Source organism: Trichlorobacter thiogenes, from assembly GCF_900167465.1.
In the GTDB taxonomy this organism is placed as follows: domain Bacteria; phylum Desulfobacterota; class Desulfuromonadia; order Geobacterales; family Pseudopelobacteraceae; genus Trichlorobacter; species Trichlorobacter thiogenes.
The window spans coordinates 57,672-115,342 of record NZ_FUWR01000001.1; the positions used below are offsets into that span (position 1 = coordinate 57,672).

The window sequence follows — 57,671 nt, forward strand, 5'->3', positions numbered from 1 at the left end:
AAAGCATATCTGAAAAAAGCATCCGTCCACTCTTAAAACCTATTGTGTTGACGTTGGCCAGATTGTTACCAATTACGTTAATTCCTTCGGCATTGGCTAACAGGCCTGATACACCGGAATACATTGCTGATGTAATACTCATTTTGTTGCCTCCTGTTCTTGGTGGAGTTGCGTCAGTCGGTCAGCAACTCCTTAGGCTTCCTCAAGAGGACCAGCCCGTTAGGTTCGTTAGATAACTACTGCTGAGTCAATATTGGTAAAGACATTTCCTTTCATCTGGCTACGATCCATGGCGGTCACCACAGTACGATTCTTAACACTGACCACCAGAGCCGCATCACCCATCATAACCAGCGAATCTTTACCACCTTTCTGTGCTACACTGTTTACTGCTCCTTCCAGTTGCTTCAGCTGATCATTACTGAATGAGATGTTACGCGCCTTAAGGCGATCCTGGGCATGCTGTGAAAACTTGACACCTTGGGTCTGGTCAAGGACCTTTGAAAAAGGTGTTTCACCAACTGGCTGTGTTGGCTGACTTCTTGTCGGCTGAGTCGGTTTTCCAACCGGCTGAACCGGGTTGGGAAAATATAGCTGGTCAACCGCGCTCATGTTGTACTCACCCTCATCACATCGGAAAATGGAACGAGCACAGACCCAATGGTGATATAGGCAACACCCTCTGCAAATGTAACTCCGTCAGCCCTGCCTGTTGTAAAGGTTGTTGCGGTCTGTGTAGCACCAGCGGCATCAGTACCGCTGATTGAAAAACTATAGGCACCCGCTGACAATTGATTACCCTGACCATCCGTGCCATCCCAAGCATATGTGCCTTTACCCGCTGCCTGTGCACCAAGGTCAATCGTACGGATAGTTGTTCCTGATGCATCCTTGATGGTAAGCGTAGTTGCAGTAGTACCAGACGGCATTTGATAGCTTAGCTCCACCGAATTTGTTCCATCGAAGTTAAGCTGACTGCCAAGTGCAACAATATCCTTGCCAATCAATCCAACTGAACTTAAAGCCAGGTTGTTATTTTGAGCACTCAGCAAATTATTTAAAGCGGTAGTTGTGTTATAGGCCTGCTCTACCTGTGTCAGCTGAGCCAACTGCCCTAACATCTCTGTCGGGTCCTGGGGAGAAAGCGGATCCTGATTCTGCAACTGCGCAATAAACAGTTTCAGAAAATCATCCTTGTTCATACCAAGCTCTTGCTTCATTGCAGCAGCCGCAGTTGATGTTGTTGTACTTGTTGTACTTGTAACTGCTGTTGTCATATTAGCCTCCTTTCTTAGAATCGCACATCAAGTGTAGACTGATACTGTGGCACAAAATATTTCATGGTTGTTTCAACCCCTTCAACAGCACCACCTTTTGCACGTACTGATGCGTAGTGTGGCTGATACTGACGTTGTTCCTGTGTCATCTGACGCCAATCCATTGACTGTTGCTGTGATTGGTGGCCATTACCACCTGTCGTTACATTAAAAGAATCAACTTTGATATTCTGCCGTGCCAAGGTCTCCTTCAACTCATCTGCCTGCTGTAACAGAGCGTCACGCACAGTGCGATTTTCTGCTACGATCTCAAGCTTTAAACGGTTGTCATCCATCCGCATATTCAACTGCAAATTCCCCAAATTTTCTGGGGACAACTTAAGTGATATCTGGTCATTACCCTGCTTGATCTCATGGCTGGCCAGACGATCTGTGACTTGGCGGCCAATCAATTCTTGTGGAACACTCTTAACGAGCTCCGTTGTTGTGCCATCTGTCGCAACAACCTGCGACTGCCCTGTATGCATAGCTACTGTCTGCGGTTCAGGTAAACGGAAGGTCGTTCCTGCGTTTTCTACCAACTCTGGTTTTATCTGTTCTCCCTGTATAACAAGCTCTTTAGGCGTCTTAGCCAGCAATTGCGAACCCTGTTCTTGCTGATCAGAGGCAGTGTTTTTTTGGCCTTCTGATCCTGCTGCAGCTGCCATTACATCGGGGTGTTGAGCAAATCTAACCGGTTGCGGCACGACTGCTGCTGTGGTTTTAACAGCCCCTGCAACTTCTTGTGCTGCTGGCTGAGCTTCCGTTGTCTGCTGAGCTATTTGCTCTGCACTGACTTGATTTCTTTGAACTAGTTTCTCAGGTTCAGCATTCAGACTAATGTTTTGCTGTTGAACAGGTTTATCAGCAACACCTGTTGTTGCCATCTGTAATTTACTACTTGAAGCCACCGGGGGTAGTGTAGCAGCTACCTTTGCAGTTGCAACAGTCTCAAAACGGCCAACCACTGCTTGTTGTGCTTCATTTTGCATCACATTTAATTCTTGAGCGGTTTGAAGCACATCCTGAACAGTTGTCTGTTGAGCCGATGTTGTATCAGCTGACACTGACAATTGGCTTGTCAGGTTTTGAACAATTGCCTGTTCAGACTGTGCTGCGACAGCAACCATAGGCAACCCACCAGCCAAATCATCACCAGTCAGCTGAGTATTTAGCCGGACTGCTGATACGTCACCTATTGCTGGCAGTTCATTGCCCTCTACCGTGGTGATACTTGCCGTTTGCTGTTGTTGTTGAGTGGGGATACTGGCTTGAATAACGGCCAACTGCGCATACGCTGCCAGCTGATTAACAACGGTGGGATCTAAATCTGTCAGTGGAGCTTCTTTTTCGATAAGCTGCTTTGTGAGTACAGCCACACTATCGGTAGCACCAAATAGTGTTTCACTTTTTTGTGGCTGTCCTTGACCACACTGGTCTCCAACACCAAGCAAACCCAGCAAGTTCTGCCCAAGCATCTCACGAAACAAGCCGACTGAAACCGCCTGCTTTCCGACCGGATCGGTTACTGCAACTGCTGACGCTGATACATTAGTAACAGCAGTCGGCATCATCATAATCTGTCCTGCATCCATGTTCTCACCTCCTTTCCTTAAGATTGTCCGAGCATTATGCCCGTATCACTCTTATCGGCAGAAGAGATGAACTCGTTAACTATTTTTCTCCACGTTTTCGTAGGTTTTCGTTTACCCACCGAATGGTTCTGGGCTGATTAAGATTAGGCACCAGTTTTGCCACTGTCTTGGTATCCAAGCGGTCTAGCAACAGCTTAACCTCGTCTTCCGCCATCTTATCCAGTAGCTCGGCAGATTGAGCAGGCTTCATGGTTTTAAACAACTTTACCATCTTAGTGACCCGCTCGCTCTGGGCCTGCTTCCGACGTTCTTCTTCAGCCTTCACCATCTCGTCATAACTCTTCTTGGTTTCTTCCATAGCCTTCAGCTGGGCGTCAATTTTTGCCCCCAGCTTCTTCAGTTCTTCTTCTTTTGCCGCTAAAGCAGCCTCTTTTTCAGCTAACTGTTGCCGACGCGCCTCTTGAATTGCCCGTTCTTCCCGAGCAGCACGGGTTGGAGGCACCGGGTCTCCCTGCATACTGCTCTGGGGAGTACGCACCGGCTCCGTAGTGCCTTGTGAAGCAGTTAAGGCCACCGTCGCAAAGGTACCCAGACAGCATGCCATGGCTATAATTGAGATCCAGCGTTTGTTCACCCGGCTACTCCTGACCTTTTTTCTGGGTGGCAATCTCATCCAGCAGCAGTCCCTCCTTATGGGCCTGCTCTTTCTGAAATGCTTCTTTTTGTTTTTCTTTCAATTGTTCCATCACTTTTTTCTCTTTGGTGGCCTGCACCAGCTCATCCCTGCGGTCTTCCAAAACACGATCAAGGGACTGGACTCTACGTTGCTGTTCTTTTATCTCATCTCTTTTACGTGCAAAAAAATCGGCATACAGGCGCATCTCAAAGATTGAGTCGATCTGTTGCTGGCGACCATTAAACTCTTCCGCCAGTTTTGCAGCCTCATTTTTCTCCTGTTCAAGCCGATCTGCGGCGGCATCAAGATCTTGTCTGGCTGCAGCAAATTCCAGCTTTCTCATCTTTTCCAGCTCAATCCGATAGTTGAGGACCTGCTGCATCTCAAACTTCTTTTTAACAGCCATGCCAGTGTCCTCAGCTAAGCCTCAAATATCTGCTGTAACCCCTCAATAGAATCAGCCAACGTAGACGGATCGGTAACGGCCTGTTTCTGATAGGCCGTCATAGGATCAATCTTGCGGATCGCCTGGTCTATTCCAGGGTTACTACCAGCCTTATAGGCACCGATATTGATCAAGTCTTCAGACTGCCGATAGGTGGCAAGCGTCTCCTTAAACTGGCCAGCCAGCTTTCGATGCCTGTCATCAGTTACATCGTTCATTACCCGGCTGGCACTGGCCATAACATCAATCGGGGGGTAGATATTCCGGGCTGCAAGATCCCGAGACAGCACAATATGCCCATCCAGTATGCTCCGCATGGCATCTGAGATAGGCTCGTTAAAATCGTCCCCTTCAACCAGCACCGTATAAAGGCCGGTGATACTACCTTCAGGAAAATTCCCTGTTCTCTCAAGCAATTTTGGTAATGCTGCGAAAACAGAAGGGGTGTACCCCTTGGTGGTTGGTGGTTCCCCGATTGCAAGACCAACTTCCCGCATAGCCATGGCAAATCGTGTCGCGGAATCCATCATCATCAACACTTTTTTGCCTTGATCCTTAAAATATTCCGCAATTGTTGTTGCCAGATAGGCACCACGCATCCTGACCAGCGGCGGCTGATCAGAGGTTGCCACCACGACAACTGACTTGTGCAGCCCCTGCTCCTGCAGGTCTTTTTCAATGAATTCGCGCAGTTCTCGGCCCCGCTCACCAATCAGTGCAATGACGTTGACGTCTGCCTCAGTGTAGCGGGCGATCATCCCGAGCAGGGTTGATTTTCCAACGCCTGAACCTGCCATAATTCCGACACGCTGCCCCTGACCGCAGGTCAAAAGCCCGTTGATTGAGCGAATTCCCAAGTCCAGCGGCTTCCTGATAGGCGGTCGTGTCATCGGGTTAACCGGCGCCGCATAGATCGGGTACTCCTCATCCAGGTGTAGCAGACCTTTATCATCAATCGGATTACCCAAACCGTCTATTACTCGACCAAGCAATCCCGAGCCAACTTTCAGGGTCGCCTTATCACGCCTGACGGCAATCAGACTGTCCAGCCCGACACCTCGCAGATCCCCCAGCGGCATTAAAAGCGTCTTGTTATCCCTGAACCCGACTACTTCAGCAGGAATCGGTGCGCCATCCTTTGGTCGGATTTCACAGATTGCCCCAACCGACGTATCAGGACAATAGCCCTCTATTACCAGCCCCACAACCTGTGTCACTTTACCGTGCAAACGGATCGGATTAACCGACTCTACCGCACGCATATACCTGCTCATGTCCACTTTTTGACTTGGCATGAATCGGTCAGCCCACGTCTACTACAGCTGTTCCAGCGGTGCGTTCTTCTAGCAATCGACGGTAGACCTCATCAAGTTGCGCTTCAAATCCAGCATCAACAGTTCCCCGGTCAGTTTCAATCTGACAACTGCCGATTTCCACGGTGGGATCTGCCTTCAGCTGAAAGCGTACCGTTGAAAGTTCCTTCTGGAGCGTCATACTGTTATTATTGGTCAGCAAGGCATAATCATCAGGATGGAGTCGAATAATCAGTTCATCCTGCTCGTTAAGCCCAGACAACGCAGTCTTGATCAGACGTAGTACGATCTGACGATCCTGTGCAACCTCACGGGTAAGTATTTTCCCGGCAATTGCAAAGGTCAGATTTAGCAGATCGTCCTCTGAATCACGTAAAACCTTTTCCCGGAGCAGCTGTAGATCCTCTGCTGCAGTACGCAACCCTTTAAAGACGTTTAACAGACCACGTTCAGCCAGGTTCTTTCCATCCTGCAGACCGCGCTGATAGCTTTCCTCCTGATATCTCTGCAGGTCTTCGTCGCTGATAAACGTGCCGGGGGGTAATGCTGGTTCCAGAGGCGAGGCTTCTTCTGATGCAACGTTTGGTATAAAGCTGGCTTTTGCCCCCAATTCAGAGGTATCGAACAGCGCCAGCGGCGTAAAGCCTTCTGTTTTTTCGTTGCTTTTAATATTTTGTTGCAGCCCACCCCGCAGAATATTCTGAAAGCTGAAGCTGCCAATTTGCAACTCATCGTCGCCTGCTTTAATAACCTTAGACGAGGACATCTTCGCTGCCCCGTCCACCAAGCACGATTTTGCCTTCTTCCTCCATCTTGCGGACGATTTTAATGATTTCAGATTGGGCCTTCTCGACATCAGAAAGACGCACCGGACCCATTACCTCAAGGTCTTCTTTGATCATATCTGCAGCACGACTGGAAATATTCTTGAAGATCTTATTCTTGACATCATCAGTAGATGTTTTCATGGCCAGCGTCAGAGTATCGTTGGAGACCTCGCGCATAATCGCCTGAATGGAGCGGTCATCCATGGCAAAGACATCTTCAAAGGTAAAGAGATGTTTACGAATGACCTCTGCAAGGGGTGGACTCAGCACATCCAGTTTTTCCAAAATCTGTTTTTCTTTACTGCGATCAAAGTGGTTAAACATATCAACAACTTTCTCAACACCACCGACCTTATAACGCTGGACTCCGCCCATTGACTTGATCTCACGTTTCATAACGTCGTCAATTTCCTGGAGTATTTCAGGAGAAACCTGCTCTACATCGGCAATCCGTAGCACCACCTCAGCCTGGAGCTCTTGTGGTAACGCAGCAATAATCTCACTGGTTTGCTTGGACTTCAACTTGGCCAGAATAACCGCAATGGCCTGAGGATGTTCTTGTGAAAGGAAGTTGGAAATACTTTTGGGGTCCATGGACGCAAGTATGTCCACCAGATCGCCGTAGCTGGATGCCTGCAGTTCCTCCATCAACATCTGGGCCTTTGTTGGACCAAGCGCCTTTTCCAGCACCTTACGCACAAACTCATCACCCTGTGCAAAGATACCGGATTCTGGCGAGATTACCTCGTTAAACTCTTCAACCACTTCACCAATGGTTTGACGAGTAACATGGCCAAGTCCAGCCATGCTCTTGGAGATCCGCTTGATCTCTTCATCTTCCATATGTTCGTACACCTTGGCCGTAACATCCGCACCAAGATATAACAATAATATTGCTGCCTTATCAGCACCAGTCATGGAGATCAGCACCTCTTATCATGAGCTTTCGCCTAACCAGTTTTGTAAAATTTGTGCAACCTGGTATGGATTAGTCTTGGCTTTTTCCATTAGCTCCTGCTGCTCTGCCATATGCATGGCAAGCTGTGCCCGTTCACTTGCAGACATTTTTTCCTGGGCATCAGGTGCAATAGCCTCCAGAATATCCGGTCGTGGTGGACGGGCGGCCCGCAACGTATTCAGCATCGGTTTAACCACAAACATCATCAATGCCAGGAATCCTACGGCAATCAGCAGATTTTTAAACAGCGTTAAAAAGAAGGGGTTCATCCACCATTTAGCGCTTTCAGCAGAGCCAACAGCATCCCCAGCATCCTGAAACGGGATATTCTGGATGCTAATCTGGTCACCACGTTCCTGATTAAAACCAACGGCCCCCTTTACCAGCGCCTCAATCTTCTGCAACTCATCGGGCGAACGGGGGACATATTTGGCTTTTCCAGCAGCACCATCCTTACCCGGCGCTGCTGCTTCATACTTACCATCCACCAGAATGGCAACCGAGACCTTACTTAAGGTACCTACCGGTTCCACAGTACGAGAGGTAGAACGACTCACCTCGTAATTAAGGGTTTCATCATTCTTGCTGCCACCACCTGCAGCGCCACCACCACCAGCGGTTGTGCGTCCAAGGTTGGTCTGCACACCTGGCACGCCACTGGAGGCGGCTGACCCACCGGCTTTCTCTTCTGTGCGCTGTTCGCTTCGAACCGCAATGGTTTCAGGATCAAACTTTTCCTCTACCCGCTCTACCTGCTTAAAGTCAAAGGTAGCCGAAACCCTGGCGACTGACTTACCACCGCCAACCACCCGATCCAGCAATGTCTGAAGTCGTTCTTCTGCGTTTCGTTCATAGCCGCGCTGGGTTTCCTGCATGGTACTGGTAGCCTTGGCACTTGCATCTGCCATACCGCTGCCACCTTTGCTCAGAATCTTGCCTCGACTATCAAGCACCGTCACGTTATCCGCATTCATCCCCTCAATTGAAGAGGAAATAAGGTGTACAACGCCCTGCACCTCTGTATCACGAAGGCCTTTACTCCCCTTCATCTTCAGCACAACTGATGCGGTTGGCGGCTTTTCAGCCTCCTTGAACAGGGTCTTCTCCGGGATAACCAGATGCACGCGCGCCTGTTCCACACCACTTATCTGCGTAATGGTGCGGGCCAGTTCACCCTGCAGAGCGCGTTGATAGTTCAGCTTCTGCACAAACTCCGTCATACCGAAGTTTTTACGATCAAAAATTTCAAAACCAACCCCACCGCCCTGGGGTAATCCTTCAGAGGCGAGCGAGAGTCGTAGTTCATAGACCCGGTCAGCCGGCACCATAACTCCCTTGCCATCTGGAGTAATCTGATACGGCGTCTTGGCCTCTTTCAATTTCTTGACAATCTCACCGGCATCTTCACTGGCCAGGTTGGTAAACAGTGGTCGATAGTCAGTCCGATTGGCAAGCATGATCAGAAGCGCAAAAGCTGCAACACAAGCCAACACCACACCGCCCACCAACAAACGCTTCCCTGGTGCCAGCGCCATAAATGGCTCAATAATTCGCTTCAATCCTTCAGGCATCTCTTTTCGCTACCCCTGTCTAGAATACTACCGGCACTAAACCGGCATCCGCATAACTTCCTGATATGCCTCAAGGGCTTTGTTACGCACCTGCGACATAAACAGAAACGACACACTGGCCTTTTCTACGGCAATCATAGTTTCATGTAGATTACGATTTTCCCCGGTTGCCAACTTCTGAATGGCCTGATCAGACTGTTGAGAAAGATCATTCACCTTCCCGACCAGCTCTTTAAAGAACTTACCCGCGCCGTCTGCGACTGATGAATTAGACACTGATTTATCAAGCGGAAACGCCGACGACATGCCGATACCGCTAATCCCCTTAAGCTCCATAGCCTAGCTCCTATTTACTAATTTCCAGAGTCTTTAACGCCATATTTTTGGCAGCCTGAGCCGTCATAACATTTGCTTCATACACCCGCGTCGCCGTGATCATATCAGCCATTTCCTCAACTACGTTGACATTAGGCATTGCAACATACCCCTGTGGATTGGCATCAGGATGGGCAGGATCGTACTGCATGCGCGGGGGGCTTTTGTCCTCCACGATCTCCGATACAGCAACCTCCCTCAGATGCTTACCCGCCATACCATCAAGTGCTTTCCCGAAACCATCCGTCACCGGAGTCGCCATAAAAACAGCGTCTTTCCGCTTATAGGGGCCTCCTTCAGGCGTACGGGTAGTATTCACGTTAGCCAGATTACTGGATATCAGATTCATACGTGTTCGTTCAGCAGTGAGAGCTGACGAGCTGGTGTTCATTGCCGTAAAAAGGTCCATTATTTACCCTCCCTCAAAGCGGTACGTAGCCCTTCAAATTTCTTGGCCAGCAACTGCACCGAGGCATTAAACAAAACTTGATTCTGCATCATGGCACTCATCTCGTTTTCCATCTCAACCGAGTTACCATCACGCCCCGGCGTTTTGGCAGGCGTTTCAACCACCGTCCCCTTTATCTGGCTAATCCGCTCACCGCCACCACGCAGAGGAATGTGCGCGGGATGCGGTGTGGCTATTGAACCAGACGAATGCATCCCGCGGTTCGACGATTTCTTGACAGCAGACTGCAACTGTTGCTCGAACTCAAGTTTTTTCGGCGTATATCCAGGTGTCTCAGCGTTTGCAATATTAGACGAGATCAGGTTTTGATTGCGGGTACGCAGATCAACACTTTTTCCCAGCAGATCAATGGTAGTATTAAAAAGCCCTTCAACGGGCATAGCCACGCCCCCTTTCTGAACTCAGCAGAAAATGACACGAAGTAACTAATTGCAATTTCTATGCCTTACGGAGTTATGTGACTAAATGGCGGTAATAACTATAAAGGAGGGGAACATCCCTGGCAGGAGAACCATACTGGCGTGTCGTTTTTTTGACAACAGCATATTTTTGACACTATTTTTTCTTTGACGTGGGTTGGGGCTGGCGGGAAAGCTTCCCCTCTTCCAAAGACTGACGAGCAAGGCGCTGCCAATCTGGATCAGTGCCTTCTTTCAAGACCCGCTCAAACATGGCCCGAGATTGTTCAGACTTACCCTCAAGGGCCGCCAACTCGCCAAGTTTATAGAGGAATTGATCTTTGCGTTCTTTTGATGCGGCCTTCAAACCAGATTCAAACAAGCCTATAGCCGCCTTCCGATCTCCCAGAGCCAGACGAGAAGAGGCCGCAACATAGTAGGCATCCCCCACCAGCACCGGCAGTTCTTTCACCCCCTTCACCGCAGCAAGATATGACTCCATTGCCACAGCTGAACGGGAGTACTCTTTAGCATCCCACAAAGAACGCCCGAGATAATAGTAACTGACCGGGAACGACGCCCGTTCATTCTTATTCAATAACCAGGAAAGCCCGGCACGCACTTCTGGCAACTCGCGGGCAGCAAACTGAATCGCCCCCAGACGCTCGCGCGCCCAGCGAGATTGGCTGTGCACCGGATTACGCTGTAGAAAACTCTGCAACACCTTTCTGGCCATAACCGTATCACCCAGCAGCTCTGCCTGATCAGCAACCTGTAGCGTCAAGTAAGGGGCATTATCCTCGCCTATCCAGGGACGATCAAGCAAACCAGCGTAGAGCACAATCAAATCTAAAGGGCGCCCGGACTTGTCAAAGGCAGCAGAGACCGCAGGCAAAAAACCTGGGATCCTGACTGTTGTAGCCAAGTAATCCTGATTGTCAGTCACTAGCCGGATCAACCCAGTCGGATTTTTAGCCCAGTTCGTTCCTTGATATACCAGGGCTACCAAGTCTTCCCGAATGTCCCTGATAACGGTACTATAGACACCTTTGGGAAATCGCTTTTGATACACCACCACAAGATCAAGGGCAGTATCAGCCGGACCGTTAATAGCCTCCAGCAATGCATGCTTAAAGACAGTCTCTTCACGCAAATCAAAATCAGACGTATTGGCGGCGATATCAGCATAGGTCTTACTAAGCGCCTGATAATCATCGGGGGTCGCCTCAAGAAAGGCCCGGTCTGCCAACTTCATGACAGCAATCTGGTGCGCCTTGTTGTCTTTGAATGACTCTGACACATTGCTATAAATCGCCCTGGCATTTTCTTCGCCACCCTGTCGTGTCAACACATCAGCCATGCGCACCAACAACACAGGGGCATACTTTTTGTCGGCATTGGCAACAATCAGCTTGGCCAAAAGCTGCCGACCACCTGGCAAATCGCCACTACGGGCAATACTATCCCCGTAGTAAAACATAATTGCAGGATTGAACGTCAGAAACTCTTGCCATTCACGGGCAGCCTCACGAAAACTCTCCAGTGCCTGCGTATATTTTTGCAGTCGATATTGCGTCTCTGCCAAGCGATACAACGCCAGTGGACGGATCTGAGATTGACGGGACGCAAACAAGGCAAAACCGTCTTCAGCAGCCGTCAACTTCCCCTTATACAAGGCTCCCTCTGCGGCCAGAAACAGACGTTGATCATCATCATTCAGCAGGGTTTTAAGCGCATTCCGATCCGTCGGCACAAAGGGGATCTCCGGCTTAAGTGGGGGATCAAAGTTTTTCAATAACTTTTCAGCGCCGTTTCTGATTCTTTCTCTGCCTGGCAGTGCCTGACGGCCCGTTGTACTGGCAAGAAAGACCGGACCAACATCCAACGAAAGTGCGGGGACCCCTTCGACATGGACCATCCTCCAGCCAACACGATTGGCTGCGACAGCAAAGGTCAGCACCGTATCACCACCGCGCTGAGACACCATTAGCCCACCGATGTTTGAATCCGAGTATCTGCGCAACGATCTTAAAAGTGGCGCAGAGGTGTCATTAAACCTGATCCTGAGACGGTTGCCCGGTATTTTAGAGAACTTAAAGTGAGGTTCATCAGAGAGCTTAACGGTTATGCGGGTAAAATGAGTTTTTGGTCGGATTTCAATACGATGGATCTGGTTCGGGATGGATGCGTATGAAGTCAGCGGCATAAGCAGCCATGTCAGCAACAGCGAGAAAACAGTCATCCGCAAAGCCGAGCCGAGCGAGCCTGACCTACTTAAACTTAATCGAACTATCAGGACAAGGGGAGACGACATAACCGTTTTACCTTACTCGCCAGTTCATCAGGATCACAAGGTTTGATAATAATATCCTGGGCCCCGTATTTAAGCGCTTTCAATACGGCGGTACGGGTCCAGCGTTGGGCACACATAATGATAGGTACCGGCTGATCCTGGCGCAAGGCATTAATCTTGATACAGACTGCCAGTTCACGATCATCGGCGTCCTGAGACCCGATCAGCACCAGCCGCACATTCCCCTGGGAAAATATTTCTTTAACGTCTGCATTCAGCGTCGATTCAACCAACTTAAAATTGGTGAACCGGAGTGATTCCAAGAGCTGTGAACGTTCTTCATCACTATCCTCAAAAACAGCAATCATCTCCTCGCCAACAGTACCGGCAACACCGCCAGCCTTACGGGCAGGCGGTTCATCACTGGCAGCAGCCTGCTCATCAGCTACCCCTTCAGCGTTAGCTACCGAAGCTACTGTAGCCGCAGCCTCTTCAACAACAGCGGCGACAGGCGCCTCAGGGGGAGGATCATACTGATTACCCAGTTCAACCGGAATCAACACATCCAGATGATGCATCTCCTGACCTTCCATCTCCAAGCGAGAGCGAAACATCAGATAGTCGCCATTTGGCAGAGGATCATCATCTGTTAGCGGATCAATCTCCGGAACATATTTTTTTGAGCCCAACAGCTTCAGGTGTGCCTTACCGGACAACGAACCCTGAAAGGTTGTGTTCATGGCGCCATTGATCATATTGCCGATTTCACCGAATGCATCGATATCATCAGGCTCAATAATAGACAGGCGTTGTTTTTCTTTGATTCTTGGGGCAGGTATTCCCAACAGCAGGCTGCTCATCAAAATGGCATCCCGCAGGTTGAAGACCAGATGGAACTGGCCCACATACTCTTCCCGTGATTCTACAGCCAACACAAAAACACCGTCATCAAGGTCACCAAAGTAGGCAGCCTTGCTAAAGGTCAAGGAGTCCGTCAGGGTTGCAGTCAACCCTTGGCCCAACAGCATTCCAGCTTCTTCACCGGCTTGCCGTAGAGCGGTCTCCAGCATCTCATGCAGCTTTACATAACCATCCATCTGAAACTCGCGGGAGATACAAAGTGAACTGCACGGGGTGCAAATATGCACCCCGTACTAGTTAAATCGGGGGATTACTCTTCTTTCTTGAGGGTCAAGCCAACAAGGAACCGGTCACTGCCATCAACATTAAACGGAATGACAACACAATCGATGTCCGAAAGTGAGTTAACCGTATAATCTTCACCGGCAATAACGGTAGGAATGGAAAGTTTGACATCCAAGCCACCCTTGGAAAGAATCATCTTGACGCTACCACCCAGCATGTTGGCGATCTCACCAATGGCGTCATTCAAGTCCTCGCCACCTTCTTCAACTTCGCTTTCATCCATTCCAAGCATGGCACCGGTGATTCTTTTTGCAAGATGCATCGGGCAGTGCATGGAAATAACACCGGAATAGGTGCCGGCAAACCCCACCATACCGGTAATACTGCACTTGAAATGGGTAACAGGCTCTTTTAAGGGAAAATCGTCAGCCGGTTCCATCATCACCATCGTGGAAAAAACCTCACGAGTGGCATTGATAATATACTCGGAAAGCTGTTGTTCCGAGAATTTGAGACTATCAGCAATCTCGGCATTCAGACTCATAGGAGCGCTCCCAGCTTTTCATTCAGCTGTTCCGGGGTAAATGGCTTCTTGATACTGTCTTTAGCACCACTGGCAATGGCATCAGCAATCACATCTTCGCCACCTTCAGTGGTAATCATCACAATCGGCATAGAAAAGCCGTTAGCCCGCACCGCCTTGACAAACTCAAGACCGTCCATATTGGGCATATTGATATCGGACAGGATCAGATCAACGGTTTTCCCCGAGGTTTGCAGAACATTTAAGCCCTCAATACCATCACCACCTTCAAGGATATCGTCAACCGGCAGCCCGGCCTGACGAAGTGAGCGGGAAATGATCTTTCTCATGGTGGATGAATCATCAACGATCAGAATGTTAGCCATATAACTGTTCCTCCCTGTGCCCCTTAGGCGTCATTAAGATTGGTATCATAAACTGTTTCAACGTTTTTTTACCATAGGTCCGGCTTAAAATTCAAACTCTGAATTTACCCATCAGTCTCTGCAGCTCATCAGCCAGGCGGGACAGCTCTTCGGCAGAGCTTGCCGAGCTCTGAGCCTTGTCAGTGCTCTCCTGCACCACATCAGTAATCTGGCGGATACTTTGGCTAATGGTATTGGTAGTGGCGCTTTGCTCTTCAGCTGCCGTGGCGATCTGACTCATCTGTTGGGTAACATTCTGAATTTCGTTGGTAATAACCCCAAGAGCTTCACCGGAACGGCTTGCCTCACGGGTGCCGTTCTCCACCTCAGCCACACCGTTTTCAATGGCCTTGACCGCACCGCCAGTCTCCTGCTGAATCATGCGGATCATATCACCAATTTCCTTGGTAGCCTTGGTGGTCCGCTCTGAAAGCGCCCGCACCTCATCGGCAACCACGGCAAAACCGCGTCCCTGCTCACCGGCACGGGCCGCTTCAATGGCTGCATTCAAGGCCAGCATATTGGTCTGATCTGCAATATCCTCAATGGTACCAACAATGGTACCAATCTGGTTCGATTTGGCCCCCAACTCCTCTACATTGGCAGCAGCCTCACGAACCCGTTCTGCAATCCGCTGCATACCGGCAATGGTTTCCTGAATCACCCGTGCGCCAGTTTCAGTCGCCTGATCTGCTTCTGAGGCGCTGGCAGCTGAGCGGGTACAGGAATTGGCAATCTCAAAGGCGGTTGCCGACATCTCTTCCGCAGCCACCGCCACAGAGGCCGCCTGCCCGGACATTTCTTCAGAACTTGCCACCATGGCAGAGGAGTTCATCCGCACGCTCTCAGCCACTACCGTTACCTGACGGGCGTTTGAAGCCACCTGCCCGATGATAACAGCCAGGTTTTCAACAAAGGTGTTGAACCAGCCGGCAGTTTCACCAATCTCATCCTTGCTTGTCACCTCAATCCGCTTGGTCAGATCACCTTCACCGGTGGCAATATCCTTTAACCGCTCTGTCATACTTGAAATCGACTTAAGTATCGGCAGCACAATAAAGAGCAACATCAGCACTTGCCCAATGGCCGAACCGACCAACACGGCCAGCATAATGGTCTTGCCCTTTGAAATCGTGCTATCCAGCTCTGCACTGGCCTGTTTATGGAGGCCGTCGGCAATCTTGGGAATATACGCTTCTAATTGCGGCTGAAACTCATTAATAACATCTCGCAACTCTTCACGTCCCTCAACCACATCACCGCCGCTTTTAAAGGTATTTACCAGCCCCTTAAACTGATCCACATAGGCCTTGCCCAATTGACGTGCCCTGGTACTATGCTCTTTGATCTTTTTATCAGTATTGACCTTGTCCAACCCGTCAAGCACCTTGTAAACTTCATCCACCTCTTTCTCTACCCGGGCAGTCCACTTATCATCCTTGCGGGTAAAGAACTCACCTTCATACTCACGAGCCTTCAGCATGTGGATAGAGCCCTGCATGGCTGCATGCTGAATTTTGGTAATCCGGTCCATCTGATCCAGAGACGAGTTGATCTTGATAAAAGTAAACAGCATCAACCCGGTGACCAGCACCGCCACACCCAGAAGAAAGGTTATCAGCGCCGTCATCTTCTGCTTGATGGTAAAATTCATGACAAGACAGCTCCTTTGCGCTAAACGGTAATATACTTCTGCAACTAAGTAGCACAAAAGGGCGGTATGTCAATCGCTAAAAGCGCGCCTGAGGGGGATTTAATGAAACCTAAGCAACCTATAATTATTGGGACCAGCAGCTGCCTTTTAGGTGAAAAAGTCCGCTATGATAGCGGACACAAGCAGCATCACTATATTACTGATCAGCTGTCAGGCTCTTTTCACTTTATCCCGGTTTGCCCGGAAGTTGAAAGCGGCCTTCCGATCCCCCGTGAGGCGATGCACCTGAGCGGTGATCCAACCTCACCTTCCCTGATTACCGTCAAGACCGGTCACGAGCTTACGCAGCAGATGCATAATTGGTGTCACAGACGGGTCAAAGAGCTGGAGCAACTCCAGTTGCGGGGCTTTATCCTAAAAAAGAACTCCCCCAGCTGCGGCCTGTTCCGGGTAAAAATCTATCAGGACAAAGGTCCACCCCTTACCAGCGGCCAGGGCCTGTTTGCCCAGGCATTGACCAATGCCTTTCCTCTCTTGCCAGTGGAGGAGGAGGGACGCCTGAGCGATGCCCGTCTACGGGAAAACTTCATTGAGCGGGTATACTGCTATGATCGCCTGCTGACCTTTCTTGCCTTCAAACCTGCCAAAGCAGATTTGATACAGTTTCATACCATCCACAAACTGCTGATAATGGCCCATTCTCCCAACCACTATCGGCAACTGGGAAGACTGGTGGCCAGCACACTCTCCCTGCAGGAACTGCTGCCAGCCTACACCAAGCTTTTCATGGAAGCGCTCCAGCTACTGGCCACGCCCGCCAAACAGGCCAATGTGCTGATGCACTGCCAGGGCTACTTTAAAAAACAGTTGGCTCCATGGGAAAAGCAGGAACTATTGGGCCTGATCGAACGCTACCGCATCGGCCAACTCCCGCTGATTGTGCCGATTACACTGCTGAATCACTATATCAGCCGCTTTCATGAGAGCTATTTATCTGAACAGCTCTATTTCTCCCCCCACCCTGACGAGTTGATGTTACGCAATCATGCGTAAGATGACTTTGCAGTACCTGAATGATTTGTTATACTCCGTCGCCAAACGCTAGATTGAAAAGCGATCTGTTTCTGGAGGGCCTGTATGGCAAAAATTATGATTATTGATGACTCACTTGTCGCCAGGATGAGCCTTAAGGCCTGTATTCCCAAAGATGCTGGCCATGAAATTAAAGAAGGAAATGACGGCAGCGTTGCCATTGAGCTGTACCCAACCTTTCAACCGGATGTGACCTTTATGGATCTGACCATGCCGGGAGTAGACGGCATGGCCGCCCTTGCAGAGATCCGCAAACTGGACCCAACTGCACGGGTGATTATCCTGACCGCCGATATCCAGACACGCACCATTGAACGGGTAATGGAGTTGGGGGCCTTTGGCTTGCTCAAAAAACCACCGGTTAAGGACGCGGTACAGGCAGAACTTAACAAGGCGCTCGCTACGGAGAAACAGTAATGAGCAATCCATTACGGGAACTGACCGAACTTGAGAAAGATGCCCTGCAGGAGATCATGAACATCGGCTTTGGCCGGGCCGCCGCTGACCTGGCTGAGATCATAAACCTGCATGTCATCCTCTCCGTACCCCATATTGCCGTGCTCCAGTCGGATGAAGTAATCAGCTACATCCACAACCAGATCCCCGACACCACTGACATGAGCATGATTACCCAGTTCTTCAGCGGCAAGTTCAACGGCGGCAGTTTTCTAGTCTTTCCCCATGGCGAAGGCCGCAAACTGTTACGCATCTTTGATGGCGAGATGGCGCTGCTTGGTGAAAATTACGACATTGATGTTTTAGAAAAAGAAACCCTGGTGGAGGTGGGCAATATCATCATCGGGGCCTGTGTCGGCAAGATTGCCGAAATGCTGGGGGATGTGGTCACCTATGCCCCACCACGTTTTTTCTCACAGGAACAGATTTTTGAAACCCTGGACGATGTGTTGAACGAATCAGACTCCTTTGCCATTCTGTTCAAGACCGTCTTTAATTTTGAGCAGTACAACGTCAGCGGCTACCTGTTTCTGGTCAGTCAACACAGTATCATGCCCTGGCTGAAACAGGCCATTGCTGAATTTCTGGGGCCTTATGAATGAGTATCAGCAGATATTCAACACCATCAACCTGGGACTGGTGGTGCTTGACCGCGAACTGAACGTCACCGCCTGGAACCGCTGGATGGAACTGCACAGTGGAATGCCTGCAGAAAAGGTGATCGGCCAACCGGTCTGCGATCTGTTTCCCGCCCTGTGCGACAACAGCTTTATCCGGATTGTCAAAAGTGTCTTTGCCTTTGGCAACTACGCCTCCTATTCCCAGAAACTGCACAAATACCTCTTCCCCATGAAGAACCCCCACGGATCTTCTGCTGTCTTCCCCCGGATGCAGCAGAACTGCACCTTTGGTCCGATACGAAATGACAACAAAGAGATAATTGCCGTCTATATCTCAGTTCAGGATGTAACCGACTTTGTCATGTATGAGCATAAGCTGATCCAGATGGCAAAAATTGATGGCCTGACCGGGATCTACAATCGCCGTTATCTTGACAGCCGACTGACGGAAGAGATCGAACGTTCACGACGCCACGGTAATCCGCTAAGCATCCTATTACTCGACATTGACCACTTCAAAAAAATCAACGACACCCATGGCCACCTCTGTGGCGACTACGCCCTGCGCAAAATATCAGAATTACTGCAGGAACTGGTTCGCACGTCTGACATCCTAGGACGCTACGGAGGAGAAGAGTTCCTCTGCATTCTACCGGAAACTTCTCATGAACAAGCCGTTGTACTTGCAGAACGCTGCCGTGAACAAATTGCAACCAAACCGCTTGCCTGTGAAGACCATCAGGCTAGAATAACTATCAGTATAGGCGTTACCGGCCAACACCGGGATGATACTCTGGACAGTATCAAAAAGCGGGCCGATGATGCCCTTTATCAGGCCAAACGAGAGGGCCGCAACCGGGTCTGCAGCTGCCCTGCTGCATCAGAACCCAACCCATGATGGATGAGTTTGCCGAAATACGGGAGGCCTTTGCCCTTGAGTCGGTAGAGATGCTGGCTGAAATGGAATCGGCCCTGTTGATCCTTGAGTCTACTCCAACGGTGGGTGATGACTTTAACCGGCTCTTCCGCGCAGTCCATACCATTAAAGGCTCTGCCAGCATTGTTGCTGCTGACCAGGTGGAGAGCTTCTGTCACGCACTTGAACATCTGTTGGTGCAGGTACGGGAAAACGAACTTCCCCTGACCAAAGAGCTGCTGGCCCTCTGCCTGCAGTGCCATGACCATATCAAGGCGTTGATTGCCGGCTTTGAGGCCTCAGACACCCAGCTTCCGCCCCGCCATGAACAACTCGTAAGCCTGATCACCCAGTGGCACCCCCCTGCGGTAGTTGAGACCACAGCCCAACCAGAGCCTGAACAACTCCTGCCAACAGATGAGGCAAGTACAGAAGAATCAGCAGCAGCGCAAAAAGTGGTGCGAGTAGATGCCCAGAAGCTGGATCAGCTGATCAATCTGGTGGTTGAACTGGTCACCGCCTCTTCTGAACTGGAATCCCATGTCAAACGGCTTGGGGACAGTGCCTCCTTTGAATCAGCCTCTGCGGTTTCACTGCTGGTAAAGAAGATTCAAGAACGGGCCATGGTGTTCAGGATGGTGCCGGTGGGAGATCTATTTCGACGCTTTCAACGTCTGGTACATGATCTCTCCGCCTCATGCGGCAAAAAAATCCAACTGCTAACAATAGGGGCCGAGACCGAGCTGGACAAGGTCATGGCAGAACGGCTGCGTGAGCCGTTGGTTCATCTGATCAGAAACGCCATTGATCACGGCATTGAAACGCCCGTTGAACGGGTGGCGTTTGGCAAACCGGCCATTGGCACCATCAGGATGAACGCCTTTCAGGAGGCTGGCAGTATTGTGATTGAGGTCAGGGATGATGGCCGGGGTATCAGCCGCGAACGGGTGCTGCACAAGGCGGTTGAACGGGGCCTGATCCGCCCCCTTGAAGCAGCTGACCGCGACCCACTGTCCCTGATCTTTGAGCCGGGTTTTTCCACCATGGACGAAGCAACCCTGCTTTCCGGGCGTGGTGTGGGGATGGATGTGGTCAAACGGACCATTGAAGAACTGCGTGGGAAGATTGACCTGACCAGTATTGAAGGGCAGGGCACCTGCTTCCAGCTCCGCTTGCCGCTCTCACTGGCCCTGATTGACGGCTTTATGATCATGGTGGGCTGCAGCTATTTTATTCTACCGATGGAACTGGTTGATGAAACCATTGATCTACCGCAGGACGCGGCGACAGAGCTGCAACAACGGGGCTATTTAAATATCAGGGGAGAAGCGCTGCCCTGCCTTGATCTGAATGGCATTCTGCGACCTGACAGCCAGGCACCAGACTCGCGCTTTGTTGTGGTGGTACGTCAGGATGGCCGGAGGGTGGGGCTGGCGGTGGACCGTCTGGTGGGCGAGGTCAAGGCGGTCATCAAACCGCTGGGGCGGATCTACCGTGATGCCCGCATCATCTCCGGGGCGACCATTCTGGGAGACGGTACCATCGCCCTGATCCTGGACCTGCCTGAGCTGTTGCGGATACACGGCAACCAGGCCGTCGGCTAGAACTCTTTACGATACCGGATCAGCAGATACAGCGCCCCCAGACCAACCACAAGCGAACCGATCTCCACCAGCCAGTTCATCGGCTTATCCACCCCCAGCGTTATCATCGGATAGATCACCACCGTGATCAGACTGTTCACCGCAACAAGGTTCAGCAGCCATTTCATAGCGTTATACTCCTGCTATCTGACGTGCTGCCCGCAACAGCGTATCAACCATGCCTGTCTCCCCGGCTTCACTGTAAAGGCGCAACACCGGCTCCGTGCCGGAAGGACGGATCAGCAGCCAGTCGCCGTTATCAAATACAAACTTGAAGCCATCACTGAAGTTGGTGGAGGAGACAGGCCGCCCCGCAATGGTCTCAGGCGGATCGTTCCTTAAACGCTGCAGCAACGCCTCTTTTGCCTCGCCACTGATATGGGTATCAATCCGGCGATAGTAAAAATGGCCAATCTCATCCATGATCTCTTCCAGCTGTTGCCGCAGCCCCTTACCGGTTACAGCCACCGTTTCCAGCAACAGCAGCCCCATCAACACGCCGTCCCGCTCTGGGATATGGCCACTGATCCCCAGACCACCCGACTCTTCCCCGCCCATCAGGATCTGCTTCTCCAGCATCAGCTCACAGATATGCTTGAAACCGATCGGTGTCTCATAGAGTGGCAAATCATACTTTTGGGCCAGCAGATCGATCATCCGAGTTGAGGAAACGGTCTTGACCACTCCGCCAGACAGCCCCTTGCGTTCCACCAGGTGCTTCAGCAGCAGGGTGAAGATGGCGTGGGAAGAGAAAAATTCGCCCCGCTCATCCACCGCCCCGATCCGGTCTGCATCACCATCCAGTGCCAGACCGACCCGGTAACGACCAGCTGCCAGCAGCCCGCACAGTTCCTGCAGATTTTCGCCGATCGGCTCTGGCGGACGGCCGCCAAAGGAGGGGTTCGACTCGGCGTGGATTTCATCAATCCCCAGCAGACGTTTAAAAAAACCGCTGCCTGCCCCAAACATCGGGTCTGCCACGGCAGGTATCGCTGCCTTGCGAATCGCCTCAATATCAACCAGGTGCCCAAGCTGCTGCAGATAGCCGGTGGCGGCATCAAACTGTTCAATTTTACCGCCACGGCAGGCCTCTTCAAACGGGACCGAACGGACCAGACGCCCTTCTGTTCGGTTGTAGGCAACAATCTGCTCCAGCAGGCGTGTGGTCTCTGGCCGGGCTGAACCACCAAAGTTCTCTTTTATCTTGAAACCATTATAGATCGGCGGGTTATGACTGGCGGTAATCATGACACCAGCCCCGGCCTGTAACGCCTTGGCTGCCCAGGAAACCGCCGGTGTTGGCGCAACATCGTCACACAAAAACACCCTGATATCATTCCCGGCGGCTATTTCAGCCACACGGCAGGCAAACTCCCGCGATAGGAAACGACGGTCATACCCCACCACCAAACCCTGATCTGCCAACCCTTCGCGGGTCATCCAGTCCATGGTGGCCTGGGCCACCAGCCCCAGATTTTCAAAGGTAAACTCACGGGCAATCACCCCGCGCCAGCCGTCGGTTCCGAACTTTATTTCCGTCATCCCGTTTCTTTCCCTTCCATCTTGTAGATCCAGACCAGCAGTTCCGCTACCGCTCTATATAACTCAGCCGGGATATGTTCGTCCAGATTCACCTGCATCAAGAGAGTCACCAGCTCCGGCGACTCATGCACATAGACACCGGCCTCCTTGGCGCAGGCAATAATCGCCTCAGCCATAATCCCTTTGCCCTTGGCCACCACCACCGGTGCATAAAAGCCCTGTTTATAGGAGAGGGCCGCAGCCATCCGCTGATCATTAAACTGCCGTTCACGGGCCATGCTTCACCACAATACTACCAGGCTCAAGTCCTGCCGCAAGTAGCTGATCCTGCAGTTCCCCGCGCCCTTGTTCCAACAGATCGGTTGCACGCTCCTGGCCAGCCTCAATCACCAGATCAAGGTGGGTTCCCTTCAGGCTTAAGGCAACCTCTACCCTCCCCAGCTTCGGCAGGGTCAAGGCAAGTGAGGTTTCCCAGGGAGCGGCCTGTTCCTGCTCGTCGCCGCCACGTCCTCTGCCTTCCCGATCCTTGATACGCCACTCCATCGGCTGACCGGGAAACAGTTCGCCATGAAAGAGCAACTGGCTGGTCTGAAGGGCTGCCAGCTGTTCCTTGACAATCGCCATGGTACGCGGATCGCTGCCTTCCTGCGCCCCCTGCGCCACAACCGTTCGTCCTTCATGGGGTGGCACTGAAAGCTTCCCCTGTGGCTCCTGCAACAGCTCTTCCAGGGAGTAGTCACCGCTGAACCAGCGGGAAAGATGGGCCTCATAGAACAGACCACTTTCTTTCAGGCCCTGTTTCAAGACCTGCTCCAGCTGGGCAGGATCAGAGGGTGTCCCCTGCAGCAGCGTACGCAGGATACCCAACCCCTCTTTAAGCGGTGCCGACTGATCCTGCATCCCCAGCAGTGTGCTGACCCAACGACCGGTCTGGCTGACCAGTGCATCCCCCCCCTTACCGTAGCGTACCAGCAGAAAGGTAGGAGGTTCCTCACCAACAAAAAACAGATTCAGGCCATCGCCAGCCTTCATTCCCTTGGGCAGCAGCACCTCCATGGCCTGACCACCCACCTGGATCATGAACCGGCCACCTCCCAGCGATTGCAACACATCACCACGTAACTGCTGACCGGTCTGAAAACCTTTTAAGACCTCAGCAGAAATCTGTGGTTCGAGCAGGGCAAGCCGGTTTCCCTGCATCAGCGACTGCAGCAGCTTCAGCACACTATCATCCAGCTTACCATCTGTAGCGGGCACTGCTTTATTCTGCAAAGAGCGGGCAGACAGGCTGGCTGATGCGCCATAGGTCATCGCCTCATCCAGGATTGCTGCCAGTGCAGAGGAGCCAGCTGGCAGACTACTGACCACCTGCTGCAGTCTACCCATAACGGCACGCTGTGCCTCGCCCTGCCCTTCTTCCTTGCTTACCAGGGCACTTAGCCAGCGGGCCGCATCACTAACACTGCTGGGCTGTTCCTGAACCGGCTGCCCTAACAGGGCAAACACCAGCTTTGGTTGTTGTGTCACCAGTGCCAGGCGCAGGATCTCCCCCTGCGCCACCGGCTTAGACAGCTGTAGTTCTAATGATTCTCCGGCCAGCTGCACCAATACCCGCCCACCAGGCAGGCGTCCCTGCACCAGGGCATTGGCCTCATCACCCGGCTGCAACGGCAATGGCGCCAACGGTTGGTTAGCCACATCCACTAGGGTCAAACGTGCCCGCTGGGCCAGATTCAACAACAGTTTGGAGGCGGTATCCTCAAAGGCGGCTGTTGCCCGACCACCCAGACCTGTCGAGGCAGAGGGCGGCTGACCGGCCTCATCCCCTACGTTTTTACCCGGTTGGTCAAGCAAACCACCGGGCGCTACGACAACGGCCCGCCCATCAGTCCGATAGGTCAGAAAGTCATCCAGAAAACTGGCCAGCACGCTGGACTGGCCGCTTGATTGACGTAACAGATCACCGATACTCTGTAGGGATGAACGCTGGCTTGGTTGCGAGAACTGTTCATTGGATACCAGCAGGGAAAGTAGGCGAGAGGCATCGGAGAGACTGACTGGCGGTGCCGTAACCCCAGGACGGGCCATGGCGAAGGTAGGGCGGGGATCGTTACCGACAAAGGTCAGCTCAAGGTTCTGCCCCTGGCGTACCGCCATCTGCAGGTCAAGTTGCAGCTGTTGTCCAGCAATCTGGACCGGTATCTTGCCGGCCTGGGGCTGGCCGGTTACCTCAGCAGTTACCCGCTGACCCGGCGCCAGGGTAAGCACCTGCTGGCCAACCCCGACCGGGGCTGGCTCAACCGGTTCTGCCGGTACAATCGCCAGATTTGAGCTGCGAGACAGCAGGTCATAGACCTGCTGTTGTATGTCAGAAGGAAAGGCCATGAATTACTTATCGGCTGCCTGGACTACGTTCTGAAAAGCTTCCTATCCCCAGATCAGGTAGCCCGGCTCATAGATCAGCCCCAACGCCTTATGTCTCGGCATCACCCGAACCATAAAACCATAGCGTCCGCAGAAACGGCACTCAAGATCTCCGGCAAAACGGTAACGACCGTTCTCCAGCGTTTCTGCCACTGCCAACGGAACAATCTCGCCACCACGGATGATCCCCTGATTATCCAGGACACCAAAATAGCCTTCCACTGCCACTTCATCAGGATTTAAATTACCCAACCTGACGGTAGCACTAACCGGCAGGCTGCTGCCCACCGCCACTGAATCACTCAGCTTGGCCTCAGTAGCCTCAATCCCTACCTGACTCCAGCCTCCAAAGACCCGCTTCTTCCAGGCTGCCAGTTCCTTGGCAAGCCCCAGATCATTGGCTTCAAGCCGTGTCCACTGACGGTAGGAAGGGATATAGGAAAGCTGGGCATACTCCTCCACCATCCGGTCGGTTGAAAATACCGGGCAGAGCGACTGCATCGAGGCCTTCATCATGCTGACCCAATCACGGGGGATACCGTCACCGCCACGCTGATAGTAGAGCGGTACCACTTCCTTTTCCAGCAGGTCATACAGGGCACCACTCTCCACCTGATTCTGATATTCCAGATCAGCGTAGACCTCACCTTTGCCGATGGCCCAACCGTTATTGCCCTGATAGCCTTCACACCACCAGCCATCCAGGATAGAGAGGTTCAGGCCTGCATTAAAGGCCACCTTCATGCCGCTGGTACCACTGGCCTCCATCGGCCTGCGGGGTGTGTTCAGCCAGACATCCACCCCCTGTACCAGATGGCGGGCCACCTCCATATCGTAGTCCTCAATAAAGACGATCCGGTGCCGGAACCGTTCTTGGTGAGAAACCTGCACGATCTGACGGATCAGCTCCTTGCCTTCGGTGTCATGGGGATGGGCCTTACCGGCAAAGATGATCTGTACCGGGCGATCAGCATTGTTCAGTATCCGGTCCAGACGATCCAGGTCCCGCATCAGCAGGGTACCCCGCTTGTAGGTGGCAAAGCGACGGGCAAAGCCGATTGTCAGCACCTCAGGATCCAGCACCTCATCAGCCGTGGCGATCTCCTTGGCGGTAGCCCCCACCTTTTTCAACTGCTCCTTCAGGCGGCAGCGGGCAAAATCCACCAGCCGTTCTCGGGTGCTTTGGCGGGTACGCCAGATCTCGGCATCCGGTATCTTGCCGATCCTGCGCCAGACATTGTGGTCGGTCGGATCATCCAGCCAGCGGGTACCCAGGTAACGTACCAGCAGACTGCCCATCTGGCCTGACATCCAGGTACGGGTATGGACCCCGTTGGTAATAGAGCTGAGCGGCAACTGTTCTTCCGGCAGTTCCGGCCAAAGGTTCTTCCACATGCTGCGGGAGACCTCGCCATGCAACTGACTGACACCGTTGGCATGACCGGCCAGTTTCAGGGCCAGCACCGCCATACAGAAGCTTTCGTACTGGTCTACCGTGTTCTGACGTCCAAGCCCCAGAAATTCATCCCGAGAAAGATTGAATGACTTGATATACTTGGTGAAATACTTATCCAACATCTCAGTGGGGAAGTGGTCGATCCCAGCCTCCACCGGGGTATGGGTGGTAAAGATGTTGCCGGCCCGGGTCACCTCACAGGCCTCATTAAAGCTGATCTTACGCTTCTCCATCACCAGCCTGATCCGCTCCAGGGCCAGGAAGGCGGCATGGCCTTCATTCATATGACAGACATTGGGGATGATCCGTAGGGCGCGCAGGGCACGCACCCCGCCGATCCCCAGCAGGATCTCCTGCAGCATCCGCATCTCCTGATTACCGCCGTACAGTTGCGAGGTAATCAGACGATCTTCCGGGCTGTTCTCCTCCAGATTGGTATCCAGCAGATAGAGCGGTACCCGTCCCACCTGCACCCGCCAGATGTGGGCCTTGAAGTGACGCGGACCAAACTCCAGTTCAATCTCAAACGGACGACCCAGTTGATCCCGCTCCAGAGTGAGCGGCAGATTGTAGAAGTCATTTTCCGGGTAGATCTCCTGCTGCCAGCCTTCGTTATTCAGGTACTGACGGAAATAGCCCTGGCGATACAGCAGCCCCACCCCCACCAGCGGCAAGCCCAGGTCAGAGGCTGATTTAAGGTGATCGCCGGCCAAAATCCCCAAGCCGCCGGAGTAGACCGCCAGAGACTCATGCAGACCGAACTCCATGGAGAAGTAGGCGGTCTTCAGCTCAGAGTCACCGCTGTACTCCTTCTGGAACCAGGATTTTTCCGACATATAGGCGGTCAGCTTCTCATCCACCATCTGCAGGTGTGCCATGAACCCCTCATCATGTTTCAGGGACTCAAGGGTTGTCTGCTGCAGGATCCCCAGCATCTCCACCGGATTGTGGCGGGTGGCGTTCCAAAGATCAATATCCAAGCGCTTGAACAGGGCAATCGCATCCGGGTCCCAGGACCACCAGAGGTTGTAGGCAATCCGCTGCAGCGGGGCCAGCTCATCGGACAGGGAGGGAACAACGGTGAATTTGTGGAGCAGTTTGGAAAAATCCATGGGACACCTCGGGGATAGGACAACAGATAACTGATCAGGAAACGAGGATTTTCTTGTTCCAGTTGCGGTTACCAAGGGGCGGCAGCGGAAGCGTACCAGGCAGTACGTTGAGCATGCCGCCCCGCAGGTTGACGTGACTGGGGCGAGAAAAGGCCGTTTCTACAACGTAATTTCGCCGCTAAACACTTCCGTAGCCGGCCCGGTCATAAAGACAGGCCCGTTCTCAACCCACTCCAGTTCCAGATCGCCACCAGCCAGATGATTCAGGACCGTGCGGTCGGTCAGGTTGTTCAATACACCTGCCACGCAGACCGCGCTGGCACCGGTGCCGCAGGCCAGGGTTTCACCTGCGCCACGCTCCCAGGTACGCTGCTTGACTTCAGCACGGGAGATGATCTGAATAAACTCCACGTTGGTACGGCGGGGAAACAGCTGGTGGTTCTCGATCAGCGGGCCATAGGTGGCAACCGGGAAATTGTCCACATCATCCACATAGATGATGCAATGGGGGTTACCCATGGAGACACAGGTAATCTTGAAGGTCTTGTCCAGCACGGTCAGCTCTTCAGCCACCACCTGGGGGGTCGGCGTGCCGTTCATCGGGATCTCTTCACGGGAAAGCCGTGGCGGTCCCATGTTGACCCGCACCCGATCAACCTTGTTGGCTGCATTGGGGAACAGTTGCAGGGTCAGGATACCGGCACCGGTTTCGGCCGTAATCTCGGTTTTGGTCACAATGCCGTGGTCATAGGCATACTTGGCCACGCAGCGGATGCCGTTACCGCACATCTCTGATTCGGAACCGTCACTGTTGAACATCCGCATCCGTACATCAGCCTTATCAGACGGCATGATCAGGATCAGGCCATCAGAGCCGATCCCGAAGTTGCGATTTGAAACCTTGACCGCTGTTTCAGCAGGATTATCCATGGTCTCTTTGAAACAGTCCACATACACGTAATCGTTGCCAGCACCATGCATCTTGGTAAACTTCATTACCGTTCCTCCATTGAAAGCAATGTATTAGAATCAAGAAAGTAGCAGAATACCGTCACGGCAACAAGACGAAATCATGGACGTGGCATGAATGTAACGTGTATACTTTTGCTCCATTCAGACCTGTTAAGGAGAACCAAACCTATGATTCGCCCTTTCAAAGGCATCACCCCTCAAATCGACCCTTCCGCTTTTATTGCCGAGACCGCTGTGGTAATCGGCAAAGTCAGCATCGGTGCCCAGGCCAGCCTTTGGTACAACGTGGTGGCCCGTGGCGACGTGAACAGCATCAGCATCGGTGCCCGCAGTAACATCCAGGACCTGACTATGCTGCACGTAACCCACAAGAAGCATGCTGATGACCCAGGCGCCCCGCTGATCATTGGCGATGACGTGACTGTTGGACACTCAGTCACCCTGCATGGCTGTACCCTGAAGAATGGCTGTTTTATCGGCATGCAGGCCATGGTGATGGATAAGGCGGTGGTGGGCGAAGGTGCCCTGGTGGGTGCCCGGGCGCTGGTTACCGAAGGGACCATCATCCCGCCCCACACTCTCTGGGTTGGCGCCCCGGCCAAGTACAAGCGGGACCTGACCCCGGACGAAATCGCCTGGCTGAATAAATCTGCTGATAATTACGTCAAATATTCTCTTGAATTTATTAATGACACCTACTGACGCTCAAATAGAAAGGAAATCTTCAATGACAAGATCCCGAAATATTTTTACCCAACTCAGACTTATCGTGCTACTGGCCAGCATGGTAATCATTACTGCTACGGCACCGGCTCTTCATGCCACCGAATCCGGCGGGGGCGCCTACCCCAATGGCGCCGAAGGATTCGGTGCCGGCATGCTGCCGCCTCCCGGTACATACCTTCTGAACTATTTCAATGTCTATAACGCTCCGCACCTGAACAACGGCAGTGGCAATAGCATGGTACCCGACTTTAATCTGACCGCTGTTGTCAATGCCTTGCGTTTGGTGCATGTCACCAAAGTTGAACTGCTAGGAGGCAATCTGGGTGGACATCTGCTGCTGCCAATAGTTAATCTTGACGTCACCATGGGAGGCCGCAGTCAATCCCGCTTTGGTCTCGGCGACCTCACAGCTGGTCCATTGCTCACCTGGCACTCAAAAAACCTGCATACGGCAGTTGGCTTGGACACAATTATGCCAAGTGGTCGTTATGACAAAAACGATCTTGCCAATATCGGCCGCAACTATTGGACCTTTGAACCGATTGTTGCCGCCACCTGGCTGTCAGACAGCGGCTTTGAGTTGTCTGGCAAATTCATGTACGACATCAACACAAAAAACAGTGATACTGATTATCTTTCAGGCCAGGAATTTCATATTGACTACACCGTTGCCCAAAAGTTTAATAACCTGTCTGTTGGCTTGGGGGGCTATTTCTACAAGCAGGTTACCGATGATGAACTGCACGGGACTAAAGTTGCTCTCAATAATGGCTTCAAAGGCCAGGCTCTAGCCCTTGGACCGCAGCTGAAATATGATTACAAGAACCTGTTCTTCATTCTAAAGTATCAACGCGAAATGGCTGTTGAAAATCGTCCGGAAGGCAACAAATTCTGGTTCAAGATGATGTACGCATTTTGATCCTTGCTCTGGGCACGGACTGTTTGATAACTTCAAACCCACCCCCTGAAAAACAAAACAGTTGACGGACTGATCCGGTCTTCTTATGATGTCTCAACATTTGTTGTAAAGGCTGAGAAAAGGAGTAGTAACAGAGGTACATCCTTGAGAGAGCCGGTGGGTGGTGCGAACCGGTGGATGGAGACTGTGAACTCGCCTTGGAGCCGCTCCGGTGAACAACGTAGTAGCCAGAGACGCATTATCCACGTAACGGATTTAATTGAGGTTTGCAGCTCGCTGCAAACGAAAATGGGTGGTACCGCGAGGCTCAATACGCCTTCGCCCCATTGACGAGGGCGGAGGCGTATTTTTATTTTCAGGACAGCACACACAGGAGGTGGAGCATGGCAAAAGCCAAGCAGGCAGCAAAAGACGAGACACGGGTAATCAAAATTTTTGACACCACGTTGCGGGATGGCGAGCAGGCGCCCGGCAACAGCATGAATATTGAGGAAAAGCTACGTTTTGCCAAGCAGCTACAAAAACTGAACGTAGACGTGATTGAGGCTGGCTTTCCGATCGCTTCAGAAGGCGACTTTGAGGCGGTTAAAAAGGTGGCGCAGAGCATCAAGGGGCCAGAAATTGCCGGTCTGTGCCGCTCCAGTATCAAAGATATTGATCGGGCCTGGGAGGCATTGAAGTACGCCGGTGAAAAAGGGCGGATTCACACCTTTATCGCCACCTCGGACATCCATATGAAGTACAAGCTGCAGATGGAGCCGGCACAGGTGCTGGAATCAGCCGTTAAAGCGGTAAAACGGGCAGCAGGCTATACCCCCAACGTGGAGTTTTCCTGCGAAGATGCGGTACGGACCCAGTTGTCGTTCCTGGCCCAGGTGGTTGAGGCGGTAATCGCTGCCGGTGCCACCACGGTCAACATCCCGGACACGGTTGGCTACACCGTGCCGTTTGAGTACTTCAATATCATCAAGTACCTGAAGGATAACGTGCCCAACATCGAAAAGGCGGTTATCTCGGTACACTGCCATAATGACCTGGGGCTGTCGGTGGCCAACTCCATTGCAGCCATACAGGCTGGCGCCGGCCAGGTGGAATGCACCATCAACGGCATCGGTGAGCGGGCCGGTAACTGCTCGCTGGAAGAATTTGTCATGATCCTGCGTACCCGTCGTGACATCCTGCCTTTCGTCACTGGCATTGCAACAGAACAACTGACCCCGGCCAGCCGTCTGCTGACAAACATCACCGGCATCGCGGTGCAGCCTAACAAGTCCGTGGTCGGCGCCAACGCCTTTGCCCATGAGGCCGGTATTCACCAGCACGGCATGCTGATGGACAAATCAACCTATGAGATCATGACCCCTGAATCAGTCGGCCTGACCGCCAGCGCACTGGTGCTGGGCAAACACTCCGGTCGTCACGCCTTTAAAAAGCGGCTGGAAGAGCTGGGACATGATCTGGATGATGAGATGCTGAATCGTGCCTTTGATCGTTTCAAGGCGCTGGCTGACCTGAAGAAAGAGGTCTTTGACGAGGATCTGGATGCGATTGTAACTGATGAGTCACGGGAAGAGGACCAGTTCAAGCTGGATCACATTACCGTAACCTGCGGTTCCTTTGCGGTGGCCACGGCAACGGTTCAGATGGAGATTGATGGCAAGCCGGTTCGCACGGCTGAACTGGGGGATGGTCCGGTTGACTCAGCCCTCAAGGCGATCCGCAAACTGACCAAAACCAAGGCCAAGCTGACCCAGTACAATGTCGGCTCCATCACCGGCGGCACCGATGCCCAGGGCGAAGTAACTGTTCGGGTTGAAGAAGGTGGCCATACCGTGGTGGGCAAAGGGGCATCAACCGATATCATCGTGGCCTCGGCCAAGGCCTTTATTCATGCCCTGAACCGGCTGCATTGCAAACAAAAACGATTAACGGACGCGGTTTAATCTGACAATCAACGCCAGGGGCACGGCGCACCGTGCCCCTACAACCGCACCGTCTTGTAGAGAAAATTCTTGAATTTATACAGCATCTTCCGCTGTTCATCATCATCCATACCATCTGACAGCGCCCTCAGATAACGCGCCACCCCAGGCAGGGGCCGTCCGGCAAAGCTGCGGCTCTTTTCAACCACCAGCCTGACCACATCCCGTGAAATATCGTTACGGGTAAACGGTTCATAGATATCCTGCCAGAAATCCCCTCCCTGCCGGATCCGCTCAATGATTGTGTCAGCCAGATGCACCGCCAGTTCACGACCATCTGCCGGCTGACTGATGCTCCCCAGGCCAACCCCTTTCACTGCCTGGCGGATAGCGTCACCCCCAATGACATTGCCACGCCGGAAAAACATTGCCCGCAAGAGGATTGAACGCAATTCACGGATGTTCCCTTCATACTGATGCACCACCAGCTCTGCCTTGGCCTCTTCAGCCAGCACCGGTGGTTCTTCTGAATCATGTTGTCCACGATAGGTGCGGTACAGCTTGCCAAGAAAGTGGACCGCCAGGTCCGGTATATCTTCACGCCTCTCATTCAGAGAGGGCAGGCGGATTGAAAGCTCGGCCAGGCGATGATACAGATCTTCGCGGAAACGCCCTGCTGCAATCTCTGCCGGCAGGTCCTTGTTGGTGGCTGCCACCAGCAGCACCCGGCTAAACCGCTCTGCATTTTCTCCCAGCCGGACAAAGCCGCCGTTATCAAGAAAGCGCAGCAATTGCACCTGGGTCTTGGGGTCTGCATCGCCAATCTCATCCAGAAACACCACCCCGCCCATACACTCTTCCAGAATACCGCGCCGATCACTTGAAGCCCCGGTATAGGCACCTTTTTTGTGTCCAAACAGCTCTGAATAGGTCAATTCACCGCTATAGGCAGCGATATTGGTTTTTTTGACCGGCAACTCACTATTTGGATTCAACTGCTGACGGTACAGTGAGTTAAGGGTGTTATAGAGGTTGTTAAAAAAGAACTCCTTACCAGAGCCGGTTGGCCCGGTGATCAAAATAGAGGGCAGGCCGATGGTGGCCTCCTGCATGACGTTTTTACTCCAGAAGGTGATCCTGTTGAAGAGCGGCAGCGAAACCGTATTGATAAAATCAATCACCGCCCGTGAAGTGGAACTGACCCCGATGATATTACCCAGTCGATAGGATGAAACATGGGGATCTTTGTAGCCCACATCGGTGGTCAGACGCTGCACCTCGCCCTGCAGCCCCTCAATCCGCTGCAGGTCAGAAAGGTGGCGGGCCGTCAGTGACCCGATAATCTGCAGGATACGACGATGTTCCTCGGTAAAATAGCTGTAACGCAATGAGTTGAGACAGATGACCGCAATCACCTCGCCATCGCAGACCACCGGCACCGCAATCTCACTCTTCAGCAGGTCGCTCATGGAACGGTGGAATCCCTCTCCGGTCCGTTCTTCATCCACACTGCCGATAATCTTGGGTTGCTGGCTCCAGGCCACATAACCGGTCAGACTGCGCTCTTCAGGGGCCAGTTCGCTGCCCCCCACCAGAAAAGGCGGGATGTACCTCTTTAGCCATTCCTTGTTCTTGGCCCCGACAAGCGTACCCTGCTCATCTTCCACCACCAGCCAGCGTCGCCCGTCCCGCTCTTCAACCAGAGCAATACTACCGGTATCTGCCCCGATCAGCTCCGTTGCCTTGGCCAGCACCTTGGTCAAAAACGGCTGCAGGGCTGCATCCCCCTCATTCAGCAGATCCGTAATCTCGGACAGCACCCGGATCTCCAGATGCTCGCCACCAACTCCGCTGACGACACTTGCAACCATCTCGGCATGGCTCTGCAGAAGCCCCATCTCAAACTCGGAAAAGCGATATTCTTCACGGCAGAAGTAGTTAAGCAGACAGATCACCCGCCGACTACGGGGTTCAAAACGGGGCACGACATACAGGCTGCACAACGACATTTCTTCGGTCAGCTCGCGCTTCTGCAGATCATGACGAGCCAGATCATTGATAAAGAGCGGCTTTAACAGACGATCATCACTGATGATGGCCTGTTCATCCACGTAGCGGGAAATCAGCGAAGCACCCGGTTCCAGCAGGATCGCCCCCAGGCGGTCATACTGCATCTGCAGGGCCGGTTCTTCCGCATAACTGGCCAGCACCTCCAACGCTGCAGAACCGTCACGGGAGACTACCGGTGTCAACACCGAAGCAAGCGCCACTTTCTCAACCAGACGTACGGCAGAGCGCACCATCTGGCCAGCTGCCTCTCTCTTTTTTGATTCTTCAAGTCGGCGGGCCAACTGTACCTGCTGATGGTAGCTGCGCGCTTCATCCAGACGTTCTGTTACCTGCTGGATAAAATCCGCCAGACGTGATTTAACCTTGCCCGGCAGCACCAGATCACCATCGACGCTGTCAATACAGAGCACACCGATGGAGCGGCCACGACTGACCAACGGCAGACAACTGCTGACCACAAGACCAAAACGCACGGCAACCGCATTATCAAGTGCCCCTGCAGAGTGATCACCGGTTCGGAAGCCTGACGGATACTGACTGATAAACACCCGGGAAACGACAGCATCCTGGGTAATAATCGGAAAAGCCACTTCACGCAGCTCTGCCCCGTTTGGCCCGCTGGCAAAGGCACAGGTCAATGCACCGGAGATCAGATCCTCCAGGTAGATTCTGGCCAGTTCAACACCAGTGATCAGACGGACGCCTTCGGCCAGAACATACAACAGCTCGGTCTGATTCTCCTTGCCGTAGTTTTCAATCTTTAAAAGTAGCGCCTGCAGAAACTCGTCTTGTGGCATCGCCACCCTCCTGAGTTGTTTTTTAACACGCGGAATACATATGACATACTCAGCCAGAACATGACAACAAAAACAGCGTCAAATAACCGGCTAAAGGTTGACTTCATTACAATATTTAAATACTATGATTCGCACATATCATCATCTCGCTCTATCCCCGTTGGACTGATTATACGTTAAAAGGGTTCAGCCATGTTCAACACCACCACACCCTACAAACAGGTATTTTCAGCCATACCGGCCCCTGTAATCATACTGGACACGCACGGGCATTTCGCCTTTGCCAACAAGGCCGCCTACAAAATCCTCCCCACCTGCATCCCGCTCTCAGACGGCGTAAGCTGCACCCCGCCGGATTGGCTTGCCGTTGAAATAGACAGATTCCTGAAACATCAAAAAGATGAACACACCTTTGAGCATTGTCTGCAACTGGACACAGACGATCGCCATATTCAATTCACCCTGACCCGTCTTGACCAGGACAAACAACAGAGCGGCATCCTGATCACGCTGCACGATATCAGCCGACACAAGCGGGCCGAACAGGCCTTGCGACTAAGCGAAGAACGCTACCGTATGCTGGTTGAGCACCAAAGTGATCTGGTGGTCAGGGTTGATACCGACGGCAGACTGCAGTTTGCCAGCCCCTCATTCTGCATGGTGTTTGGCATTGATGAAGAGCATCTGGTGGGCAGGGAGCTCTGCCCGATCATCAACAATAGCGGCCAAGGCATGATGAAAGAGGCGATGAAGCGACTGGATTGCTACCCGACATCCTGTTATTACGAGATCAACTCCCAAACCCTGGACGGCCCCCGCTGGATCGGCTGGGCCATGAAAGGAGTGGTGGACGAGAAAGGCAAGATCGAAGCCATTGTCGGCATTGGACGAGACATAACCGACCGAAAAAAGGCTGAAAAAGAGATACTTCAGCTTGCCCATTACGACACCCTGACCGGCCTACCCAACCGCAGCCTGCTCCATGACCGACTATCCCAGGCCATCACGTTATCCAGTCGCAATGGTTCGTCACTGGCCGTACTTTTCCTCGATCTTGATCGTTTTAAACATGTAAACGATGCCTTTGGACACCAGATTGGCGACCTGCTGCTGCAAGAGGTCAGCCGCCGTCTGAATAGCTGCGTTCGCGCCACTGACACGGTTGCCAGGATTGGTGGCGATGAGTTTGTAATTATCCTGAGCAGCCTTGTCAAATGCAGTCAGGCCGGCTCCGTGGCATCCAAAATCATCAACGCCATGAGCCATCCGTTCCAGCTGGGCGGACATGAGCTGTATAGCGGCGTCAGCGTCGGGGTTGCCCTCTTTCCCGCAGACGGTACCGATGTGGATACCCTGCTTAAACATGCCGACATTGCCATGTATCAGGCAAAGGAATGTGGCCGCGGTACCTTCAAGTTCTTTTCACCGGATCATAACGAAAAAATGGTGCAACGGATGCAGCTTGAGCAGGCGCTGCGCCGGGCCATCGAAAATCAGGAACTGTTTCTGGATTACCAACCGCAGATCGATAACGCCACCGGCGCTATCACCGGCGTTGAAGCGCTGGTACGCTGGAATCATCCCCAACTTGGCCTGTTACAGCCCGGCCTTTTTATAAGCATCGCCGAAGACACCGGGCTGATTATCCCGCTGGGAGAATGGGTGTTGCGAACAGCCTGCCACCAGGCAAAGGCCTGGCAACGGGCAGGTCATCGCCAGCTGCGGATGGCGGTTAATATCTCGCCACGCCAATTTCAGCAGCGGGGGCTGATGCCGATGATTGATACGATTCTTCAGGAAACCGGTTGCGACCCCAAAACCTTAGAGCTTGAGCTGACCGAAACCACCCTGATGGACAACCCCGACGAAGCCGCTGCTCTGCTCAAGGCACTGAAACGTCGTGGTATCAGCCTGGCCATAGATGACTTCGGCACCGGCTATTCATCACTCAGCCACCTGAAACATTTCCCCATTGACCGCCTTAAAATCGATCGTTCCTTTATCAACGACCTGACCCGCAGCCCTGAAGACGGTGCCATTGTCGAAGCGATCATTGCCATGGCCCACCGCCTGCATCTGGAGGCAGTGGCCGAAGGGGTTGAATACCGTGATCAGTGCACCATGCTCCACAACTGGGGCTGCACAACATCCCAGGGCTTTCTTTTCAGCCGCCCTCTGCCTGCCCCTGATCTGACCAGCCTGCTTGCTTCCGGCCAGAACAACGTGGCCTTACCGATTGCATTGGCACCTTGAACCGGCGAGCATCCGATTGACAGCCCACCCTCCAGCGTCTAGTATGTCTTTAGCATCAGGAGGCACCTATGACGCAGGCTTCAGGCAGCTATATACAGGTAGTTGAAGCACTCCCGACACCGATCCTGCTTCTCAGGCAGAACGGCATCATCCTGCATGCCAACGCTCCGGCAACAACCTTGCTGGAGACACTGGAAGGGATCACCCCCCAGGCAGATTTCACCCTTGCTCCCTGCTGGATTATGGATGAGCTTGAGATCTACCGTTTCCAAGGCACTGATTGCCATCAGGCGGAAAAAAGCCTGATCAACACCACCAACAGTCATTCCTTTATTCTGATCAGCATCAAACCCCTGAAAACCAGCACTGACGACCTGCTGCTGGTAACCATCAACGACCTTTCCAAGCTGCACCTGATAGAAGATGGCCTGCGCCAGCTGGTGGAAGGGGTCTCCGAGGCAACCGGCGAGCGTTTTTTCCAGTTTCTGGTGCTCCACCTGGCAAAGGCGCTGGATGCAGACTTTGCCTTCATCGGCGAGTTCGTGGACACCGAGCGGACCACCATTCAGACTGTTGCAGTTGCTGCCGACGGCGCCATACATGCAAACTTTACCTTTCCGCTGCTTGACACCCCCTGCGAACAGGTGTTGGCCAACGGCCTGAAGATTTACCCTCAGGGGGTTCCCGAGCTGTTCCCCCTTGATCACCTTGCCCTTGAAATGGGGGTTGAAAGTTACATCGGCATCCCCCTGATCAGCTCACACAAGACCACCATGGGACCAATGGCGGTCTTTAGTCGGCGCCCGATCCGTGAGAGCCATCTGGCAGCATCCATGCTGCAGATTTTTGCGGCACGGGCTGCATCTGAATTGGAACGTCTGCAAGCAGAACGGGTGCTAAGAGAGACAGAGGCCCGCCTTAAGACCATTGTTGACTCAGTCCACACCGGCATCCTGGTGATTGACCCCCAAAACCACCGGATTGTTGATGTCAATGAAATAGCCGCCTCCAGCCTGGGAAGAACCAGGGAAGAGATGATCGGGACATCGTGTCATCGCTTTATCTGCCCCAATGAGGAAGGACAGTGCCCCTTTACCGACCTGCACCAGACACTGGACAATGAGGAACGGGACCTGATCCGGGCCGATGGTAGCAGGCTATCCGTAATCAAGACCGTCAGCCGGGTAGTGCTGGATGGCCGTGAACACCTGTTGGAAAGTTTTGTCGATATCAGCAGACGTAAGCAGGTTGAAAACAAGCTCAAGGAAAGCGAAGAACGCTACCGGATGTTGGTGGAAAACCAGGCGGATCTGGTAATCAAGATTGACATGGACGGCATCCTGCGCTTTGTCAGCCCCTCATTCTGCAAACTCTTTGGCCAGACAGAAGAGGAGCTACTTGGTAAACCGCTGATGCCGGTCATTCTGCCGGCCGAGCAGCTTTCACACAGTACCGGCTTTGAGCGGATGATCTGCCATGACACCAGCTACTACCGTGAGTACCTATCCCAGACAGTGGAAGGAAAGCGCTGGATCGGCTGGGCCCTGCGGTGCATTATGAGTCCGGCAGGCCAACCAGAAGCGATTGTCGGTATGGGCCGTGATATTACCGACCGCAAAGAGGCTGAAACCACCATCGAAAAGCTGGCCTACCACGATCCGGTCACCGGTCTGCCCAACCGGACCCTGCTGTATGACCGGCTGCAACTGGCGATCAATCGTGCTGAGCGGGACAATCAGGGTGTGGCAATCCTGTTCCTTGATCTGGACCGTTTTAAGGCGATTAACGACTCGCTGGGACATGCCATTGGTGACGCGCTTTTAAAGCAGGTGGGCAATCGGCTGCTTGACTGCGTCCGCTCATCAGACACGGTAGCCCGGCTGGGTGGCGACGAATTTGTGGTACTGATCTCTGCCCTGGAAAATGACCATGCAGTGGGCAGCGTGATTATGAAAATCCTTGAGCAGCTGGCAGAGCCGTACCGAATTGAAGAACATGAGGTCTACTCCTCTTCCAGCATCGGGATTTCGATCTATCCACGGGATGGACGCGATGCTGAAGAGCTCTTGAAAAATGCTGATATGGCCATGTATCAGGCAAAAGAGGCAGGCCGCAACACCTGTCACTTCTTCTCGCCTGAGCTGAACATGCGGGCAACAGAGCGGCTCTTGCTGGAAAACACCATGCGGCGGGCTTTGGAACGGGAAGAGTTTTTCCTGGCCTATCAACCCCAGATGGAGCTTAATTCCGGTCATGTAGCAGGAATTGAAGCGCTGATCAGATGGCGGCATCCTGACCTGGGCATTGTCCCCCCCAATAATTTTATTCCGATTGCAGAAGAGACCGGCCTGATCGTCCCCCTTGGTGAGTGGGTGCTGGCTGAGGCCTGTCGGCAGGGGGTACGCTGGCAGCAGGAAGGACACCCGCCCATACGGATAGCAGTGAACGTCTCGGCACGTCAATTCAGGCAAAAGAATCTGGGGACGCGCATAGAGAAAATACTGGAGGAAACCGGCTTCAATCCTGAATTTCTTGAGCTTGAACTAACCGAGAGTGCGGTGATGGAAAACCCGGAAGAGGCGATCCTGACCCTTCGGCAGCTTAAAAAGATGGGGATTACGCTCTCAATCGACGACTTTGGTACCGGCTACTCATCCTTGTCGCACCTGAAACACTTTCCGATCGACCGTCTCAAAATCGACCGTTCATTCGTCAAGCACGTCACCCGCGACCACAACGACGCCACCATTGCCGAGGCGATTATTGCCCTGGCCCACAGTATGAACCTGACCGTTGTTGCCGAGGGGATTGAGCATAGTGAGCAGATGGAGTTCATGCACCAGCGCAGCTGTGACACCATGCAGGGCTACTACCTGTCACGACCGGTAACCGCCGATGAATTTGGTTCGTTTCTCAAAAGGCTGGGGGAATCAGACGGCAAGGCCCATGGCCTGCTGGGAGGATGAAAAACTCGTACCTATAAACCTTGCCTGATTTGATACATCTCCTCCAGATCCAACCCATTCTGCTCATAGTACTCCCGCTCCAACTCCTCCACGTAAAAACGATCCAGACCGGCATTGGCCAGGAAATCCTCCCGTAGGACCGCGTTTTTCTCGGCGATGATGGTTGGCAGCAGGGACTGCAGATAGACCGCTTCCTTCTGTATGGTGGTAACCGTTTCCTGAAAGACGTGATCAGGCAGGTTTACAGCCAGTTTCTTGCGGGCCTTCAGCTCTTCAAGCACCTCGCGGCGCAGGACATCCTGCTCGGCCTTGGTAGCGTAGCTTGAATAGAAATTGCGCACCCGATGACGTACCAGCTCCAGCACCATCAGATAGAGTCGTTCTTCCTGATCAACCGCGATCAAGCGTTTTTGAAGCTCTTCAATCCCTTGCATCTCTGCCTGAACCAGAGGCAGCCCCTCCAGCAGAATCGTCATTTTTGTCCGGCCAAAACGCCCCAAATACGGGTTATCAAACAGCTCTTTCGCAAACAGCTCTTCAAAACAGCCGGGGTGCAGGTTTTCAAAGGCAGCCCGATGCTCCAGCAGCCCCTGCAGCATCTCTTCGGTTATCCGCACATTTTCCATAAAGGCCAGCTGCCCGATCAGCGACAGGGTGCTGTCCAGACGATCAAGATAGGTAATGACATAGGAAAAGCCTTCCAACAGGGCTGGATCAGCACCATCTCTGATTTTTTCATCACATTCACGACTAAAATCAAGCATCAGGTGATCAAAATGATGGTCACGTGCTGCTATGGCCCATTTTTTTGCCTTTATCAAAATCAACATATCGTCACGGTCAATAGAGCTGTCAATCTCACTCTGATGCAGGAAGAATCCTTCCAGAATCTGGCGGGTCTGGGCGATATAGTCGGCCTCTTCAGTGGCCTCCTTCAAATCACGCCCTTTTTTGAGCAGTTCATCCAACGTAAAAAAGAGAGCGCCGGGTATCTTGTTTCGCACGGAAAGCGCCTTCAATCGGTTCAAACGGGCATTTTCCAGGGTGCTGATCTCGCCCCTGGCAGTACAGCCAATCAAAATACTGCGGTACTCATCAACAATCCGGCGGTTCAGGGGATGACGGTACATCACATCAATCCGCATCCGTTCCTGCTGGTAACGGTCGATCTGACGGGCAGTTGCCAGACTCGTTAAGCGGGCAAAATCATCGTCAGCAATCTTCTTGGAACGGAAATAGAGGGAACGGAACAGATCCCGGTAGGCCTTGTGATGGGTGTTGATCAGCTTGACAATAAACAGTTGGGCGCCTTCATCCTGCAGCAGTGGGAACAGTTCATCAACCAGCAGATCATCCCGTTCTTCACCAACTGCCGGAGTCCGCTTCAGGGTCTTACCCAGCAGGCGGACCAACTCCTGCTGTTGCTCACCCAACTTACGGGAAAGTTTGGGAGAATGAACAGAAAAGAAGTAGTTACAAACCGCATTGCCCTCAAAAAAGACGGTATCATAGGATTGATGTCCGCTGGTTTGCTCACTGAAGTGGAGAGCGCCACCCTCCTCTTCAAGGCAGGCACCATTCATAACCAGACGGTTGATGATCTCGGTCTTGGTCAGGTCAGAGGTTGGTTGTTCCACCCCGAACATATATTCGCAGAAATGGCCACCATTGCCTTCAAAACTGATCCCTTTTTGCCCCAGAATAAACTCATTGCCGGGTGAAAAGATCCTCAGCTCATCTTCTTCCTGAACAATATTAAAGAAGTAGCGTTGGTAGGCCTCAGTGCCAACCACCAACACAAAGTACTCTATCCCGTTGGCCAACTGCCCGTGGAGGCGTATGTCCTTCTGCATGATTCCCCCATCCAATTTCAGATCAAAAAGTCAGCACCCTGATACCGAATTGGCACTACAGATCAATCACCATACCATCATAGGCAAACTCTACACCACCCGGCAATTTCTGCCCTTCTGCGTGACTCACCTCATGGGTCAGGTGGGTAAGTATCGTCCGCCTGACCTGCAACTGACGCATCGCAGCAATAGCCCCTTCAATATTAAAGTGAAAGGGATGCGATGACCAGCGCAGGCCGTCAATCACTACTGTAACAACTCCCTGCAACAATGCAAGTGACGCAGACGGAATAGCGCTGCAATCGGTTAAATAGGCAAAAGAACCGATCCGGTAACCGCAGGAAACACCGGCACCATGTTCCAGCGGAATTGGAATAACCGGTAATCCGAATAGATCAAAAGGGCCGTTCATCGGATGAGGCTCCAGCAAGGGCGGGTGGGTCGCCCCTTCATCTTGCTGAAAAATATAGCCAAACCCTTTCTGCAAACGCTCCATGGTAGGCGGGCAGGCGTAGCAGGGAACCACCTGGCGATGCAGAAAATGAAACCCGCGCAGATCATCAATGCCGTTCACATGGTCAGCATGGGCATGAGTAAACAGCACCGCGTCAATCTGGGACACTTCTACCCGTAACATCTGGCTGCGCAGGTCGGTGGAGGTATCCACCAGGATGTTTTTATTCCCATGACAAATCAGCAGCGATGCCCTGCTGCGACGATCACGGGGGTCGGAAGAACTGCAGACCGGACAGCTGCAGCCAACCATGGGAACCCCGGTAGAGGTTCCGCTGCCAAGGATAATTATCTTCATAGGGGTGGCAGAATACCAGATGGCCAAGACACAGGCAAGGCGGTTTTCCCCCTTGCATCAGCCTGCATCAATCGCCATAATGTCACCATGCGTATTGCACTTTTCTGCCCCTTTTCCCAAGGCCCCACCAGAGGCAACATTACCAGCGTGCAGCGTATTGCCCGTCACCTGCAGATACATGGCCTCCAGACTGACCTGATATCCCTTGATGCAACTGATCTGCCCTTACGTCTGCAAAATCTGGTCGCAACGCCACCAACCCTGCTGCACGGTTTCCATGCCTTTCATGCCGGTCCACTGACCCGCACTACGGCCCAACAGCTTGGCCTGCCCTACCTGATCACCCTGACCGGCAGCGATCTGTTTGACCCTGCCCTACGCGACCATACAGAAACCAAGCTGGCTCTCCACGACGCAGCAGCTGTCACCTGCTTTGATCCACTGGTTGCAGGGCTGGCTAAACAGGCCTTTCCACAGATATCCCCTAAACTGCACGTCATTCCCCAAGGGGTAGAGCCGTTTCAGGAGACGATACCTGCTGAAAAACCCTCGAATAGTTTCGTAATCCTGTTGCCTGCTGCGCTACGACCGGTTAAAGGGATTGCCAGTGCCATTGAGCAGCTTACCCCGCTTGCCCTTGAACACCCCCGGATACAGCTTTGGATAGCAGGCGGCGAGCTTGACCAACAGTATGCCGCCACCATTCACGCACAGGCCGCAAAGCTGCCGTGGGTCAAGCTCCTGGGTGAGGTACCGCATCAATCGATGGGGGCACTCTATGCTGCAGCAGACCTTGTCCTGAACTGTTCACAGTTTGAAGGCGGCATGGCCAATGCCCTGCTGGAAGCGATGGTCATGGGTAAACCGGTGCTGGCCCGGGATGTGCCCGGCAACCGCTCACTGATCCGCCACGGAGAAACCGGCTGGCTGTTTCTGGATGGAGAGGAGTTACGCGACCTGATCAGCCAGCTTATGGCTCATCCGACGCTACGCACTACGGTTGCAGCTCAAGCACAGCAACATGTTCTGGCACAGTATTCTCCCCAACGGGAAGCAGATTTACTGACTCAGCTGTACCGATCTCTGCTACCTGCCCAGACGTGAGACAACATAAATTAAAACGGGGAGCACAAGGCTCCCCGTTTCGGTTCATATTCGATGGTCTTTAAATCTTAGAAGTTGATATCCAGCTGGGTGGTGAAGGCAGGCTTGCCGCCAGGCAGGTCGCCAGCACCAGAGGGCTTGTAGAAGGGGTTGAAGAATACCGTGCCAACCAGCAGCGACACGTTCTTGCTGAATGCCCAAGAGCCACCTACAGATAGCGCTCCGTTGGCATTGTTGCCACTCATATAATCTACGGCCAGCCAGAGTTTGTCTGAAATTTCAGTCATGGACCGATCCCAGGATGCCAACATTCCAACGTTATTATTGTCGGGGTTAAACCCTGTTGCCAAAGCACGTTTAGCTCCATAATAACCGCCAGCTGAGAGTCGACCGATCACCGGCAGGGTCTTGCCTACCAGACCATAGACAATATTCTGCCGCGTAGAAACAGCAAATTCAGGCTTGTCGAAGGTACCCATATTATAGATACCTACTGCGAATGCAGGCATTCCCTTAATGCCAAAGGCGTCTTCAGGTGTCCCCATCTTGGCATTAAAATAGATTGGGTGTGCATCATAGGCATTATCGTTTTGCAAACTAGTGGTCAGATAATCAACTCCGATCTCAAGCTTCAAATTTTCAAAGGGAGAAACTCCAACTGTTACACCAGCATCATAGTAATTGGGACCCGCATCTGCCTTGGATGAAAATCTACCATAATAATCGATACCAAAGTTAACTTCTTTAAACCCTTTCACATCAGGGGATGGAATCCAGACCTGAGTGGATGGTGTTGCCAGGGCTGCTGATGCACAGGTAAGGGTCAGGGCTGCTGCCAGGATCATGCTGCGAACTGATTTCATAATTATTCCTCCTATGGGATGATTGGCACCTGCGTAAAGCGGTTTTAAATGCGCCGTTATTGACATTGCTGTAACAGTAAGCGTGCCAACAATGAGCACAAATTCAGTTGCAGTTATTTTGCATTTGATTACAATGTGTTACAAACAAGATCAATGAGGACCTGATGCACTTAAACGCACTGCGTCCGGCAGATGTGATTATTAATTCATCAATTGATGCTGCAATCTGCATCAGTTTGGAGGCATACCGTGCCCAACTATCTTGCATTTGCCAGTGACAACTACGCCGGGGTCTGCCCAGAGGCCTGGCAGGCCATGGCAGAGGCTAATTCCGGCTTTGTCAGCTCCTATGGTGACGATCCCTGGACCGCTCAAGCCTGCAGCCTGATTCGGGATACCTTTGAAACCGACTGTCAGGTGTTTTTCGTCTTTAACGGCACAGCAGCCAACTCACTGGCCCTGGCCTCGCTCTGCCAGTCCTACCACAGTGTGATCTGCCATGAGCTGGCCCATATTGAAACGGATGAATGCGGAGCCCCTGAGTTTTTCTCCAACGGCACCAAGATCCTGCCTGCCCCAGGGGCCGACGGCAAACTTGACCTTACTGCTGTCGAGCATCTGATTACACGGCGCTCTGACATCCACTATCCCAAACCACGGGTACTCTGCCTGACACAGGCCACAGAATTGGGCACCGTCTACAGCCCGACAGAGGTGGCTGCAGCAGGTGCATTTGCCAGACAGCATGGGCTGCGCCTGCAGATGGATGGCGCCCGTTTTGCCAATGCCGTTGCCTCATTGGGCTGTCACCCTGGCGATATCAGCTGGCGGGCAGGGGTAGATGTTCTCTGTCTGGGTGGCGCAAAAAACGGCATGGCTGTGGGAGAGGCGGTTGTTTTCTTCAAGAAAGATCTGGCGGAAGAGTTTGATTATCGCTGTAAACAGGCCGGACAGCTAGCCTCAAAGATGCGCTTTCTGGCAGCGCCATGGAGCGGGATGCTGCGAAATAATGCATGGCTCAAACGGGCAACCCACGCAAATCACTGCGCCCAAATTCTGGCAGAGCAGCTTCTGGGGATACCACAGGTAGAGCTTATGTTTCCGGTTCAGGCCAATGCAGTCTTTGTCAGCATACCGCAGGTCTTGATCGAATCGCTGCATCGGCTGGGATGGCATTTCTACAGTTTTATCGGAGCAGGAGGTGCCCGTCTGATGTGTTCATGGGCAACCGAGCAGAGCGATATTGAGGCGTTGGTGGGGGATATTACACGTCTGGCTGCAAAAAACAGAGGATGTTAGGAACGAGGATTTTTTGTACTGAGTGTGACAAGACATTTTGAAAATTGGTGTGCTCAGTACAAAAAAGACCGTTCCGTTCTAGCGGGCCATGGCGGCTGAGATCTCCTGAATTAACTCCACCGCATCCAGCAGTTCCGCCTTTGTGTCAGACGTCATCAGCCAGGTGCCATAGCTGTCCTGCTCAAGCCTGACCGGTGCTTCCAGCATGACGCTGGAAATCTGGCCAACCTGTAGTGCCAGTCCCCCCAGACGCTGGTCCAGTACCACCAGTTTCTCCGGTGCCGGTTCCGGTTCTTCCCCCAGATACCAGGCAAGGTCTATCACGGCTGCCACCACCCCGGCAGAGCGGGTAGCACCAAGACACCAGACCGGGGCGCGGGGTACCGGTGACAGGGTTCGTAGCTCACTGACCTCTGCCACCTGTTCAAGCGCTAGTGCGTATCTTCTGCTACCGGCCTGCATCAGTAGGAAACGACGCACCTCACTCATGCTGTTTCCACCAGTTCAACCGGCTCTTCCAACGTAAAACGCCGCACAAGTCGCTCCAGCTCATCGGCCAGCTGAGTCAACTCTCTGGTTGCCAGGGCCATATCCTGCATGGCAGCCAGCTGTTCTTCCGTTGCAGCCGAGACCTCTTCCGTGGCAGCGGCATTATCATCAGCCACCTTGGCGATCTCATCAACGGCATGTACCATCTTGCCGGAACTCTCAAGCTGCATCTGGGAGAGGTCGGCAATGCTGTTGGCCCGTCGCTCGGTCTCCTGCACACTGGCGATAATCTCAGCAAAGGCACCCGCCGTAATATCAACATTCTTTTTACCCTCACGGATAGTGCGGGAACTTTCCAACAGACTTTCATGTACCTTCTGGCTCTCATCCCGCAGAGTCACGATCAGGTCGGTAATCTCTCCGGCAGAATGAGAGGTGCTGTCAGCCAGTTTCCGCACCTCATCTGCCACCACAGCAAAGCCTTTACCGTACTCACCGGCCCGCACCGCCTCAATCGAGGCATTCAGGGCCAGCAGATTGGTCTGACGGGCCACCTCTCCAATAAAATCAGCAACCTTGCCCACCCGCTGCAGGCGCGTATTCAGCTGATCAAAACGGGCGCTAAGCGTCTCAATTCGTTCAAAAAAATCCTTCATCAGCAGCAGGGCATCACCGGCCAGATCAGAACCACGTTGGGCGGTCTGGCTGGTTTCACGGGCACAGCGGGAGCTTTCCCGCGCCCTGGATGCAATCAGCTCGATCGAGATGGCGGTTTCCTTGATAATACGGGAGCTACGCTCCACCAGTTCAGCCTGGGTCTCAGCGCCATGGGAGATCTGCTCAATGGCCCGGGCCACCTCTTCAGTAGAGGCGCTGATCTCCACGGCGGTACCGTTAATCTCCTTGGAGGCCCCTGCCAGTTTCGCTGAGCTGCCACGGATATGCCCCACCAGATCCCGCAGATTCTGAATCATCTGGTTAATGGCAGCGGTCAGTTCATGGGTTTCATCCGGCATACTGGTGGGTGGCAGCTGAATATCACAGGAGAGATCCCCCTGGCTGACCTCATGGGCAGATTCCGTCAGCATACTGATATTGCGGGCAAATCTTCGTGAAAAAAGCCAGCCCATGATCAGCCCCACCGTCAGGGCCACCACGATGGTCAAAAACTGGGTAACTCCGGGAGAATAACCCAGTGCCGATACAACCGGCGGTGCAAAGGCCACCACTGCCACAACGGCAACAAAGCCGAGGATAAATTTATACCCCAAGGGTACCCGCATGGTCATCTCCTCATCTGCGAGAGTAAATTCTTTCTGTTGGATCAAGGGTGGCAAACCTGGCCCGCAAAGGAGCCGGCATGCTTTCTGATTTGCCGAGTACCAGTATACCATCCTGCGGCAAAATATCCGCAAGCGCCTGCAGAATTTTTTCCTGGGCCGGACGATTAAAGTAAATCAGGGTGTTACGACACAGCACCAGGTCTGCCTGAGGGTAGTCAGCAACCAGTTGCAGGTCCATCTGCCTGAACCGGACCAACTGCTGCACTGCAGGGCAAAGTTTGAAGGAACCATCCTGCTCTGTAAAAAACCGCTCTCTACGTGCAGCAGAGACACCACGCAGCGTTGGATCTGCGTCATACAGTGCCTGTTCTGCCTGAGCCAGCGTACGACGGTCGATATCCGTTGCCAGAATCTCAAACTGCTCCCCCGCCACCTGCTCACCAAATGATTCTACAAGCAGTATGGCCAGAGAATACGGTTCTTCTCCGGCAGAACAACCGACACTCCAGATCCGCAGCGGACGACCAGCAGTGCGCTGCACAAGCGCAGGCAGCACGACCGTTTGTAACGTTTCAAACAGGGTGGGATTCCTGAAAAACTGGCTAACATGAATTGACAGTGACGTAACCAGCCGCTCCCGCTCTCCGGCATCTTGCTGAAGATAGCGCAGATACTGTTCTACATCCAGACAGCCACTGCGCCTGATCCGGGCAACAACACGCCTCTTGACACAGGATTCTTTATAGGCATCGAACAGTGGCAGGCCGGTCTGTTGAGCCAGCAGCACAAGGATTGCCTCGAGCTGGTCACAACTTAGTTCCGGTTGGGCTACCTGTTCTCCAAACAGCTCCATCAGCACTCCATCCGAGATACTAGCAGGTTGTGAAAAACGTTATGAGGAAGCACGGCTACAAGGCGCACGGAGCGCAGCGGCTGAGGCATAACAGACAGTTAGACGAAGAAGCGAGCACCGCGCAACGCCGTAGACGGGCTCCACAATAGTTTTTCAACAGCCTGCTAGTGGTGAAAAGCTTGATCACTGTTGTACCATGCAGTATCCTCACTCGCAACTGGACTGAATGATTATGAACCCTCAGGTTACCGATACGGCCTTTGATGATCTCCGGCTGATACAGCGCGGGCTGAACGGCAGCAAGGAAGAGCTGTTCAGCCTGATGGAGCGCCCCACACCGGACATCCTGCGGGCCGCCTTGCGCAATCCGGCCCTGGATGAAGCCCACCTGCTGGCGTTACTACGCCACACCGGCCTGCACCCGGATCTGTTTACCCTGCTGCACCAGCAGCATGAGCCCCCAGCCGCTAACTATCAGGTACTTTTTGCCCTGGTTCAACATGCCGAAACACCGGCCCATATTGTCAGTACGCTGCTGCCCAGACTGTATCTATTTGATCTACTTAAAATCTGCTCTACACCGGGAGTGCCACAGGACCAGAAGACGGCAGCTGAACGGGCTATCATCCAACGTGTTCCCACCCAGCCTTTAGGCAATAAATTGACTCTGGCCCGTAGAGGCACTGCAGCCATTGCAGAGGCGCTACTGAAAGAGGGACAACCGCAAGTAGTGGCAGCCTGCCTTGATAATCCTCACCTGAAGGAAGGTGCGCTGCATCAGTTTATCAACTCTGCTGCTGCCACTGCCGAGACCATCTCCCAGATCGCCCGGCACAACCGTTGGCAACACCGCCCGGAATTACAGCAGGCGATCCTGAAAAATCCCCGCACACCAGCCATCTGGTTTACCCTGTTTCTACCACGACTACCCCGCTCTGTGGTCAAGAACCTGGCCCTTTCGCCACGCCTGACACCGCAGCAGAAGCTGTTGGTTGCCGAAGTAGTTGGAGGTAAAAAGCCGTCATGATCCCACGTTGTCTAAGCATACTCGTAGCTATCTGCCTCCTCTGGCCACTATCGCTTGCCACTGCAGAGTCCCCCCGCTTTGCGATTGCCCGAAAACCAACCCCGGTGTTTAACAACCCGCAATCAGCCGGACCTCAGACAAAACTGCGCAAAGATCACTGCGGTCAAATGCGGCAGCTAGAGTTTATCGCCCTGCCCGGCACGGTATTTGAGGTAGTTGCTGTTCCAACTGGCATTCCTGGTGTACTGCAGGTACGGACCAATGACTATCAGGCACCGTCCGGCACCCAGTTGTATGTTGCGGCAGAGCTGTTGACACCGCAATTGGATACACCACCCGAGCGCAAACCGCAGCTGCCTGAAGCAGCAAAAATTATGCAACAGCTGCGCAGTGCAGTGGGACTACCCTATGTATGGGGTGGTAACCTGCGTAACGGCGTGACACTGGCTGGACAGCCACAGTTTGCCGGGCTGGACTGTTCAGGACTGCTGTACGAGGCTACCGATGGCTATACGCCCCGCAATACCGAGCAACTGGTGGATTTTGGCAAGCAAGTTGCCATTGAAGGGAAAAACATCCAGGAATTGCTACAGCAGCTGCGCCCACTTGATCTGATCGTCTGGAAAGGGCATGTCATCATTGTACTGGATCAAAAAACAGCAGTAGAGAGTATTCTGAACTGTAGCGGGGGGAGGGACGGCGTTGTGACAACCCCGCTGGAAACGCGGTTGAAGCAGCTACTGAAACAGCGCAGACCAGCCAACAGCTGGCCTGCCGGTGCTGGCAAATCAGCACATTTTGTGGTCCGCAGGTGGATTTAAGCTTTTTTCTTTTTCTCTGGCACCGGTAGTTTTAATTTGTGCAGCACTTGCTCCATATCGCTCCAGACATCCCAGTAATGCTGCTTGTTTTCCTTGTTATGCAGCAGGAACGAAGGATGAAAGGTAGGCATCACCGGGATACCGTGCCAGCTGTGGAACTGCCCCCGCATCCGGGAGATAGGCTCTTTGCTGTTCAGCAGGGTCTGGGCTGCAAAGGTACCCAGGGCCACAATCACCTCTGGCTTGATGATCTGCAGCTGCTGCGTCAGAAACGGCGAACAGGTGGCAATTTCATCTTTATGTGGATTACGGTTAGCTGGCGGTCGGCACTTAAGCACATTGCAGATATAGACCTGGGCGCGCTTTAACCCCATCGCCTCAATCAGCCGGGTCAAGACCTGACCTGCCTCCCCCACAAACGGCTGCCCCTGCCGGTCCTCATCTGCGCCGGGCGCTTCTCCCACAAACACCAGTCGGGCCTTTTCATAGCCTGCCCCAAAGACCAGGTTGGTACGCCCGTGGCAAAGATCACAACGCTGGCAATCACCGATCCTCTGACAGAGTTCAGCAAGGGTCTGAGGTCTGGCTGCTGGCACCTGCGCTGGCTGCTGCCGTAGAGGCTCCCGGTCGCCGGGCAGTTCAGCCTGCTGCACTGTTTCCAACGGCAACCCGTCAACACCGCTCTCTTCAAGCTCCTGCAGGTATTCTCGCACCGAAGCGTACATGGTCTGGGGGTGCAACCTGTTCATGGTACAAACCTCATCTTTGCTTTTAGCTTCATCCTGCAGTATGCTGAAACCATGCCTCTGTTGCTTCTGACATCTCTCTTGATTCTACTCTTTCCCGCCCTCAGTTTTGCCTGGGGTGGTGGCACCCATCTGGTGATCGGCCTTGACGTGCTGTCCCGACTCCAGCAGTTACCGACGCAGCTTGCAACCCTGTTGGGAAGCTATGCCAATGACTTTCTCTACGGTTGTCTGGCTGCCGACATCATTGTAGGCAAGAAACATACCCACTACCTGCTGAACTGCCACCGCTGGCGGATTGGGGCACGACTACTGCAATCTGCCCAGGATGATCCGCAACGGGCCTGCGCCTACGGCTATCTCTGCCACCTGGCAGCTGATGTGGTGGCCCACAACTACTATGTGCCGTACAAGACCATCCGCTCCTTCTCAACCATCGCCCTGCGGCACACCTACTGGGAACTGCGCTTTGAGGCATTTGTTGAGCCGCAGATCTGGGAGCGGGCCCAGGAGATCTGCCGGGCCGGGCTCCCCCATGATGATGCCCTGCTGCGCCACGTCATGGCCCCGACCCTGTTTTCCTTTGGCAACAACAAGCGGATCTTTAACTCTATTCTGCTGCTTTCACGGCTTGAGCGCTGGCAACTGCTGATCAAGGCACTTTCCACCCGCAGTCAGCACAGCCTAACCTTTGAAGACCGTCAAGAGTATCTGAAAGATACCATGGAAGTGGTGATGGACCTGCTGATCCACGGCGAGGAATCCTTCTGCTGGTCGGCTGACCCTACGGGAGAGGCTGCCCTGGAAGTTGCCCAGGAGATGCGCCGCCACCTGCGTTTTCTCTACAAAAGCGGTCGATTTACCCGTGAAGAAGGGATGGAGCGGGTTGAGTTCATCAAGCCGACCTTACAGCGATCAATCCACCATCCTGAACTACTGGCGATCCTGAAAGGGGCCTGCCACGAATCAAGCACGCCCTTTATTCTGCAGTAACTGCCCCACACGATCCAGAATCAGTTCTGCCAGTCGGGTCTTGGGCATCAACTCAAGCGGTTCCACCCGGCCATCCCGATACAACAGCCGGGCGATATTGGTGGACACATTGAAGCCCGCCCCTTCCTGACTGACATCGTTAGCCACAATCATATCAAGATTCTTGGCCGCCAGTTTGGCTGCGGCATTGTTCTGCAGATCTGTGGTTTCTGCGGCAAACCCCACCAGCAACGGCCGAGGATTCAACTGACCAAGTTGAGACAGAATATCGGGATTCTTTGCCAACTCCAGTGTCAGATTATCATCTTTTTTCTTTAGTTTATCGCCATTACGCAGCAAGGGGCGGTAATCTGCTACAGCTGCGGCCTTGATCACCACGCTACATCCTTCCGCACGGGTCATCACCGCCTCATACATCTGGCGAGCCGACACCACCCGTACCAGTTCAAGCCCTGGCGGTGGTTCCAGGCAGGTAGGGCCGCTGACCAGAATCACCTTTGCCCCACGGTGACGGGCTGCCTGTGCCAGTGCATAGCCCATCTTGCCTGAGGAATGATTACTGATATAACGCACCGGATCCAGCTCCTCCTGGGTCGGTCCTGCGGTCACTAGCACGGTCTCGCCGGCCAGATCCTGCTGGCTGAGCAAGGCACAGGCCTGATCAAAGATCCGTCCCGGCTGGGCCAGCCGCCCGCTCCCCTCCCAGCCACAGGCCAGGCTGCCGCTTTCAGCATCAACAAAGTGGTAGCCATGCCGCCGCAAGCGGGCTTCGTTCTCCTGGTAGAGCGGATTCTGATACATATTTACATTCATGGCCGGAGCCAGCAGCACCGGCGCCTTGGTGGCCATGACCGTTGTGGTCAGCAGATCATCGGCAATGCCATGGGCTATCTTTCCGATCACGTTGGCGGTGGCCGGTGCGATCAGCAGTAGGTCCGCCCGATCAGCCAACGAGATATGGCCAATCTCCCGTTCTTGATACAGATTGAACAGCTCTGTTGAGACCGGATTACCGGACAGGGTCTGAAAGGTAAGCGGCGTCACAAATTCCGTTGCGGCCTTAGTCATAATGACATGCACCTCGGCACCAGCCTTGGTCAGCAGCCGCAGCAGTTCCACCGCCTTGTAGACGGCGATGCCGCCGGTGACCCCCAATACAACAGTTTTTCCAGTCAATTCTGTCATGGTCTTAGTCCAGATACGGGTTATGGCGCTTTTCATGGCCAATGGTGGTGGTGGGACCGTGACCGGGATAGACCTGCACCTGGTCCGGCAGGGTAAAGAGCCGGTTCTTGATGGATTCCACCAGTTGCTGATGGGAACCGCCCGGCAGGTCAGTCCGCCCGACACCATCGGCAAACAGGGTATCCCCGGCGATCAGCTTGCTTTCCGCCTCCAGATAGAGACAGCAGCCCCCCTGGGTATGACCAGGGGTGTGAATTACCTGCAGCCGATGGGTGCCAAACTCGATCAGCATACCATCTTCCAGCAAGCGATCAGGTTGGGGAGAGTTTTCCCCCGGCAGTCCGTACATGGCTGCTGTCTTGGCTACCCGTTCCAGCATCGGGGCATCTGCCTGATGGATATAGAGCGGTGCACCGGTGGCCTGGGTCAGTTGGCGATTAGCGCCAACATGATCAAAATGACCATGGGTGTTGATAATTGCTGTAATAGTAAGACCACGTTGCTGCACCTGGGCAAGGATGCGCTCAGCATCATCACCGGGATCCACCACAACCCCCTGCCCGGTCTCTTCGCATCCCAGGATAGAACAGTTAACGCCCAATGGGCCAACAACTATCGTATCAAACAACATATCAGCTCACCTCTTGAGGTCTTATCTTAACTATGCCCACTTGCTGCAGCAAAAGTTTGGTGCTATGGTTTTCCAAAGGAGGTTCCAGCCATGGCAAAAAACGCGTTTGTTGATCCGGATTGTTGTATCAGTTGCGGACTGTGTGTCAGCATCTGCCCCGGAGCATTTAAGTTCAACGACTCAGGCAAATCAGAGTGTTATAATCAGGATGGCGCCACTGAAGCTGAAAAGCAGTCAGCCATTGACGGCTGCCCTGTCCAGGCGATCAGCTGGTCTTCCTGACCACCACGAAAAGGAGAAAACCGATGCAAAAGTATGTCTGCACTATCTGCCAGTATGAGTATGATCCCGCTGCCGGAGACCCTGACCACGGCATTGCCCCCGGCACTGCCTTTGAAGATATCCCGGCTGATTGGTGCTGCCCGCTGTGCGGCGCTGGCAAGGATGTCTTTGAAGAAGCGTAATATCTGTAGGGGCAGGTTTAAAACCTGCCCCTACTTCTTCAACGCAACTCTCCATCCAGAACCACCAGAAACTCTTCTAATTCAGCTGGTTGCATATCTCCCATATGGGCAATTCGGAAGGTTTTGCCCTTGATCTTGCCGTAGCCGTCATCAAAGGCATACCCTTTCTCTCCCAACTGTTTTTTTATTGCTGCCAAATCTACACCGCGACTGTTTGCCACACTGGTTAAGGTCACTGAGCGGGCACCTTCTGGCGCAAACAACTCAAATCCACGCTCCAATGCCCAATTTCTGGTTCGTTCAGCCATGCTGCTGTGCCGTTCCCAGCGTGCCTCCAGCCCCTCTGCAAAAAACCGCTGCAGCTGGCAATCAAGACCATAGATCAGCGAGATGCAGGGGGTTGAAGGGGTGTTATCCTTGTCATCATTGGCTGCAAATTCCATGAAATCAAAATAGTAGCCACGGTTTTCAACAGATTGCGCACGCTGCAGCGCCTTCTCGGTGGCAGTAAAGATGGCCAGGCCGGGCGGCAGGGCAAAGGCTTTCTGAACGCCAAAGATACAGCAATCAATCCCCAGCTCATCCAACGCAATCGGCATAGCGCTCATGGATGATACCGTATCAACAATAAACACCACGTCAGGATACTTGTGCATCACAGCGGCAATTTCCGGTAACGGTGACAACACGCCGGTGGAGGTCTCATTATGGATCATGGTGATACTGTCATACTTGCCGGTTGCCAGGGTTGCATCCACCAGCTCTGCAGTGATCGGCTGCCCCCAGGGGACCTTGATGGCATCGGCCTCTTTGCCACAACGCAGGGTTACATCGTGCCATTTATCAGAAAAAGCACCGTTACAGAAATTGGCACAGCGACCTTTGACCAGATTACGGATTGCCCCTTCCATGGCACCAAAGGCACTGGAGGTGGACAGGAACACACGACTTTCCGTCTTCATCAAGCGTTTCAGGTTTGTCTTTATCCGTCCATGCAGCTCAGCATATTCTTTCATCCGATGACCGATCATCGGCTGGGACATGGCAGCAAAAACCTCAGGAGTTACATTGACCGGCCCTGGAATAAACAGCTTTTTTGACATTATCGAACTCCAAATAGCATGTAATAATAGGCTGTTTCGCTATAGCAGAGCAGCCCCCCAAAGTCAAGGCAGCCTCATTGCAACACCCTTGCAACTAAAGCTGCAACACGTGCAACTACCCACAATCCTGTTGCTTTTCTGATTATGGCGTGCTAGTTACAGTAGAAATGCAACATTCAAAAACTTGAATCTGTAGCCTGACTCAGAAATCAGATCACAAAGGGGAATCGACGCATGGCACATCACCACACCACTCCATCTCTCAATGAGCTGGTCACCGGGGTAGCCAACCGGCTCAAGACAGCGGGAACCGGCTTCTACCTGATGGTCTTCATTGCCGCCGCCGTGGTTCTGGCCTCTGCCGGTACCGGCCTGATGGCTATGATTAAGGGACACGAGGCATACTACAATGTCTACCGCGAGGTGCCCTGGGGCGTCCTGATCGCCACCTACGTCTTTTTCGTTGTTAGCTCCACCGGACTCTGCCTGATCTCATCCATAGGCCACGTCTTTGGGGTCCAGGATTTCATGCCGATCGCCAAGCGCTCGGTATTCCTCTCCATCGCTACGATTCTCTCCGGCTTTTTCGTGATCGCCTTTGAGATCAAGCTCCCCTGGCGGATGGCCATCTGGAACGTGATCTCCCCCAACCTGACCTCCAACATCTGGTGGATGGGTACCCTTTACGGTATCTACCTGGCCTTCATGTTCGCCGAGTATATCTTCCTGCTGATGAACAAGCACCGCCCTGCTGTAATCTGCGGCTTCAGTGGTTCAGTGGCCGGTATTGCCGCCCACTCAAACCTGGGTGCCGTGTTTGGCCTACTGATGGGTCGCCCCTACTGGCAGGGTCCTTACATGCCGATTTACTTCATCGCCTCAGCCATGATGACCGGCTGTGCCGTTATTCTGTTTTTCCACATCCTCGGCTACAAGATCAACAAGCAGGAGATGTCCCCTGAAATGCAGCGTGCCCTTGAGGTTACCACCAAGATCGGCATCCTGCTGATCACCGTCATCCTGTTCTTCACCACCTGGAAACTGATTGCCGGAGCAGCTGGTCAGCCTGCCGGTGCCTACCCGGTTGTTCAGTCTGAAGTCTTCGGCCACCACGCCTTTGTGTTCTGGTTCTTTGAAATCCTGTTGGGGATGGTTGGCCCCCTGATACTCTTCATTCTATCTAAGGGGCGCAACCTTAAGCTGATGTTGATCGCATCGTTATCAATGGTAATAGGCATCTTTGTCATGCGCTTCAATCTGGTCTATCTCGGTCAATCTCTGCCGGTTTACTATGACCTGGGGGTTAATGAGTTCAAGGAAATGCTGCACTATGCCCCTTCCGTGTACGAGTGGATCATTACTGCTGGCGGCTTTGGCCTGACCGCCCTGCTGTTCCTGATCGGAGAAAAAGTTTTTGACGGTCACAAGGTTGAGGATCACTAGACCACACTACAGATCAATTACTACGACAAGGATACCAATCATGAATAAAAACATAGATCTGAACAATCTGCAGAACGAAGGGGTCGAAAACGTACCGATGCAGGAGCGCCGGGACTTTCTGAAGATGGGTCTGGCCATAACCGGCATCTTTGCCGGCGGCTCACTGTTTTCAGCGGTCTCAACCTTTAACAGCGCCCATGCCTCTGACTTTGCCAAGAAGTATCCCTACAAACCCCACTACAGCATGGTGATGCAACAGCACCGCTGTATCGACTGCGAACGCTGCATGGATGCCTGCGTGGCCACCAACCACGTCCCCAAAGTCCACGGTGCCTACCGGACTACCATTCTTGAGAAAGAAACCCCTGATGCGGTGGGTGGCAAGCGTGAGTTCATTCCGATTCTGTGCAACCAGTGCAACCTGCCACAATGCACCAGGGTCTGCCCAACCAAGGCGACCTACAAGGACAAGACCACCGGCATCGTGTTGATGGACATCAAAAAATGTATCGGCTGCCTGACCTGTCAGGAGGGTTGCCCCTACAATGCCCGCTACTTCAATGAAGAGAAAAAGGCGGTTGATAAGTGTAACTTCTGTTGGGATACCCGGCTTTCCAAGGGCGAGAAGGACACCGCCTGTGCCCATGCCTGTCCTGCAGACGTACGAATCTTCGGAGACCTTTCCAATCAGGAAGATCGGGTCTTCAAGATTGTGCATCAGATCGAAAAAGCGGTCTGGGTTTTGCGGCCTGAGGCAGGCACCCGTCCCAACGTGTTCTATACCAAAGGGTAACTAACCACTTCACTCCAAAACGAGGATTTTACGCTATGAC

General features: G+C 53.1%; 55 protein-coding genes and 1 other annotated feature (2 of these 56 cut by a window edge). Of the genes, 20 read left to right on the forward strand and 35 right to left on the reverse strand.

Features of this window, described 5'->3' with window-relative positions; translation table 11 throughout:
• The 18 genes from B5D39_RS00270 to B5D39_RS00355 form a co-directional block, all read right to left on the reverse strand.
• A protein-coding gene (locus tag B5D39_RS00270; protein ID WP_078788379.1) for a flagellar hook-basal body protein crosses the window boundary here: on the reverse strand, positions 1-142 show its start. It extends 761 nt beyond the left edge of the window; 142 of the gene's 903 nt are visible here — the first part of the coding sequence; the start codon lies at positions 140-142; its stop codon lies beyond the left edge, outside the window.
• 86 nt (positions 143-228) lie between these two features.
• Positions 229-612 (reverse strand): TIGR02530 family flagellar biosynthesis protein, encoded by a 384-nt coding sequence (locus B5D39_RS00275; RefSeq protein ID WP_078788380.1) that lies wholly within the window; start codon positions 610-612, stop codon positions 229-231.
• Positions 609-1,277: a flagellar hook assembly protein FlgD gene (locus B5D39_RS00280; protein ID WP_078788381.1), complete on the reverse strand. Its 669-nt coding sequence runs from the start codon at positions 1,275-1,277 to the stop codon at positions 609-611. Before B5D39_RS00280 ends, B5D39_RS00275 begins: the two co-directional genes overlap by 4 nt.
• 14 nt (positions 1,278-1,291) lie before the next feature.
• Positions 1,292-2,911: a flagellar hook-length control protein FliK gene (locus tag B5D39_RS00285; protein ID WP_078788382.1), complete on the reverse strand. Its 1,620-nt coding sequence runs from the start codon at positions 2,909-2,911 to the stop codon at positions 1,292-1,294.
• Between the two features lie 79 nt (positions 2,912-2,990).
• Positions 2,991-3,545 carry a hypothetical protein gene (locus B5D39_RS00290; RefSeq protein ID WP_078788383.1) on the reverse strand — a complete coding sequence of 185 codons (555 nt, stop codon included), beginning with the start codon at positions 3,543-3,545 and terminating at the stop codon, positions 2,991-2,993.
• Positions 3,546-3,549: 4 nt separating this feature from the next.
• Positions 3,550-3,993 (reverse strand): flagellar export protein FliJ, encoded by a 444-nt coding sequence (gene fliJ / locus B5D39_RS00295; protein WP_078788384.1) that lies wholly within the window; start codon positions 3,991-3,993, stop codon positions 3,550-3,552.
• 14 nt (positions 3,994-4,007) lie between these two features.
• Positions 4,008-5,306: a FliI/YscN family ATPase gene (locus B5D39_RS00300; protein WP_425274620.1), complete on the reverse strand. Its 1,299-nt coding sequence runs from the start codon at positions 5,304-5,306 to the stop codon at positions 4,008-4,010.
• A 28-nt stretch (positions 5,307-5,334) separates the two neighbouring features.
• Positions 5,335-6,111: a FliH/SctL family protein gene (locus B5D39_RS00305; RefSeq protein WP_161947389.1), complete on the reverse strand. Its 777-nt coding sequence runs from the start codon at positions 6,109-6,111 to the stop codon at positions 5,335-5,337.
• On the reverse strand, positions 6,098-7,090 hold the full coding sequence (fliG, locus tag B5D39_RS00310; RefSeq protein ID WP_078788387.1) for a flagellar motor switch protein FliG: 993 nt from the start codon (positions 7,088-7,090) through the stop codon (positions 6,098-6,100). The genes B5D39_RS00305 and fliG overlap by 14 nt, the downstream gene beginning before the upstream one ends.
• A gap of 18 nt (positions 7,091-7,108) precedes the next feature.
• Positions 7,109-8,701 (reverse strand): flagellar basal-body MS-ring/collar protein FliF, encoded by a 1,593-nt coding sequence (fliF, locus tag B5D39_RS00315; protein WP_078788388.1) that lies wholly within the window; start codon positions 8,699-8,701, stop codon positions 7,109-7,111.
• A gap of 36 nt (positions 8,702-8,737) precedes the next feature.
• Positions 8,738-9,037: a flagellar hook-basal body complex protein FliE gene (fliE, locus tag B5D39_RS00320; protein ID WP_078788389.1), complete on the reverse strand. Its 300-nt coding sequence runs from the start codon at positions 9,035-9,037 to the stop codon at positions 8,738-8,740.
• A gap of 10 nt (positions 9,038-9,047) precedes the next feature.
• Complete coding sequence (flgC, locus tag B5D39_RS00325; RefSeq protein ID WP_078788390.1) at positions 9,048-9,485, reverse strand: flagellar basal body rod protein FlgC; 438 nt, start codon at positions 9,483-9,485, stop codon at positions 9,048-9,050.
• Positions 9,485-9,925: a flagellar basal body rod protein FlgB gene (gene flgB, locus B5D39_RS00330; RefSeq protein WP_078788391.1), complete on the reverse strand. Its 441-nt coding sequence runs from the start codon at positions 9,923-9,925 to the stop codon at positions 9,485-9,487. The genes flgC and flgB overlap by 1 nt, the downstream gene beginning before the upstream one ends.
• A 175-nt stretch (positions 9,926-10,100) precedes the next feature.
• Complete coding sequence (locus B5D39_RS00335) at positions 10,101-11,930, reverse strand: tetratricopeptide repeat protein (protein WP_161947390.1); 1,830 nt, start codon at positions 11,928-11,930, stop codon at positions 10,101-10,103.
• Positions 11,931-12,235: 305 nt separating this feature from the next.
• Positions 12,236-13,333 (reverse strand): response regulator, encoded by a 1,098-nt coding sequence (locus B5D39_RS00340; RefSeq protein WP_078788393.1) that lies wholly within the window; start codon positions 13,331-13,333, stop codon positions 12,236-12,238.
• A 74-nt stretch (positions 13,334-13,407) separates the two neighbouring features.
• On the reverse strand, positions 13,408-13,926 hold the full coding sequence (locus B5D39_RS00345; protein ID WP_078788394.1) for a chemotaxis protein CheX: 519 nt from the start codon (positions 13,924-13,926) through the stop codon (positions 13,408-13,410).
• On the reverse strand, positions 13,923-14,291 hold the full coding sequence (locus B5D39_RS00350; protein WP_078788395.1) for a response regulator: 369 nt from the start codon (positions 14,289-14,291) through the stop codon (positions 13,923-13,925). Before B5D39_RS00350 ends, B5D39_RS00345 begins: the two co-directional genes overlap by 4 nt.
• Positions 14,292-14,382: 91 nt before the next feature.
• The gene (locus B5D39_RS00355; protein WP_078788396.1) at positions 14,383-15,984 is read right to left on the reverse strand and encodes a methyl-accepting chemotaxis protein; all 1,602 of its coding nucleotides are present in this window, start codon (positions 15,982-15,984) and stop codon (positions 14,383-14,385) included.
• Positions 15,985-16,086: 102 nt separating this feature from the next.
• Between B5D39_RS00355 and B5D39_RS00360 the strand changes: the two genes are divergently transcribed.
• The 5 genes from B5D39_RS00360 to B5D39_RS00380 all read left to right on the forward strand — a co-directional run bounded on the left by B5D39_RS00360 (position 16,087) and on the right by B5D39_RS00380 (position 20,672).
• Complete coding sequence (locus B5D39_RS00360; protein ID WP_078788397.1) at positions 16,087-17,037, forward strand: YbgA family protein; 951 nt, start codon at positions 16,087-16,089, stop codon at positions 17,035-17,037.
• Between the two features lie 84 nt (positions 17,038-17,121).
• On the forward strand, positions 17,122-17,493 hold the full coding sequence (locus B5D39_RS00365) for a response regulator transcription factor (protein WP_078788398.1): 372 nt from the start codon (positions 17,122-17,124) through the stop codon (positions 17,491-17,493).
• Positions 17,493-18,134, forward strand: coding sequence for a chemotaxis protein CheC (locus tag B5D39_RS00370; RefSeq protein ID WP_078788399.1), 642 nt, complete (start codon positions 17,493-17,495; stop codon positions 18,132-18,134). The genes B5D39_RS00365 and B5D39_RS00370 overlap by 1 nt, the downstream gene beginning before the upstream one ends.
• The gene (locus B5D39_RS00375) at positions 18,127-19,050 is read left to right on the forward strand and encodes a sensor domain-containing diguanylate cyclase (protein ID WP_078788400.1); all 924 of its coding nucleotides are present in this window, start codon (positions 18,127-18,129) and stop codon (positions 19,048-19,050) included. Before B5D39_RS00370 ends, B5D39_RS00375 begins: the two co-directional genes overlap by 8 nt.
• On the forward strand, positions 19,050-20,672 hold the full coding sequence (locus B5D39_RS00380; RefSeq protein WP_161947391.1) for a chemotaxis protein CheA: 1,623 nt from the start codon (positions 19,050-19,052) through the stop codon (positions 20,670-20,672). Before B5D39_RS00375 ends, B5D39_RS00380 begins: the two co-directional genes overlap by 1 nt.
• Here the strand turns inward: B5D39_RS00380 and B5D39_RS16880 are convergent.
• The 6 genes from B5D39_RS16880 to dapF form a co-directional block, all read right to left on the reverse strand.
• Positions 20,669-20,839, reverse strand: coding sequence for a hypothetical protein (locus B5D39_RS16880; RefSeq protein ID WP_153304296.1), 171 nt, complete (start codon positions 20,837-20,839; stop codon positions 20,669-20,671). The genes B5D39_RS00380 and B5D39_RS16880 overlap by 4 nt on opposite strands.
• A gap of 4 nt (positions 20,840-20,843) precedes the next feature.
• Positions 20,844-22,253 carry a phosphoglucomutase/phosphomannomutase family protein gene (locus B5D39_RS00385; protein ID WP_078788402.1) on the reverse strand — a complete coding sequence of 470 codons (1,410 nt, stop codon included), beginning with the start codon at positions 22,251-22,253 and terminating at the stop codon, positions 20,844-20,846.
• The gene (locus B5D39_RS00390; protein ID WP_078788403.1) at positions 22,250-22,531 is read right to left on the reverse strand and encodes an EscU/YscU/HrcU family type III secretion system export apparatus switch protein; all 282 of its coding nucleotides are present in this window, start codon (positions 22,529-22,531) and stop codon (positions 22,250-22,252) included. The genes B5D39_RS00385 and B5D39_RS00390 overlap by 4 nt, the downstream gene beginning before the upstream one ends.
• Positions 22,521-24,638 (reverse strand): flagellar hook-length control protein FliK, encoded by a 2,118-nt coding sequence (fliK, locus tag B5D39_RS00395; RefSeq protein WP_078788404.1) that lies wholly within the window; start codon positions 24,636-24,638, stop codon positions 22,521-22,523. Before fliK ends, B5D39_RS00390 begins: the two co-directional genes overlap by 11 nt.
• A 42-nt stretch (positions 24,639-24,680) precedes the next feature.
• On the reverse strand, positions 24,681-27,245 hold the full coding sequence (locus B5D39_RS00400; RefSeq protein WP_078788405.1) for a glycosyltransferase family 1 protein: 2,565 nt from the start codon (positions 27,243-27,245) through the stop codon (positions 24,681-24,683).
• A 159-nt stretch (positions 27,246-27,404) separates the two neighbouring features.
• Positions 27,405-28,241, reverse strand: a complete 837-nt coding sequence (gene dapF, locus B5D39_RS00405; protein ID WP_078788406.1) for a diaminopimelate epimerase — start codon at positions 28,239-28,241, stop codon at positions 27,405-27,407.
• 144 nt (positions 28,242-28,385) lie between these two features.
• On the opposite strand from dapF, the gene B5D39_RS00410 reads away from it, so the two are divergent.
• The 3 genes from B5D39_RS00410 (at position 28,386) to B5D39_RS00420 (ending at position 31,805) form a co-directional block, all read left to right on the forward strand.
• Entirely contained in the window at positions 28,386-28,919 is a 534-nt protein-coding gene (locus tag B5D39_RS00410; RefSeq protein WP_078788407.1) for a gamma carbonic anhydrase family protein, read from the forward strand.
• Positions 28,920-28,944: 25 nt separating this feature from the next.
• On the forward strand, positions 28,945-29,862 hold the full coding sequence (locus tag B5D39_RS00415; protein WP_078788408.1) for a SphA family protein: 918 nt from the start codon (positions 28,945-28,947) through the stop codon (positions 29,860-29,862).
• A gap of 105 nt (positions 29,863-29,967) precedes the next feature.
• Positions 29,968-30,191: a binding site (T-box leader), on the forward strand.
• A 54-nt stretch (positions 30,192-30,245) separates the two neighbouring features.
• A complete protein-coding gene (locus B5D39_RS00420) occupies positions 30,246-31,805 on the forward strand; it encodes a 2-isopropylmalate synthase (protein ID WP_078788409.1) in 1,560 nt (519 codons plus the stop codon).
• A gap of 38 nt (positions 31,806-31,843) precedes the next feature.
• Here the strand turns inward: B5D39_RS00420 and B5D39_RS00425 are convergent, their stop codons facing one another.
• The gene (locus B5D39_RS00425) at positions 31,844-34,651 is read right to left on the reverse strand and encodes a GPMC system transcriptional regulator (protein ID WP_078788410.1); all 2,808 of its coding nucleotides are present in this window, start codon (positions 34,649-34,651) and stop codon (positions 31,844-31,846) included.
• 192 nt (positions 34,652-34,843) lie between these two features.
• Between B5D39_RS00425 and B5D39_RS00430 the strand changes: the two genes are divergently transcribed.
• Entirely contained in the window at positions 34,844-36,904 is a 2,061-nt protein-coding gene (locus tag B5D39_RS00430; protein ID WP_078788411.1) for a sensor domain-containing protein, read from the forward strand.
• Positions 36,905-36,972: 68 nt separating this feature from the next.
• Positions 36,973-39,870 (forward strand): EAL domain-containing protein, encoded by a 2,898-nt coding sequence (locus tag B5D39_RS00435; protein ID WP_078788412.1) that lies wholly within the window; start codon positions 36,973-36,975, stop codon positions 39,868-39,870.
• A gap of 11 nt (positions 39,871-39,881) precedes the next feature.
• Here B5D39_RS00435 and B5D39_RS00440 read toward each other — a convergent pair whose 3' ends face one another.
• Positions 39,882-41,723 carry a TIGR04442 family protein gene (locus tag B5D39_RS00440; protein ID WP_078788413.1) on the reverse strand — a complete coding sequence of 614 codons (1,842 nt, stop codon included), beginning with the start codon at positions 41,721-41,723 and terminating at the stop codon, positions 39,882-39,884.
• A 55-nt stretch (positions 41,724-41,778) separates the two neighbouring features.
• Entirely contained in the window at positions 41,779-42,534 is a 756-nt protein-coding gene (locus B5D39_RS00445; protein ID WP_078788962.1) for a GPMC system MBL fold metallohydrolase, read from the reverse strand.
• 87 nt (positions 42,535-42,621) lie between these two features.
• On the opposite strand from B5D39_RS00445, the gene B5D39_RS00450 reads away from it, so the two are divergent.
• On the forward strand, positions 42,622-43,638 hold the full coding sequence (locus tag B5D39_RS00450) for a GPMC system family 4 glycosyltransferase (protein WP_078788414.1): 1,017 nt from the start codon (positions 42,622-42,624) through the stop codon (positions 43,636-43,638).
• A gap of 68 nt (positions 43,639-43,706) precedes the next feature.
• Here B5D39_RS00450 and B5D39_RS00455 read toward each other — a convergent pair whose 3' ends face one another.
• The gene (locus B5D39_RS00455; RefSeq protein ID WP_139366631.1) at positions 43,707-44,501 is read right to left on the reverse strand and encodes a hypothetical protein; all 795 of its coding nucleotides are present in this window, start codon (positions 44,499-44,501) and stop codon (positions 43,707-43,709) included.
• A gap of 216 nt (positions 44,502-44,717) precedes the next feature.
• Here B5D39_RS00455 and B5D39_RS00460 point away from each other — a divergent pair, with 216 nt between their 5' ends.
• Positions 44,718-45,800, forward strand: a complete 1,083-nt coding sequence (locus tag B5D39_RS00460) for a threonine aldolase family protein (protein ID WP_078788415.1) — start codon at positions 44,718-44,720, stop codon at positions 45,798-45,800.
• A 78-nt stretch (positions 45,801-45,878) separates the two neighbouring features.
• On the opposite strand, the gene B5D39_RS00465 is transcribed toward B5D39_RS00460, so the two are convergent.
• From B5D39_RS00465 to B5D39_RS00475, 3 genes are read right to left on the reverse strand one after another with little or no spacing between them, the layout of a single operon-like run.
• The gene (locus tag B5D39_RS00465; protein WP_078788416.1) at positions 45,879-46,289 is read right to left on the reverse strand and encodes a chemotaxis protein CheW; all 411 of its coding nucleotides are present in this window, start codon (positions 46,287-46,289) and stop codon (positions 45,879-45,881) included.
• Positions 46,286-47,572: a methyl-accepting chemotaxis protein gene (locus tag B5D39_RS00470; RefSeq protein ID WP_078788417.1), complete on the reverse strand. Its 1,287-nt coding sequence runs from the start codon at positions 47,570-47,572 to the stop codon at positions 46,286-46,288. Before B5D39_RS00470 ends, B5D39_RS00465 begins: the two co-directional genes overlap by 4 nt.
• A gap of 10 nt (positions 47,573-47,582) precedes the next feature.
• On the reverse strand, positions 47,583-48,425 hold the full coding sequence (locus tag B5D39_RS00475; RefSeq protein WP_078788418.1) for a CheR family methyltransferase: 843 nt from the start codon (positions 48,423-48,425) through the stop codon (positions 47,583-47,585).
• A gap of 232 nt (positions 48,426-48,657) precedes the next feature.
• Between B5D39_RS00475 and B5D39_RS00480 the strand changes: the two genes are divergently transcribed.
• A complete protein-coding gene (locus B5D39_RS00480; protein WP_078788964.1) occupies positions 48,658-49,452 on the forward strand; it encodes a hypothetical protein in 795 nt (264 codons plus the stop codon).
• Positions 49,449-50,273, forward strand: a complete 825-nt coding sequence (locus B5D39_RS00485; RefSeq protein ID WP_078788419.1) for a C40 family peptidase — start codon at positions 49,449-49,451, stop codon at positions 50,271-50,273. The genes B5D39_RS00480 and B5D39_RS00485 overlap by 4 nt, the downstream gene beginning before the upstream one ends.
• Here the strand turns inward: B5D39_RS00485 and B5D39_RS00490 are convergent.
• Positions 50,270-51,022, reverse strand: coding sequence for a uracil-DNA glycosylase (locus B5D39_RS00490; RefSeq protein ID WP_078788420.1), 753 nt, complete (start codon positions 51,020-51,022; stop codon positions 50,270-50,272). The genes B5D39_RS00485 and B5D39_RS00490 overlap by 4 nt on opposite strands.
• Positions 51,023-51,073: 51 nt before the next feature.
• Between B5D39_RS00490 and B5D39_RS00495 the strand changes: the two genes are divergently transcribed.
• The gene (locus B5D39_RS00495) at positions 51,074-52,012 is read left to right on the forward strand and encodes a zinc dependent phospholipase C family protein (RefSeq protein ID WP_078788421.1); all 939 of its coding nucleotides are present in this window, start codon (positions 51,074-51,076) and stop codon (positions 52,010-52,012) included.
• On the opposite strand, the gene coaBC is transcribed toward B5D39_RS00495, so the two are convergent.
• Positions 51,986-53,197, reverse strand: coding sequence for a bifunctional phosphopantothenoylcysteine decarboxylase/phosphopantothenate--cysteine ligase CoaBC (gene coaBC / locus B5D39_RS00500; protein ID WP_078788422.1), 1,212 nt, complete (start codon positions 53,195-53,197; stop codon positions 51,986-51,988). The genes B5D39_RS00495 and coaBC overlap by 27 nt on opposite strands.
• A gap of 4 nt (positions 53,198-53,201) precedes the next feature.
• Entirely contained in the window at positions 53,202-53,828 is a 627-nt protein-coding gene (locus B5D39_RS00505) for an MBL fold metallo-hydrolase (RefSeq protein WP_078788423.1), read from the reverse strand.
• 90 nt (positions 53,829-53,918) lie between these two features.
• On the opposite strand from B5D39_RS00505, the gene B5D39_RS00510 reads away from it, so the two are divergent.
• Complete coding sequence (locus B5D39_RS00510; RefSeq protein ID WP_078788424.1) at positions 53,919-54,110, forward strand: ferredoxin; 192 nt, start codon at positions 53,919-53,921, stop codon at positions 54,108-54,110.
• A gap of 23 nt (positions 54,111-54,133) precedes the next feature.
• A complete protein-coding gene (rd, locus tag B5D39_RS00515; protein ID WP_078788425.1) occupies positions 54,134-54,292 on the forward strand; it encodes a rubredoxin in 159 nt (52 codons plus the stop codon).
• Between the two features lie 38 nt (positions 54,293-54,330).
• On the opposite strand, the gene B5D39_RS00520 is transcribed toward rd, so the two are convergent.
• Positions 54,331-55,395: a pyridoxal-phosphate-dependent aminotransferase family protein gene (locus B5D39_RS00520; RefSeq protein ID WP_078788426.1), complete on the reverse strand. Its 1,065-nt coding sequence runs from the start codon at positions 55,393-55,395 to the stop codon at positions 54,331-54,333.
• A gap of 234 nt (positions 55,396-55,629) precedes the next feature.
• Here B5D39_RS00520 and nrfD point away from each other — a divergent pair, with 234 nt between their 5' ends.
• The 3 genes in view from nrfD to B5D39_RS00535 are tightly spaced (at most 40 nt apart) and all read left to right on the forward strand, a layout consistent with a single transcriptional unit that may run on beyond the window.
• Positions 55,630-56,838, forward strand: coding sequence for an NrfD/PsrC family molybdoenzyme membrane anchor subunit (gene nrfD, locus B5D39_RS00525; RefSeq protein WP_078788427.1), 1,209 nt, complete (start codon positions 55,630-55,632; stop codon positions 56,836-56,838).
• A 40-nt stretch (positions 56,839-56,878) separates the two neighbouring features.
• Positions 56,879-57,631, forward strand: a complete 753-nt coding sequence (locus B5D39_RS00530) for a 4Fe-4S dicluster domain-containing protein (protein WP_078788428.1) — start codon at positions 56,879-56,881, stop codon at positions 57,629-57,631.
• Between the two features lie 35 nt (positions 57,632-57,666).
• Positions 57,667-57,671 carry the 5' portion of a cytochrome c3 family protein gene (locus tag B5D39_RS00535; protein WP_078788429.1) on the forward strand. Its footprint extends 376 nt past the window's final position, so only the first 5 of its 381 coding nucleotides appear in the window; its start codon is at positions 57,667-57,669; its stop codon lies beyond the right edge, outside the window.

Coding starts and splice junctions, on each gene's coding strand:
- B5D39_RS00495 (WP_078788421.1), top strand. CDS start 51,074: ATGCCTCTGTTGCTTCTGACATCTCTCTTGATTCTACTCTTTCCCGCC.
- fliJ (WP_078788384.1), bottom strand. CDS start 3,993: ATGGCTGTTAAAAAGAAGTTTGAGATGCAGCAGGTCCTCAACTATCGG.
- B5D39_RS00490 (WP_078788420.1), bottom strand. CDS start 51,022: ATGAACAGGTTGCACCCCCAGACCATGTACGCTTCGGTGCGAGAATAC.
- B5D39_RS00425 (WP_078788410.1), bottom strand. CDS start 34,651: ATGCCACAAGACGAGTTTCTGCAGGCGCTACTTTTAAAGATTGAAAAC.
- B5D39_RS00520 (WP_078788426.1), bottom strand. CDS start 55,395: ATGTCAAAAAAGCTGTTTATTCCAGGGCCGGTCAATGTAACTCCTGAG.
- fliK (WP_078788404.1), bottom strand. CDS start 24,638: ATGGCCTTTCCTTCTGACATACAACAGCAGGTCTATGACCTGCTGTCT.
- B5D39_RS00355 (WP_078788396.1), bottom strand. CDS start 15,984: ATGAATTTTACCATCAAGCAGAAGATGACGGCGCTGATAACCTTTCTT.
- B5D39_RS00460 (WP_078788415.1), top strand. CDS start 44,718: ATGCTGCAATCTGCATCAGTTTGGAGGCATACCGTGCCCAACTATCTT.
- B5D39_RS00305 (WP_161947389.1), bottom strand. CDS start 6,111: ATGTCCTCGTCTAAGGTTATTAAAGCAGGCGACGATGAGTTGCAAATT.
- nrfD (WP_078788427.1), top strand. CDS start 55,630: ATGGCACATCACCACACCACTCCATCTCTCAATGAGCTGGTCACCGGG.
- B5D39_RS00440 (WP_078788413.1), bottom strand. CDS start 41,723: ATGCAGAAGGACATACGCCTCCACGGGCAGTTGGCCAACGGGATAGAG.
- B5D39_RS00475 (WP_078788418.1), bottom strand. CDS start 48,425: ATGGAGCTGTTTGGAGAACAGGTAGCCCAACCGGAACTAAGTTGTGAC.
- flgB (WP_078788391.1), bottom strand. CDS start 9,925: ATGCCCGTTGAAGGGCTTTTTAATACTACCATTGATCTGCTGGGAAAA.
- coaBC (WP_078788422.1), bottom strand. CDS start 53,197: ATGACAGAATTGACTGGAAAAACTGTTGTATTGGGGGTCACCGGCGGC.
- B5D39_RS16880 (WP_153304296.1), bottom strand. CDS start 20,839: ATGAAATGGCTGCTGAACCTTGTTGCGGTGAACAGTCTGATCACGGTG.
- dapF (WP_078788406.1), bottom strand. CDS start 28,241: ATGAAGTTTACCAAGATGCATGGTGCTGGCAACGATTACGTGTATGTG.
- B5D39_RS00300 (WP_425274620.1), bottom strand. CDS start 5,306: ATGAGCAGGTATATGCGTGCGGTAGAGTCGGTTAATCCGATCCGTTTG.
- B5D39_RS00430 (WP_078788411.1), top strand. CDS start 34,844: ATGTTCAACACCACCACACCCTACAAACAGGTATTTTCAGCCATACCG.
- B5D39_RS00370 (WP_078788399.1), top strand. CDS start 17,493: ATGAGCAATCCATTACGGGAACTGACCGAACTTGAGAAAGATGCCCTG.
- B5D39_RS00385 (WP_078788402.1), bottom strand. CDS start 22,253: ATGACGGAAATAAAGTTCGGAACCGACGGCTGGCGCGGGGTGATTGCC.
- B5D39_RS00275 (WP_078788380.1), bottom strand. CDS start 612: ATGAGCGCGGTTGACCAGCTATATTTTCCCAACCCGGTTCAGCCGGTT.
- flgC (WP_078788390.1), bottom strand. CDS start 9,485: ATGGACCTTTTTACGGCAATGAACACCAGCTCGTCAGCTCTCACTGCT.
- B5D39_RS00410 (WP_078788407.1), top strand. CDS start 28,386: ATGATTCGCCCTTTCAAAGGCATCACCCCTCAAATCGACCCTTCCGCT.
- B5D39_RS00360 (WP_078788397.1), top strand. CDS start 16,087: ATGAAACCTAAGCAACCTATAATTATTGGGACCAGCAGCTGCCTTTTA.
- B5D39_RS00510 (WP_078788424.1), top strand. CDS start 53,919: ATGGCAAAAAACGCGTTTGTTGATCCGGATTGTTGTATCAGTTGCGGA.
- B5D39_RS00505 (WP_078788423.1), bottom strand. CDS start 53,828: ATGTTGTTTGATACGATAGTTGTTGGCCCATTGGGCGTTAACTGTTCT.
- B5D39_RS00400 (WP_078788405.1), bottom strand. CDS start 27,245: ATGGATTTTTCCAAACTGCTCCACAAATTCACCGTTGTTCCCTCCCTG.
- B5D39_RS00345 (WP_078788394.1), bottom strand. CDS start 13,926: ATGAGTCTGAATGCCGAGATTGCTGATAGTCTCAAATTCTCGGAACAA.
- B5D39_RS00485 (WP_078788419.1), top strand. CDS start 49,449: ATGATCCCACGTTGTCTAAGCATACTCGTAGCTATCTGCCTCCTCTGG.
- B5D39_RS00415 (WP_078788408.1), top strand. CDS start 28,945: ATGACAAGATCCCGAAATATTTTTACCCAACTCAGACTTATCGTGCTA.
- B5D39_RS00435 (WP_078788412.1), top strand. CDS start 36,973: ATGACGCAGGCTTCAGGCAGCTATATACAGGTAGTTGAAGCACTCCCG.
- B5D39_RS00390 (WP_078788403.1), bottom strand. CDS start 22,531: ATGGCCCGTGAACGGCAGTTTAATGATCAGCGGATGGCTGCGGCCCTC.
- B5D39_RS00335 (WP_161947390.1), bottom strand. CDS start 11,930: ATGGTGTCTCAGCGCGGTGGTGATACGGTGCTGACCTTTGCTGTCGCA.
- B5D39_RS00445 (WP_078788962.1), bottom strand. CDS start 42,534: ATGAAGATAATTATCCTTGGCAGCGGAACCTCTACCGGGGTTCCCATG.
- B5D39_RS00470 (WP_078788417.1), bottom strand. CDS start 47,572: ATGCGGGTACCCTTGGGGTATAAATTTATCCTCGGCTTTGTTGCCGTT.
- B5D39_RS00365 (WP_078788398.1), top strand. CDS start 17,122: ATGGCAAAAATTATGATTATTGATGACTCACTTGTCGCCAGGATGAGC.
- B5D39_RS00280 (WP_078788381.1), bottom strand. CDS start 1,277: ATGACAACAGCAGTTACAAGTACAACAAGTACAACAACATCAACTGCG.
- B5D39_RS00380 (WP_161947391.1), top strand. CDS start 19,050: ATGGATGAGTTTGCCGAAATACGGGAGGCCTTTGCCCTTGAGTCGGTA.
- B5D39_RS00530 (WP_078788428.1), top strand. CDS start 56,879: ATGAATAAAAACATAGATCTGAACAATCTGCAGAACGAAGGGGTCGAA.
- fliG (WP_078788387.1), bottom strand. CDS start 7,090: ATGACTGGTGCTGATAAGGCAGCAATATTATTGTTATATCTTGGTGCG.
- B5D39_RS00455 (WP_139366631.1), bottom strand. CDS start 44,501: ATGAAATCAGTTCGCAGCATGATCCTGGCAGCAGCCCTGACCCTTACC.
- B5D39_RS00420 (WP_078788409.1), top strand. CDS start 30,246: ATGGCAAAAGCCAAGCAGGCAGCAAAAGACGAGACACGGGTAATCAAA.
- B5D39_RS00465 (WP_078788416.1), bottom strand. CDS start 46,289: ATGAGTGAGGTGCGTCGTTTCCTACTGATGCAGGCCGGTAGCAGAAGA.
- rd (WP_078788425.1), top strand. CDS start 54,134: ATGCAAAAGTATGTCTGCACTATCTGCCAGTATGAGTATGATCCCGCT.
- fliE (WP_078788389.1), bottom strand. CDS start 9,037: ATGGAGCTTAAGGGGATTAGCGGTATCGGCATGTCGTCGGCGTTTCCG.
- B5D39_RS00480 (WP_078788964.1), top strand. CDS start 48,658: ATGAACCCTCAGGTTACCGATACGGCCTTTGATGATCTCCGGCTGATA.
- B5D39_RS00350 (WP_078788395.1), bottom strand. CDS start 14,291: ATGGCTAACATTCTGATCGTTGATGATTCATCCACCATGAGAAAGATC.
- fliF (WP_078788388.1), bottom strand. CDS start 8,701: ATGCCTGAAGGATTGAAGCGAATTATTGAGCCATTTATGGCGCTGGCA.
- B5D39_RS00285 (WP_078788382.1), bottom strand. CDS start 2,911: ATGGATGCAGGACAGATTATGATGATGCCGACTGCTGTTACTAATGTA.
- B5D39_RS00340 (WP_078788393.1), bottom strand. CDS start 13,333: ATGGATGGTTATGTAAAGCTGCATGAGATGCTGGAGACCGCTCTACGG.
- B5D39_RS00375 (WP_078788400.1), top strand. CDS start 18,127: ATGAATGAGTATCAGCAGATATTCAACACCATCAACCTGGGACTGGTG.
- B5D39_RS00450 (WP_078788414.1), top strand. CDS start 42,622: ATGCGTATTGCACTTTTCTGCCCCTTTTCCCAAGGCCCCACCAGAGGC.